At 37.3% G+C, this 43,511-nt stretch carries 30 protein-coding genes; 12 read left to right on the forward strand and 18 right to left on the reverse strand.

All coding sequences use genetic code 11. The annotated features are described in order from the left end of the window. The first annotated feature begins 591 nt into the window (after window positions 1-591). The 5 genes from MR062_RS17280 (at window position 592) to MR062_RS17300 (ending at window position 7,348) form a co-directional block, all read left to right on the forward strand. Complete coding sequence (locus tag MR062_RS17280) at window positions 592-2,313, forward strand: hypothetical protein (protein ID WP_242206629.1); 1,722 nt, start codon at window positions 592-594, stop codon at window positions 2,311-2,313. A 55-nt stretch (window positions 2,314-2,368) separates the two neighbouring features. Further along, entirely contained in the window at window positions 2,369-4,126 is a 1,758-nt protein-coding gene (locus MR062_RS17285; RefSeq protein ID WP_242206631.1) for an amidohydrolase family protein, read from the forward strand. 18 nt (window positions 4,127-4,144) lie between these two features. After that, window positions 4,145-5,389 (forward strand): AAA family ATPase, encoded by a 1,245-nt coding sequence (locus tag MR062_RS17290; RefSeq protein WP_242206632.1) that lies wholly within the window; start codon window positions 4,145-4,147, stop codon window positions 5,387-5,389. Continuing rightward, complete coding sequence (locus MR062_RS17295) at window positions 5,386-6,294, forward strand: HNH endonuclease family protein (RefSeq protein WP_242206634.1); 909 nt, start codon at window positions 5,386-5,388, stop codon at window positions 6,292-6,294. Before MR062_RS17290 ends, MR062_RS17295 begins: the two co-directional genes overlap by 4 nt. Window positions 6,295-6,595: 301 nt before the next feature. After that, window positions 6,596-7,348, forward strand: coding sequence for a hypothetical protein (locus MR062_RS17300; RefSeq protein WP_242206637.1), 753 nt, complete (start codon window positions 6,596-6,598; stop codon window positions 7,346-7,348). Window positions 7,349-7,846: 498 nt separating this feature from the next. Here MR062_RS17300 and MR062_RS17305 read toward each other — a convergent pair whose 3' ends face one another. The 16 genes from MR062_RS17305 to MR062_RS17380 form a co-directional block, all read right to left on the reverse strand. Further along, on the reverse strand, window positions 7,847-8,797 hold the full coding sequence (locus tag MR062_RS17305; protein ID WP_242206639.1) for an NmrA/HSCARG family protein: 951 nt from the start codon (window positions 8,795-8,797) through the stop codon (window positions 7,847-7,849). Between the two features lie 372 nt (window positions 8,798-9,169). Continuing rightward, on the reverse strand, window positions 9,170-10,909 hold the full coding sequence (locus MR062_RS17310; protein ID WP_242206641.1) for a LamG domain-containing protein: 1,740 nt from the start codon (window positions 10,907-10,909) through the stop codon (window positions 9,170-9,172). Window positions 10,910-10,928: 19 nt separating this feature from the next. Then, window positions 10,929-12,476, reverse strand: a complete 1,548-nt coding sequence (locus tag MR062_RS17315) for a SusD/RagB family nutrient-binding outer membrane lipoprotein (RefSeq protein ID WP_242206642.1) — start codon at window positions 12,474-12,476, stop codon at window positions 10,929-10,931. Between the two features lie 12 nt (window positions 12,477-12,488). Continuing rightward, a complete protein-coding gene (locus MR062_RS17320; RefSeq protein ID WP_242206644.1) occupies window positions 12,489-15,818 on the reverse strand; it encodes a SusC/RagA family TonB-linked outer membrane protein in 3,330 nt (1,109 codons plus the stop codon). Between the two features lie 172 nt (window positions 15,819-15,990). Beyond that, a complete protein-coding gene (locus tag MR062_RS17325) occupies window positions 15,991-17,058 on the reverse strand; it encodes a FecR family protein (RefSeq protein WP_242206646.1) in 1,068 nt (355 codons plus the stop codon). A 56-nt stretch (window positions 17,059-17,114) separates the two neighbouring features. Next, entirely contained in the window at window positions 17,115-17,744 is a 630-nt protein-coding gene (locus tag MR062_RS17330) for an RNA polymerase sigma factor (RefSeq protein ID WP_242206649.1), read from the reverse strand. A 3-nt stretch (window positions 17,745-17,747) separates the two neighbouring features. Beyond that, on the reverse strand, window positions 17,748-19,121 hold the full coding sequence (locus MR062_RS17335; RefSeq protein WP_242206650.1) for an aldehyde dehydrogenase family protein: 1,374 nt from the start codon (window positions 19,119-19,121) through the stop codon (window positions 17,748-17,750). A gap of 87 nt (window positions 19,122-19,208) precedes the next feature. Beyond that, window positions 19,209-19,949 (reverse strand): gamma-glutamyl-gamma-aminobutyrate hydrolase family protein, encoded by a 741-nt coding sequence (locus MR062_RS17340; RefSeq protein ID WP_242206653.1) that lies wholly within the window; start codon window positions 19,947-19,949, stop codon window positions 19,209-19,211. Window positions 19,950-19,952: 3 nt separating this feature from the next. After that, complete coding sequence (locus MR062_RS17345) at window positions 19,953-21,104, reverse strand: iron-containing alcohol dehydrogenase (RefSeq protein WP_242206655.1); 1,152 nt, start codon at window positions 21,102-21,104, stop codon at window positions 19,953-19,955. 8 nt (window positions 21,105-21,112) lie between these two features. Continuing rightward, a complete protein-coding gene (locus MR062_RS17350; RefSeq protein ID WP_242206657.1) occupies window positions 21,113-22,471 on the reverse strand; it encodes a glutamine synthetase family protein in 1,359 nt (452 codons plus the stop codon). A gap of 6 nt (window positions 22,472-22,477) precedes the next feature. Then, window positions 22,478-23,797 (reverse strand): ethanolamine permease, encoded by a 1,320-nt coding sequence (gene eat, locus MR062_RS17355; RefSeq protein ID WP_242206658.1) that lies wholly within the window; start codon window positions 23,795-23,797, stop codon window positions 22,478-22,480. A 422-nt stretch (window positions 23,798-24,219) separates the two neighbouring features. After that, the gene (locus MR062_RS17360; RefSeq protein WP_242206660.1) at window positions 24,220-26,763 is read right to left on the reverse strand and encodes a phosphocholine-specific phospholipase C; all 2,544 of its coding nucleotides are present in this window, start codon (window positions 26,761-26,763) and stop codon (window positions 24,220-24,222) included. 235 nt (window positions 26,764-26,998) lie between these two features. Beyond that, window positions 26,999-28,480, reverse strand: coding sequence for a SusD/RagB family nutrient-binding outer membrane lipoprotein (locus tag MR062_RS17365; protein ID WP_242206662.1), 1,482 nt, complete (start codon window positions 28,478-28,480; stop codon window positions 26,999-27,001). A gap of 20 nt (window positions 28,481-28,500) precedes the next feature. Continuing rightward, the gene (locus MR062_RS17370; protein ID WP_242206664.1) at window positions 28,501-31,938 is read right to left on the reverse strand and encodes a SusC/RagA family TonB-linked outer membrane protein; all 3,438 of its coding nucleotides are present in this window, start codon (window positions 31,936-31,938) and stop codon (window positions 28,501-28,503) included. A gap of 72 nt (window positions 31,939-32,010) precedes the next feature. Further along, entirely contained in the window at window positions 32,011-32,955 is a 945-nt protein-coding gene (locus MR062_RS17375; protein WP_242206666.1) for a FecR family protein, read from the reverse strand. Between the two features lie 531 nt (window positions 32,956-33,486). Beyond that, complete coding sequence (locus MR062_RS17380) at window positions 33,487-34,023, reverse strand: RNA polymerase sigma factor (protein WP_242206668.1); 537 nt, start codon at window positions 34,021-34,023, stop codon at window positions 33,487-33,489. Between the two features lie 392 nt (window positions 34,024-34,415). Here MR062_RS17380 and MR062_RS17385 point away from each other — a divergent pair, with 392 nt between their 5' ends. Further along, entirely contained in the window at window positions 34,416-34,880 is a 465-nt protein-coding gene (locus MR062_RS17385) for an Lrp/AsnC family transcriptional regulator (protein WP_242206670.1), read from the forward strand. Here MR062_RS17385 and MR062_RS17390 read toward each other — a convergent pair. Then, window positions 34,869-36,101: a class I SAM-dependent rRNA methyltransferase gene (locus tag MR062_RS17390; protein WP_242206672.1), complete on the reverse strand. Its 1,233-nt coding sequence runs from the start codon at window positions 36,099-36,101 to the stop codon at window positions 34,869-34,871. The genes MR062_RS17385 and MR062_RS17390 overlap by 12 nt on opposite strands. 135 nt (window positions 36,102-36,236) lie before the next feature. Between MR062_RS17390 and MR062_RS17395 the strand changes: the two genes are divergently transcribed. From MR062_RS17395 to MR062_RS17410, 4 genes are all read left to right on the forward strand, one after another. Next, window positions 36,237-36,509 (forward strand): DUF4377 domain-containing protein, encoded by a 273-nt coding sequence (locus MR062_RS17395; RefSeq protein ID WP_242206674.1) that lies wholly within the window; start codon window positions 36,237-36,239, stop codon window positions 36,507-36,509. A 63-nt stretch (window positions 36,510-36,572) separates the two neighbouring features. After that, on the forward strand, window positions 36,573-36,818 hold the full coding sequence (locus MR062_RS17400; RefSeq protein WP_242206675.1) for an AbrB/MazE/SpoVT family DNA-binding domain-containing protein: 246 nt from the start codon (window positions 36,573-36,575) through the stop codon (window positions 36,816-36,818). Then, the gene (locus tag MR062_RS17405) at window positions 36,809-37,132 is read left to right on the forward strand and encodes a type II toxin-antitoxin system PemK/MazF family toxin (RefSeq protein ID WP_242206677.1); all 324 of its coding nucleotides are present in this window, start codon (window positions 36,809-36,811) and stop codon (window positions 37,130-37,132) included. Before MR062_RS17400 ends, MR062_RS17405 begins: the two co-directional genes overlap by 10 nt. 223 nt (window positions 37,133-37,355) lie before the next feature. Then, window positions 37,356-37,781, forward strand: coding sequence for a hypothetical protein (locus tag MR062_RS17410; RefSeq protein ID WP_242206678.1), 426 nt, complete (start codon window positions 37,356-37,358; stop codon window positions 37,779-37,781). 368 nt (window positions 37,782-38,149) lie between these two features. Here the strand turns inward: MR062_RS17410 and dnaK are convergent, their stop codons facing one another. Then, window positions 38,150-40,060: a molecular chaperone DnaK gene (gene dnaK / locus MR062_RS17415; protein ID WP_242206681.1), complete on the reverse strand. Its 1,911-nt coding sequence runs from the start codon at window positions 40,058-40,060 to the stop codon at window positions 38,150-38,152. A gap of 464 nt (window positions 40,061-40,524) precedes the next feature. Between dnaK and MR062_RS17420 the strand changes: the two genes are divergently transcribed. Together MR062_RS17420 and MR062_RS17425 are read left to right on the forward strand one after the other, a co-directional pair. Then, complete coding sequence (locus MR062_RS17420; protein WP_242206683.1) at window positions 40,525-41,949, forward strand: L-serine ammonia-lyase; 1,425 nt, start codon at window positions 40,525-40,527, stop codon at window positions 41,947-41,949. An 82-nt stretch (window positions 41,950-42,031) separates the two neighbouring features. Further along, entirely contained in the window at window positions 42,032-43,258 is a 1,227-nt protein-coding gene (locus tag MR062_RS17425; protein ID WP_242206685.1) for an FAD binding domain-containing protein, read from the forward strand. Window positions 43,259-43,511: the final 253 nt, after the last annotated feature.

Here is a 43,511-nt window from a genome sequence, read left to right on the forward strand (position 1 = left end):
GAATCCATGAGAAAAAAATTAAAAAAGAATCACTAATTTTAACACTCAAATGAAACGATTTTTGGCACTTTATTTACACTGCTCACTTTCATCCGGCACGGGTGGTTCACTTTAACCGAATTTTCCAGTCTTTTGATACTTTACAAATAATAAAATTTTCAAATTGTCGTAAATCTGTTTCATAGGCTTTGCTTATTTTACTACTTAATTTCTTTTCTATCTTACAATGGAAGGTAAAGGTCAAGATGTCATTTTTCATTTCTAGGGAAACTAATTATTAGCTAAATTTTATATTCCCAAAATATCTTTATTTTTAATTATGTGAAATCAACATAATTAAAGTTAAATAGAGATTTATCAATTATAAAAACAGGGAGTTGAACAACAAATATTTTGGTCGTCCACCTAATTATACGTCCAAATCAAAAAGAACAAAAAATAAGATTTACTCCTCTTTGATACCATAAAGTCACAAATTTCACCGTTTTTATTTTCATTACATGTTTTTTTTTCTTACTTTTAAGCTTCTCCCTAAAACTAATATTGATAGCAAACGATTATTATCAGTATTAACCTATTATTTAACTAACCATGAAATCTTTAAAAATTCCATTTGCAATAATTTTATTTTTTGCACAATTGTGTTATGGACAAGACACCAAAAACAACGAATTCAAGTTATTAGATAACATTTCCATAAATAATGTGGTTTATGGTATTAATTCAAAATCAACTAACTCCCAATTCACTTTACAAGTTTGTGACAATTCAAATTGCTACACCACTAGAGATTATGTTATGAGTATTTCGTCACAACTATTAGTTAATGATGTATTAGAAGTCATCAAAACCAATTTAGATAGTACCATAGTTCTTACTTCAATACCACAAGAAGACAAAGACCAAATTGCAGCTCTTAAAATAAAAATACAAACTGTAGAAACTAGAAAAGCTGAAGCAAGGCGTACAGAAGTAGAAAAGTTATTAAATTCAGTAGATGAAGAAAAAGACCAATATTCTGCAAAAATAATTCTCAATAAATACATTCCTTATGATATTACTTATAGAATTCCCAAACAAAATAGAGACACAACTAATCCCTCATCATTATCATTGAAGCTTTTTGAACAAGGTATAGCAAGACAAAATATAAATAAAGCTAAGTATAAAGATACAACTGTTTTAGGACAAGATACTCTAAAAATTGTAGATGCTAAAATTCAATTCTTTAATAACAAAGCATCTTCAATTTATATAAAAGCAGAATTAATTAAAAACGGAAGAGCACCAGAAAAAATCATCTTTGAAAACAACAGTTTTAGTGTGGCCTTACGTTATTTTAATAAATATGGCAGCACAGTTTCTACTCAAACCCAAAATCAAAATTGGATCATTATAGACTATAATGATGTGTTCGATTATGAATCAGACCAATTTTTTAATTATTCTATAGCTAATAGCCAAATCTCTTTATCACATACTGAAAAAGACAAAACAGAAATCAAAGTAATACAGCGTCGTTTTTTCGATTTCTTTACAGGCATCGTATATACCGACGTCATGGGTTTTAATACTGAGAATAGCAACTCTATTTTAAATGCTCAAGCAAAACTACTATTACCTTTAAATCTCAGAAATTGGAAAAAACTGACTCTCACTCGTCAGTTTACCACTTTAGCAAACATTGCTTTAAACAATAGCTTCGAAGACGAATCGCGCTTTATTGCCATAAAAGATGATGAAACCTTTAGTAATTTCGATTTACTTCGGAAAAATAACCTCTACGGAAAAATTAACATAGATGTGTTTTCCTATGAATCCAAAGGATGGTTTCTCAACACATCTTTAGGTTATAGTGCTGCATTTTACCGTACAGGGTTCAGATACACACAAACACAACCAGACGATACCGATATCATTACTAGCACACAATTATTATCCATTGGTCATGGCCCTTATTTAAACTTCGAGATACGCCCTCAAACTAACTTTGGTGCTGATATCATAATCGGTTTAGAAGATTTAAATTATAATGATACAAAAAGCATCAACGGTCGTTTTTTCAGAAATGACATAATTATAGATGATGGCGAAAATCATTTTGTTGCTAAGCATAACTTAGTAAATGCAGAAGCAAACTTTTATTGGCTAACAAACCCCAATAAATCAAAAGGAGGTATTTATGCGAAATTAGGTTGCTATTATCATACTGAGAACTATAACATTTTTCCGCAAATTATGGTTGGCTACGCGACAAACCTGACATCTTTTGTTAACCGTTTCAAACCAAAAAAGGAAGTTGAAGATAAATAGTAAAATCATATCAAAAATATGAGTTCGTGTTAACTAATAACCATAAACCACATATATGGAAAAACATTTTACCAAACCTATTGTAAATTCTCATACACATATATTTATTTCAGATGATGTACCTAGATACTTGGCAAAGAAAATACTTGTATGGCCTTTTTACTACTTAATTCATACGCATATTGCAGTTAGTATATCAAGATGGTATAGAGAGCGTAAAAAAAAGCACTTTACCTTTACACACAAGAACAAGACTTGGCAAAAGTATCTATCCAACAAATCTCCAATCAAACGTTTTTTCAACCGTGTATTCCTGTTGGTGATTAATGTGATTTTCTTCTTTTATGTAATTTACATTTTCCAAAACCAATTAGCTTTTGGCCCTTTAAAAGAACCCATAAAAAGGTTTTATGATCACGATCGAGTACAGCAATTTCTTTTCTTACCAGAACGATTCCATTATTTAGGCATTGTTTTAGTATTGTTTGTTTGTTTTAAAAATATTAGAAACAAGTGCTTAAAATTTATCTGGGGACAAATAGAGAAACGATTTGGAAAGGAATGGCTTGCACTAAAACTAAGGTATTTAAATTTATTGAGATATGCACGTTATACGCGAATGTCTGGCATATTTCATCGAATGAAGGATCAATATCCAAGAGGCTCTAAGTTCGTTGTGCTTCCTATGGACATGGAGTATATGGGTGCTGGTCAGGTTAAAAGGTCTTATCCTTACCAAATGTCTCGTTTACTTAAAATAAAAAAGAGTAATGAGGACACCATTTTTCCTTTTGTTTTTGCTCATCCAAAAAGGATGGATCAGAAAGTTACTGTAGAGGTTGATGGCACCTCTATAGCTGTACCCTATTTTAGTGGCTATTTAGATGAAGAAGGGTATTATCAACTCAATGAGTGTGCAATAAAGTTGTACTTAGAAAATGGTTGCGCAGGTATTAAAATATATCCAGCAACTGGTTATTATGTGTTCGATGAGAAATTATTGCCATTATGGTTGTACTGTGCCCAAAAAAACATTCCAATAACTACGCATTGTTCAGTTGGTCCTATTTTTTACCGAGGCAACTTAAGTAAATTAGACGGTAAGATCGACGAACATCCAATTTTCAAACAAAATACTGGTCAACTGGTAAATGGACAATATCCACAATTGCGCTTACCACTGCACAAAAACAGTATTTTTCAGAAGAATTTTACCCATCCCTTAAATTATTGCTGTTTATTAGAAGATAAACTCTTAAAAGAAGTATTAGATTATCACAACAATTCAAAATTGAATACTTTATTTGGCTATACAGATAAGAAAAAACCACTAAAAAGAAACCTGTCGAATTTAAAAATCAATTTAGCGCATTATGGGGGTTCTGAAAATTGGGATCAGTTCTTAGAACAAGATCGTTTTGTATATGCTAATTGGGTTGTTAAAAAACCAAATTCTATTTTGAACCTACGTCAACAAATTTTCAATGTTGATGTGTTTTACAAATATTGGCATTATGTAGACTGGTTTACTATTATTTCTTCTATGATGGTTAACTATGATAATGTCTATACAGATGTTAGTTACACAACTCATGATCTAAAACACTTGAATTTACTATCTGAAATTTTAGATCATAGCAAAATAAGAAAACGGGTCATGTTTGGAACAGATTTTTATGTTGTTAGTAATCATAAGAGTGAAAAGCATTATTGGATGGATATGGAAAGTAATTTAAGTGCCAGAAAATGGAATTTGTTATCTGATGGTAATCCTAAGGAATTTTTGAATTCTAAATATGTCAACATAACGTAATTTTAAACTAAAAATATTATGTACATAAGAAACCTTAGCATCAAAAACTTTAAATCATTTAAGAATTTTAGTAATGTTAAATTCTTATATCCTGAAATCTCTAGTGGTCGTCTAAAGAATAGTTTCGATAAGGAAAAAGTAAAATATGACAATATTAATGTGATACTCGGTAACAATTCAACAGGTAAAACAGCCTTTTTAAAGGCTATCGCTCTTTCTACACTAGGGCCTGCCGTAACTGATTTAAAAGATACCATAAGACCTTTCATGTGGGTAAGAAGACCGCTCAACAAAAATGAACATTTTAGCCATATTGATGCATACTTTGAATCTAACCCTCAAGATGAAGCTCCTTTTGAACATATTGAAAGTTCTATTAGGCTTGAGGTCGTTGAAAAGTTTAAAGACAAAATATCTTGGGATCACCCTCAACGCAAACAATGGCATCCTTCGTTAGGTAGTAATCCCGCTGCTGCATTTATTGTGGGATATGGCGCAAGTAGAACTGTTGAATTACCTGAAAAGTTTGATCCCATAGCTAGAAAAGGAGGTAGATATATTAGAATAAATCGAGTGCGAAGTCTTTTTGAAGAGACCTATCAGTTAATTCCTCTCGATGCATGGTTGCCTAAAATGAAAACAGATAATCCTGGGAGATATATACAAATACTGGGACTATTGGCTAAAATAACAGGTGATGATCACTTTAAATTAACCGAGCAATTAGAAGACGATCAATATATCTTTGAGAAAGACGGAAGTAAAATACCTTTCAATGCCCTATCCGACGGCTACAGAGCTTTTTTAGGGTGGGTTGGTGATTTGCTTTTTCACATTGAGCAAACATGCCCTAGTGGCAAAAAATTAGTGGATAATCAAGGGATTGTGCTTATTGATGAAATAGACCTTCATCTTCATCCAGAGTGGCAAATGAAAATATTGCCTCTACTAGCTGAGGCTCTCCCCAATATTCAATTTTTTGTTACCACGCATAGTCCTTTAGTGGTGGGTAGTATTGAATGGCAAAACATAATATACTTAAAAACCGATAATAATTTAATTTCTAAACCTGTACGTGAAAAAAGAAACACTTATGGCTTGGATTCGGATCAGATTTTGGTCTCAGAGTTGTTTGGTTTAAAGACAACCCGTAATAATTCTGTAGCTGATGAGATTAGGATATTATCATTTAAAGCATCAAATGGTGATTCTGGTGCAAGGGAAAAACTTATGGAGTTAATGACAAAAGGTAAAGCAATATGATTTCATATAAGAAGGATAAAAAGGGTAAGATTATCAATCAAAACTATATTGAGAAACTTGTAAAAGCACATAAATCTAATTGGTTGGATAGAGCTAAGAAAAAGACTGATAAGTATCGCACCGCTGGAAAAGTTACGGACAAGAACGGTCACATTTGGAGCGAAATAAAAGAGGTGTTTATGACAATTCAAGGCAACAAATGTGCCTTTTGTGAAACAGAATTAGAAGGGCAAAATTATGGTAAAGGAGTTCATGATGTGGAACATTTTAGGCCAAAAAACAGGATTACTAAATGGAAACCCTCAAAAGAGTTTAATTCATTGGGCATATCAATTACATCAACAACTAATATTAAAGGATATCATTTATTAACATACAATCTTTTAAACTATTCAATGTCATGTGGGCCATGTAATCAAACCTTAAAAAGTGACAGATTTCCAATTAAGGGAAGCTATAAAAATCACATGGAAGATCCAAAAGCTGAATTTAATGATGAAGAGCCTTTGTTGATTTACCCGATTGCTGATATTGATACTGATTGTGAAGAACTCATATGCTTTGAAGGCCCTGTCCCTAAAGCAGTTAAAACTACAGGTTTGGAATACGAGAGAGCTCAAACAACAATCGATTTTTTTCGATTAGCTAGAGCTGATGAAAGAAGCAAATTATTCAAAGAACGTAGTGAAGTTATTTTACTTATAAATATATTCATAGGGTCAGAATCCGATACATCAAAATACGACGATTTGGTAGGGACTTTAATTTCAGACACCTCTAAACATGCAAACTGTACAAGATCATATCTCGAATTACTTAAAAATGATCCTGTTAAAGCAAAAGAAATTTTTAATGAAGCGAGGCAATTCATAGCAACTTATATACCTGATAGCGAACTTGGTTAACATATGTCAAGAGAAAAAACATACATTAAAGTACCTCAATTAACTAAAGAGGAGAAAATTTCTAAAGCATGTATATTCCATAATTCAAATAAATATTTTATGGTTTAATTGAAAAAAATTGGAAGGATAGAATTTATAGAGTCAATATTAATTGAAAAATAGATTTAGTAAAAAATGCACAAGCTTTTAAATGTTTGATAACGAGTTTGTTATATTTTATAGTGATAATAATTTCATATATTTAAGTATTTAGAATCATACTCTACCTGAATAGTTCAAATAGTTATATAAAATCAATTTTATGAGTAAATATAGATTTAAATCGTCAGAGAAATGGGCAGTATGGAAGACTCACGGTGAAAACTGTAATTGGTGTAATATTCCTATATATTACCCTCATTGTCAAATTGATCATGTATTACCTGAAAGTCTACCACATAAAGATATAAAGACCTATAATCGTCTTAAAAAGCTATATAAACTTCATTCTGATTTCGAAATTAACTCTTTCTACAATTGGATACCAATTCATTCTAGTTGCAATCAAAGTAAAAGTGATAATGTTTTTGATGGAGCTCCCTTTGTAGGGCAATTATTGAAGCGTATAGAAAAGAAATTTGATGAAACTATTAAATGGCATAATTCCATGAAGCAAAATCTCAAACTTTCTAAAGCTATTGCTACAATCGTTCAAGCAGTTGAAGATAGAATTTTAAAAGAAAGTGATTTAAATGAAATTTTTAAAAGTGTTAAAGATCCTGCTCAGGCTTATAGTCAAATAATTATTAGTGCCTTTCAATATGGCTTGCGTAGGTTTGACAATGACCAAATCAGAAAAATCAAAATTAAAAATATTGATGATTGCGCTAGTATATTAAAAGGCTATGATTTAACCCAACAAATGGTTAAGTTAAATCCTTATGAGAAGGGAAAATTGAATATATCTCTTCCTGGAGATTTTCCTGATTTTGAGATAAAAAAGGATGCTCAAAAAATCGAATGGCTCAATAAAATTGTTAATATAACTGATTCTGATGCAGATCAAATAAGGTGATTTTAGAAGTCCAATTATTATCTGTTAATTAGAACTTTCAGATCATGTATTATATAATGATCAATAATTTAACAGGAATACTACATGTAAAGAATAATGTAAATCTAAGGGAATATGTCAAAAATTGAATTATCCCTGAAAAAAAGAATGCTTGTTCATTAAACAATAATTTATATATAAAATGAGAAAATTATAATCTCAATTTTTATACATATAGAAGGTTAGTTAGGAGTTGTGATAAATATTAATTAATTATATTTGATATTGCATTCAAATGCATCCATTTAAGTTCATTATTTATTAAAAACATTTTTAGTGAGTTATTCGGTGAGTCTACTCGTTAAAAATATTTTAACTTTTTTGAATATCAATTGATTAAAATACAGGTTCGAGCCCCAGCCCGGTCACTTAAAAACACATCAAGACTATAAAAAAAGCCTGAAAAAATAATTTTCAGGCTTTTTGTTTTCTTGCCAATAACTTTAGATTAAGTCGGATTTAATCCAACGGAATGCGCGAAGCATTTTTTGAAAGCCATGCTTCAAAGTTTTGCAGTTGAGGGTTCAGTTCCAATGATAAGGCTTCGTCCCGTACACCGTTAAAGTCGTTGTTAAAATCTCTCTTAAACTGGAACATATTACCCAAATCATCTGCACCAGGGAATCCAAAACCACGATAAGTCTCTGGACTTACATTGTTATAAATCACATTAATGCCCAAGGCTTTGGAAAGTTTGGCCGCCATATCCTTGCCAGATAGCTTTTCACCAACAATTCCAATAGTTTTACCAATAAATTCGTCGCCTCTTTTGAATATGCCATATGTACATTTTCCAATATCTTCAGCAGCCATGCCTGCCAATGTTTTATCATCCATTGGAAATGCGATATAATAATTTCCGTCCTCGCCCTTTTGGGGTCCCATTCCAAAATAAATAAAATTATCCCAGTAAAACGACGTTCTTAAATATGTTACGGGTAAATCTGATGCTTCAAATAATTTATCTGCAGCACCTTTGCCATCAAAATGTGGCACTTTGTATTTACCCTGTAGTGTTGGCATTCTGTCGTCTTCCAAGGGCACCCAATTTCTGGTGTCTTCCAATGTAGACCAAACGATGTGCTCCAAATTAGCGCCTTTAGCAGCCTCAATAAAGTTCTTTACTTGTTGGTATTCCTTTTCTGCAGAAAAATGTTCCCAAAAGAACGTAACAAAGTATGCTGCATTGGCTCCCACTAACACTTTTTTAATGCTCTCTGTATCGTTAAGGTCAGCCTCTACTACTTCGGCTCCCATGTGCGCCAATGCTTTTGCTTTTTCAGAATTAGCATTTCTACTAACCGCCCTTACGTTATATATTGAATCAGGATCAGTTAAAATAGCTTTAACCAGTCCACCACCTTGTGCCCCTGTTGCACCAAATACTGTTATAACTTTGTTTGCTTCCATTTTTTTATGATTTATTATTTACTATAAATATTGCTTACGCACCATTTTTTATGGTGTTATTAACACATAAATAACACAGCTGGATGGCTACATTGGTTTTGGGGAGCTGACTTTCCCTATAAATTTAATACTTTTTTACAACATAATGGTTAGCCTGCTATTTGATCCTTTCTATATTCCTTACTTAATTCAAAATAACACTTCATGTTGGCTTAGCATTACTTAACTCTTAGAAGCACTCTGGTACTGCGAGCCATTGAAAGACAATAATTTCATTAAAATTTTGATAGTTGTAGTACAAAAAAGCAAAGGTGGAAAGTTAAACTCCCACCCTTGCCTATCAAAATTGAAAAAAAACTAACTCAACTTAAACTATTCATTAAAAAGTGCTGCAATCTCACCAGCTTCTAATGCGTAATCAAATATCATACTGTTGGCTACTTTACCTTCAAACCAATAACCGTAGCTGTAATTTCCTGTACCATCTTGAGCCAAACGAATTGGATGGCCACTGCTCATATCACCTATGGCAGACATATCCTTACTCCCCACTTCTATACCATCTTGATAAGCAACAGCATTGCCGTCCCTATCGAAAGAAACTGCTAATAAATGCCATTCGCCGTCATTAATAGGTCCCAGACCATTGATGTCTATACGGTTGGAGCCATCACCTGCATTTAACTTCCAGGTGCCTCCTGTATAGGCAAAAATAAACCCAGGATTACCTCCACTATTCCAATCTTTATCGGAAATAATTGAGGGATCATCATTGGTTGATGTCGTATTAACCCATACAGCTATAGTAAAATCTTCAGTATGTCTAAAATCCAAATCTGAAGGATCTTCCCAAGTCACCAAATCATCGGTGCCATCAAAATCGTAAACCACTTTATTACCTTCCTTAACTGAAGAAACACCGCCAGCTGTTGTGGTAGCTATACTGGTTATTGTTCCTCCTTGTTGACGTAATTGGGCTCCTGTTGGTTTTTTGGAACCATAAAAATCTGAAGCTTCCTGTGCCGTTAATGCATAATCAAAAACATAAGTACGGCCTAACATACCCTCGTACCATAATCCGTAACTATAATTTCCAGTACCGTCTTGCCCCAAATGAATAGGCAATCCACTGTCCATATTTCCAAGGGCCGACATATCCTTACTCCCTACTTCATTACCATCTTGATAAGCTACCGCATTACCATCTCTATCGAAAGACACCAATAAGAAATGCCATTCGCCATCATTGATAGGCCCAATGCCGTTAATATCTATTCTATTAGAGCCATCTCCTGCATTTAGTTTCCAGGTGCCGCCCGTATAGGCAAAAACAAAGCCTGGATTACTTCCACTTCCCCAATCTTTATCACCTATAATAGATGGATCGTCATTGGTAGATGTTGTATTGACCCATATACCTACTGAAAAATCTCCTGTATCCCTAAAAGCTAGATCTGGCGTATCAATAATCTTCACTTTATCATCGACGCCATCAAACATAATTACGGTGCCATAAAGCGGATCTCCAACATTAGAGGTTACACTTTCATCGGTTGACAATCCAATAGTTTCTCCTGTACTCTTTTTTAAGAACACATAAGGGTTGGCTATTTCATCTGTGATTCGCTTTACTTCAAATGCAATGCTTGCTGGAGGACCATCTGGATAAGTAATTTTAAAAATTAGTTTATTGTTATCTCCAGGTTGCATTAATCCCAAGTTCTCCAAACTTTTTTCTAAGGTTTTTGCGTGGTACTTATTGTCTACCATAGAAAATTCGGTAATGGTTTCAATTAGCGACTGGTCTTGCCCCACGATATTAACTTCTGATGGTTTATTAACTGACTCAAGAGTTAATATAACTGTTTGCCCTTCTAAATAAGACTCCTTTTCCGATGGATTATAGGTTAACTCTGCCAATTCTTCTGGCGTATAATCTAACCCTGTATTGGGATTTGGATGAATAATAGCAACTTGTGAATTATCTATATATTCATCGCTGTAATAGTCATTGTCTCTTATGTCTGTTGTACAACTGCTAATAGCAAATAGGAGTACATAAAAAAGGTATCCCGTAGCAGGTATATATTGTTTTATATTATTTTTTTTCATTTTACACTTAGTTGTTTAATTATTGTAAAATCCACATCACACCATTGGTATCATCCACACCACCATATTGTCGGTCTATGGCTTCCATAACATTCTCGCTATTGTATTCTATTTCAGAAGATGGATACATCCAACGCACTGGAAATTTATCGGACGGGATATTTTCGTTGGTGTCTGGGTTAACCTCAAATGCCGGATAGCCAGTACGTCTGTTTTCAAAGAACACGCTTAATGGTGACTGCAGGTAAGTACTTAAAAATTTCTGGGTAATGATTTGCTCTATCTGTTCTTCTGCTGTTCCTCCCAACTGCACCTCTGGTGTTGACGTATAATAGTTATCTATGTATGTAACATCCATGAGTCTTCCATTATTGAAATCTACATCATCTGGCGTATTATCTGCTACAAACCACATTGCAGCTTTAATGCCATTAGCATAATAGGTTTCAGCATCACCAGATATCCATCCACGAACAGCTGCTTCTGCCAAGATGAACTGTACTTGTGCATGACTTAATAAATAAACTGGTTCTCCTTCGGGTATTTCTTTATAGCGATTATTAATATCTGAAAAATCGCCTGAGGAGTATATACCAGTAACCTGTGAGTACTCCATCGCTGGATCTACACCTGCATAAGCATCAAAGTCGGAAGCCGTTAACCCACTACTTATCTTTACAGGAGAGGGTGCGGCATAGTAAAACAAACGGTAATCTTCAAGGTCCTTTAGTCTGTCTATCAATTCATCGGACACCATAGGATAAATGGTAAACTGGTTTCCTTCTTTAAAAAACGGGTACTTTTGGCCTTCTCCATTTTCGTAGACCAAACTAAAATTATCATCATTTGCTGAAAAGATTGGACGGTTATTCACTATTTGATTGAATCGTTCCACTACTTTTAAATCGGTGTCCCCTGTCTTCTTGAACAAATTAATTAATACTTTCAATTCAAAAGAATTAACCATTTTACGCCATTTATCCGGGTTACCGTCATAAATCATATCACCTTCAAAAGATGCACCATTAGCAAACATTTGATCGGCCAAATCCAACTCTTCCAAAATACCCATAAATACGTCCTTCTGTGTATCGTATTTAGGCTTTAAAATACCTTCATCTTCTCCCTTTAAGGCTTCACTATATGGTATATCTCCAACTCTCATCGTAAGATTAAAAACATTATAGGCTCTCATAAAATGTCCCAAGGCTTTGTAAGAATTAACGATACCTTGATCGAAGATATCATCGGCTCCTTCCATCATCTTCTTGGCTTCAATAAGCCTGGTTAGATCTCCATATCCCGTTCTACCTATATCATTATACTGCTGCCCTTGTGGAAACTCACTCCACAAAATATATTTATCTCGCATAAAAGCAGACATAAATCCTTTTTGGGAACTTATATCGTCTCTGGTAATATCTAATATTAGCTTTGTGGCTAATACATTAGGCGTCGCAGATGTGATGCCATCTGGGTTGGTATTAAGTTCTTCCATATCAACACACCCTAATACCATAAAAAGGGATGCATATATGATGAATTTCTTTTTAAGAATATATTTCATAACAAATTTATTTTATAGTTTGGATTTTTTAGTATTTGTAGAGGTACTCAATTTAATATTCAACCCTATAAATCTTTGAGAAGGTGAGGTTAAATCGCTATCACTATTCCAATCGGGATCTGCAAATCTAAATTCCTTGGTCCATAAAAAGACATTCTGTGCTGTTAGTGCTACAGAAGCGCTATTAAGACCTACTTTTTTAGCAAAGCTTTTAGGCATTGAAAAGCCTATAGATATTTCTCTTAACTTTAAGAAGGTTGGATCTGCTGCGCCGTCATGCCCGTCTCTGTATCGTCTTGCATAATCCTGATAAGATACTGGTTTATCGTTAGCTTCATAAATACGTGTATCTTCAATAATTCTTCCATACTCATCAAAGGTTGCTGCTCCTGAAACCACTCTAACACCTTGACCTACGTACGATGTGTTACCGTTAACTACCTCATCATAACGCCATAAGTTATCAGAATCGGGGTGTGACCCTGTATCCCACATTTTGTTATTGGTGAAATTATAAAGTATACCTCCTACTCGCCCATCAAAACTTAAATGCAGACTAAAGTTTTTCCAAGTAATGGAATTGGTAAGTCCCCAGATAAAATCGGGATCGCTATACCCCAATACTGAACTATAATCACTACGGATTGGAAATCCTCCACTAGAGTGAACAAGGTTACCTTGTGGGCCCCTAAGCCATGCTCTTTGCGTATAAACATCTCTTCGAGCCCCCTTTTTGGTCCATAAATTATCCGGTGAATATATCGGATCCAAATCCTTCAAATAAGAATGTGTTTTTGACCAGTTGGCCGATACCGACCAACTAAAATCATCTTTTTTTATAATATCGGCATTTACACTAATTTCAAGCCCTTTTCTTTCGATAGTTTCATCGATATTTATAAGCGTAGATGAAAAGCCAGAGGCTGACGAAATTGTAGCATACCTTTGACGGTCATAATTATACTTATTATAATAGGCTACATCTATATTTAAACGGTTTTTAAAAAAATAGGCTGCTGTCCCAACTTCCCAAGTTCTAGTTATTTCGGGCTTGACAATAGCATTTTTTAGTGTGGATGTATATGACGCTTCGCTATAACCATCACCCCAAGTACCGGTAGTAACACCATAATTTACATTGGTTTCATAGACTCCTAAATCATCTTTACTCAATGTCCATGACCCTCTTACCTTCCATAGATCCAACCATTCTGGTTGAATCAATTTACTAATAAGTATACTTCCTGCAGCCGATGGATAAAAATAAGATCGCTCTGTGGATGCTAGTGTAGACGACCAATCGTTACGTCCTGTAACATCCAAAAATATGGCATCTGCAAAAGAAAGTGATGCAATTCCCAATACGCTATTTACCTGTTTCCTATAGGTTGAAGCCGAAACATCTGGACGTTCTACCGAATTATTCAATGAATAAATTCCAGGAACAACTATACCCCCTCTTGTTGAAGCATACATATTTTGATCTTCCCACTTGTACATAGAAAATCCTCCTGTAAGATCAATATCAAAACCTTTTATCAATGCATCTTTCTTATTGTAATTAAACAAAAGGTCTGTATTTATACTATAGCCTCTAGATTGATTTTGAGCATACATTCCATTGGCATCCCAACCTCTGGTAGAATTGATTCCTGGAGGGTTTCTCCTTGTTGTTTCATTGGAATAAAAATCGTAACCAACCCTTCCGGTAATTTTGGCATCTTTAAATACCTTGTAATTGGTTGTTATATTAACATTGGTCATATTCTTTTCATTTCCTATTAGCTTTTCATAAGCCATCAAATAGGGGTTATCGTACCAAGCACTATAGTGCCAATTTTGCTCTACATCTGGAGTTACCCAGTAATCCCTATATTTACTTAATTCGTACTCAGGCCCTGTCCACATTAAAATTTGATAGATATAGCCTTGTCCTCCATAACCAGCTCCAAGCGTTTGGGGCGTCGCACTTCTATTATATCCAAGTGTTGTTGTAATATCTACCTTTTCTCCCAACTTGAGCTCTCCTGTTACATTGGCATTAAGTTTATTGAGTTTAAGATTGGGGTATTGTCCTTCATTGTATACATGTGTTAATGATGTACGAATGGATCCTGCTTCTCCTGTACTGGAAAAGGTTATGTTGTTATTAGTGATAATCCCTGGCTGTAGAAAATCCTTAAAATTATTTTTACCTCTGGATGTAAGGGGCATTACTTCCAATTGTTTAGTCTCTGGATTCCATTGCTCAGCCATGATCCCTATATCCAGTTTATCCCCCCATATATAGTCGGTAGCACTATAGGTGCCATTAAGTCCTGCACTATACGAGTGGTGTGTCTCTGGCAAGGCCAAATACCCCGCAAAGAACATATTGTTACTGTTAATGCTTATTTCATTCCCACCTTTTTTAGTGGTGATCATAATGGCGCCATTGCCTCCTCTAGCGCCATAGAGTGCAGAGGCCGTTGCCCCCTTTAAAACGTTAATGCTCTCTATATCGTCCTGGGAAACTTCTCCTAACTTCATATTACCGTAAGGCACACCATCGATAACGATTAAGGGTGCTACGCCTCTTAATAAAATATCTGGAGCTTCATTAAACTCTGTACTGTTCTGTATCCAAAGACCCGATACTTTACCAGTTAAAGAGGTAGCAACATCCACTACTTTTACCGCTTGCACTTGTTCTCCTGAAATCTCTTGGACAGAATAACCCAAAGCCTTTTTCTCCCGTTCTAAGCCCAAAGCCGTTACTACAACTTCCTGTAACTGTTGGGCATCTTCTCTAAGCCCTACATCAATCTTACTTCTGTTTCCAACGAGTTCTTCTTGCATTTGAAAACCTACATAACTAAAAACCAATACAGCTTGTTGGTTGGACACTTCAATCTCATAATTTCCATCAAAATCGGTTGACGTTCCTTGAGCTGTGCCTTTTACAAGTATCGTTACCCCTGGCAAAGGCACATTATCTACAGCAGAAAATACTTTACCTTTTATGATAATGGACTGCTGCTTTGAACTCGGTTCTTTAACATTAACACTAATAATATTGTTTAAAGGCTTAAACCTTAAATTTGCTTGAAGCGCCAAAGCTTCCAATATACTCCTTAAGCTTTCATTCCTTTTGTTAATTGAAACCGTTTTCTTCTCATCTACAATATTCTTGTCGTAGAAAAAACTAAATGTTGTTTTTGACTCTATAATCTTGAATACTTTTTTTAATGAACTATTTTGCTCATTGATACTCAAAACCACTTTATCTATATCTGCTTGCTCAATGTTATTATTATAGTTATTCGCATAAACCGTTAATACCTGGCTCGTTAGAATGAGCACTAAAAGACACCGCTTAAAAAATAGATGTCGAAAATTCCAATAATTTTTCTTCATAATTAATTTGATTTGTTAGATTTAGTTAAAACTATTATAGCACCTGTGTGGTAATTAGCCACGACAGATTTGGGGTTAAAAACTTTCTGTTAACTATATATTGTAAAAGGTAGGATCCCTATTTGTTGCTTTGTTTTCCTAAATAAAGCATTACTTTAGTATTATCTATTTTATATGAAATGCCCCGAGAGAACTCTAAACTCTTTAATACATTTTCAAGACTTTCATTTTTAAAACTTCCATTGATTTCCCAATTGTCATTACTTTCTCCAATGGGTTCTATAGTAACACCATACCATAGTTCTGTTAAAGCAATAAAGGTTTCTAAGTCGGCATCATTAAAAACTAGGATACCATCTTTCCACCCAAACTCTTGTGTATAATCAAAGGGTAATTTCTTGGCTAGGGCAAAATCTTCTTTCACCTCCAACTTTTCTCCTGGAAGCATGTCATAAGAAATACTGTTCAAATCTTCTCTCTGTGAATGTACCGACACCCGGCCGCGTTCTAAAGAGACATTTATACGTCCTTCATCGGTATAGGCTCTTACATTAAAAGCGGTACCATGAACCACCGTAACCAAATCGCCCGATTTTACCATAAACTTTTTATGGGCATCGTGCGTGACATCAAAATAGGCCTCCCCCTCAAGAACAACCTCTCTTGTTTTTGAATTAAATGTTGTAGGGTATTTTAAAGTACTCCCGGCATTTAAGAATACCTTAGTACTATCTGGCAAGTAAAATGCTGCACGCTCACCTTTTTTGTTTTGTTTTATCTGGATTGATGCAATAGACAACAGGTTGTCTTCTGAATCTGCTTTTAGGCTTTTACCTAGATTAAAAACTAGAAACAGCAATAATACAGCAGCTGCTCCTTTTAACAACCAAGGCGATAAATTAAAAACTTTCTCTTTTAAACGCCCTTCCGATCGAAAGCTATCACTTGTTTTATCCTTTAGGATATTATCCAATATCTCCTCTTGTCGAGTCTCTAAAGTTTGGGCCTTCTTGAAATCGATACGTTGCAGAATAGCTTTTGCGCGATAGAAAGCTTCTTTAGCTTCTGGATGGTTTTTTAACCACTTTTTCCAAAACAAATCGCTATCTGATGTAGGATGCTTTACCCACGAAATAAAGTGTGGGTTTCTTAAAAAGTAATCTATATTGTGTTCTGTATTCTTCAATTGGTCTCCTTTACATTAGATAGACAATTGAAAGCTTAAAACAACATCACTTTTTTTTAAAAAAATGATAAAAAAGATTTTCGAAGCTTTTTAATGATCTTATAGATAAGATTTCTAGCCGACTTAACATCTTGAAAACCTAAAAGTTCCTGCACCTCTTCATAAGACATGCCTTTATAAAAATAATAGTAGATTATTTCTCTGTGCCTTTCATTTAGATTGGACAATTCTTCGCTTAGCCTCTCAAAATTTTCTTTTTCTTCTTGATTCAGAATTATAGTAGACTCTTGTGAAGGTGCTATGCCAAACATTTGTTCTGGAAGATTAGCTGATGGGCTGTGTTTTTCCTTTTTCAGCATATTAAAAATTCGACGCTTAAGGCATTGGAATAAAAACAATCGAATACTTCGCTTTAATTTAGGTAAGGAACTACGTCTGCGTCGGAGATCAATAAATAGATCCTGAATGGCATCTTCTACCATACTTATAGAGGCAAACTGCACTCCAAAATCGCAGAGTTCCTTAAAGTAGTCGTTATATATCCTAATAAACGCGCCTTCATCTCCTTTAGAAAATGCATCCCACAGTTCTGTATCATTCGACAAGTTGTACTTATCAATGCTTAAAGAAGGGGCTATCTGGGGAGATGTTTCATCTCCCCATACTACTTTTTCTAAAACAGCCATGAATTATATGGTTCTTAAGTGATAAGCCTTAGGTTGTACAAACGCTCTAATGCCTTGGGAAGACAATGTACTGCCCAAACCAGAATTTTTTCTTCCCGACCACGGTACATTAGGGCTTACCCTATCACAGCAATTCCAATACACGGTTCCTGTATTCATCTCCTGCAGAATACTCATAGCTCGCTGTTCATTAGATGAAAACACCGCTGCAGTTAGACCATAAGGTGTATCTTTCATAAGCGCTATAGCTTCCTTATCGGATGTTACTTTTTGAATGCCAATAATAGGCCCGAAAGACTCCTGCATCATAACCTCCATATCGTGGTTACAATCCACCAAAACGGTAGGCTGAAAATAGTTTCCATCATGCTCTATAGGCTGCCCTCCTAATTTTAAAGCAGCACCTTTTGCTATAGCATCCTTTACTTGTTTGCTTAAAACATCTATTTGTTGAAGTCGTGTTAAGGGGCCTATAAAAGTAGATTCATCTTTGGGGTCTCCTATAACATAAGCACCTACTTCTGCTACAAAAGCATCTACAAAGGCATCATAAATCGATTCGGACACATATATACGTTCTACCGCGCAACAACTCTGTCCGTTGTTATAAAATGCCCCTTCCGCTGCATTGATAGCGGCCTGTTTTACATCTAAAACATCTTCTGCAATGAATAAAGGATCTTTACCGCCAAGCTCTAACTGTACTGGCACTAATTTATGAGCCACTGTTTGTGCAATATGTTTTCCTGTAGCATAAGATCCGGTGAAAAAATAGCCGTCAAAGTCTTCCTCAAGTAACACTTGCCCCAAACTACCATCACCAATCACACACTGAAAAACATGCTCTGGAACACCTGCCAGATGTAAATACTTTTCAAACTGCTTTCCTGTTAAGGCTGCATATTCCGAAGGTTTATACATGACTGCATTACCAGCAACCAAAGCATATAAAAATACATTATAGCCTACGTTATACGGAAAATTCCAGGCCGATATGTTGGCAATAACCCCAAGGGGTTCATACACTATCTTTTCATGGGTCGCTCCAACATTTACAAGAATTTCGTTGGAAAGCCATTGTTCGGCATATTGACTTAAATGATCGATCCTGCTATGTGCGCCGTTAATTTCATTACGCGATTGCTGAAGCGGTTTACCAGTCTCTTCGGTTAAAATAAGAGCCAGGGCTTCACTATTTTCTTTTATTAATTCCCCAAACTTCACGATACAATCCAAACGTTCTTGTACAGGCCGTTTGCTCCATGCCTTCTGTCCGGTTCTCAAAGCATTTAATTTTGCCTGTATATCTTCTTTTGTATTGCATAACAATTCTGTTATGATATTTCCGGTAGCTGGATTTGTTATTTTTAAATTCATATGTGGTCTATAAATTATTTTCTAAATATTAATGTTGAAACAACCATACATTAAAACACAATATATTTGTTACAACTAGTTTTCACATTACGCTTTCAAATGTCCAATAAACGCTTCATATAAAATATCGGCATCTATGAGATGATCTTTTATGGTGTGAAAAAACTCCGGATGCCATTGTACGGCCATAACTTTACCATAAGGCGCTTTGCTATAGCCAAAAGCTTCAATAAGGCCATCATCAGATATGGCATAAACCTCCAGGTCTTTACCTAAATCCTTTATGGATTGATGGTGGACCGAGTTAACATACGGGGTCTCTTCATGACCATATAGTTTGTCAAAATAACTGTCCTTTACAAAATGAATAGGATGTTTAATGGTATCGTATAACTCTGCCGACCTATGGTCTTCAGCATCCGTTTTTTGCGTAAGGGTATCCTGAAAAAGGGTTCCTCCAAAATAAACGTTCATAAGTTGAAACCCCCGGCAAATTCCTAAAACTGGTTTACCGTTCTTTATGGCGTAATCGAGTATCTTAAGCTCATACTGGTCTCGGTATGCATCGCCATTCCAAGTTCCTATGGGTTGTTCGCCATAAGTTTCAGGTGCCAAATCTGTTCCTCCCTGAAGCACAAATCCATCCATTTCAGCCAAAATATCAGTTAAATATTCAGCATTAACATCTGGAATCAACACTGGTAAAATACCTTTACGGGTAACATAGTTAGCCATGTCGTTTTCGAGATAACTCAAGGTCTTGGGCCCGAATACGGTTCTATTCTTATCGGGGTACATAAAACAGGATGATATGCCTATCTTAATCATAATCTACAATGCTTCTTCGTATAGTTTTTTAAAATCTTCTTGACTTACCGGCTTTGGATTAGAGGGGTGACAAAAATCTGCTTCTGCCAAAACAGAAAGCGCATCAATATGTTCGGCCTTTACGCCGATATCTGATAACTTAGTAGGTAATCCCAGCTCATTATTCAATTCAAATAAATAGTCCACTACCCGATCTCCTGCGGCACTTCCAAGCCCTAAGGCCAAGCCCATACGATCAAATCTGTCCTCAAATCCTTTATAATTGAATTTCATTCCATAAGGCAGGTTTACTGCATTGGCCAAACCATGATGGGTATCTAACATACTGGACAGCGGGTGCGCCAAACTATGTACAACCCCCAAACCTTTTTGAAACGCTACTGCGCCCATTAACGACGCCAATAACATTTTGGCACGTGATTCCACATCTGGATTGTGTGTTGCTTTTTCTATGGATTCTGCTATCAAGGCCATGCCTTCAAGTGCAATGCCATCGCACATGGGATGAAATCCTTTAGCCAAATAGGCTTCCAAATTATGTGTCAAGGCATCCATTCCTGTAGCCGCCGTAACAAAAGGGGGCAATTCCATAGTCAATAACGGATCTGCAAAGACGATTCTGGCCATTAACTTGGGGCTGAAGAGAATTCTTTTCTTCTTCGATTCATCTTCAGAGATAATAGCGCTTCTCCCTACTTCACTTCCTGTTCCTGCCGTGGTTGGAACGGTTATAAAGTGAGGCACTTCTTCGGTTACGTATTTATCGCCTCCAATAAGATCATCGTAATCAAAAAGATCCCTGGTATGGTTTACTCTCAAAACAATGGCCCTGGCCACATCTAAAGCCACGCCGCCACCAATACCCACAACACAATCTCTTTGGGTTTGACGAAACAGATCACCACCATTAATAACATCGGTCTTAATGGGATTTTTGTGCATGTCCTTAAACACTTCCACACTTAAACCACTTTGTTCAATAGCGTTCTTTATTTTTTTAAAAAACGCTAATTCTGCCACGTTGGGATCGGTTACCAACAGTGGGCTTTTAAGGTCGTTTGCTTTTAAATAACCGACCAACTCATTAATTACCCCAGCACCAAACCGAATGGGCGTAGGGAAGTTAAAACCATAGGTTTTTGTTATATCTATCATTGTTTTTATTAAATAATTTCAAAGTATCGTTTCGTTTCCCAATCGGTTACCTCTTTGGAGAACTGTCGCCATTCCCATGCTCTGGTCGTGGTAAAATGATTAACAAAGGTGTCCCCAAAAAGTGTGTTGGCTATATCTGAGTCTTTCATTTTATTGGAAGCTTCAAATAGATTAGCTGGTAATACGCCATGGCTTAAATTTTTGTATCCATTACCCGATGTTGGTGGGATATCTAGCTTTAAACCGTGCTTTATACCATATAATCCACTTGCCAAAGCAGCGGCCATGGCCAAATACGGATTAACATCGGAGCCAACGACCCGATGTTCTATACGGGTAGCCTTGCTTGAAGCTGCCAAAACTCGTAATGCAGTTGTTCGGTTATCATGCCCCCAGGTTAGGGTTGTAGGTGCCCAGGCGCCTTCTACCAGTCGCTTATAGCTATTAATTGTTGGGGCGAACATGGGCAGTATATAAGGTAAGCAATACAGCTGACCAGCGATGTAACTTCTCATAATGTCGCTCATATGGTCTGAAGCGGCTTCATCGTAAAATAAATTATTCTTATTGTCTTTATCCCAAAGGCTTTGGTGTATGTGCCCGCTACAGCCAGGAAGTTTGCTCGTTTGCTTAGCCATAAAGCTCGCCATAATACCATGTTTATAGGCAATCTCTTTAGTAGCCGACTTAAACAAAGTCGCTCTGTCTGCTGCTTCCAATATTCCGCTATACTGAATGGCTGCTTCGGTTACTCCTGGCCCGGTCTCAGTGTGCAGTCCCTCTAGGGGTACTCCAAACGATTTTAAATGTTCAAAAAGCGCGTTGAAAAAATCACTGTTCTCAGACATTCTTAAAATGGAATAGCCAAACATTCCTGGTGTTAAAGCTTGAAGGCTCTGAAAATTCTTTTCACTTACCGAATGTGAGGTTTCCCGAAAGTTAAACCATTCGAACTCTTGTGAAAACATAGGGTTATATCCCATTTTTTCAGCCTCGGCTATAACTCTTTTTAGTAAACTTCGTGGACATACCGGAATATCCCCATCTGTTTTATTACTAAAATCTCCCAATAAAAATGGCGTATCATCTTCCCAAGGAATTGTTCTAAACGTATTGATATCCAGTTGTGCATCAAAATCGCCATATCCCGTGTGCCATCCCACTAATTCAGTGCTATCGTAAGCAAAATCACCCATATCCCAGCCAAATACAACCGAGCAAAACCCAAATCCGCTCTCCAATGCCGAAATAAGTTTATCGGTGTGCATGAGTTTGCCTCTAAGCACGCCATCAATATCGGTAATGGCAACCTTTACTTTTGAGTGCTTACTTTCTTTTAATTGTTTAATGATATCTTGTTTGTCCATAGGTGGTTATTTAATCTCATATTCTTTATTCAGAAATACTAAAAAGTATAAATAAGACAATCCTACTATTGATATGAATACCAATGCAGTGATAGGATTGTAATAGCTCATCGAAACCAATGCTATTGTAGCTATAATTAGTGCTATTAACGGAAATGAAGGATACATTGGTACTTTAAAGGGACGTTCCATTTCTGGTTGTTTCTTTCGCAATGCAAAAAAGGAAAGCATAGAAACGATATAGAGTGCTAATGCCCCAAAACAAGCGATTGTAATGATCTCACTTGTTTTCCCTGTTGCCAAAGCGACAATGCCAACCAACATATTTACTATAAGTGAATTTGCTGGTGTTTTAAAACGGTGATGTACTTTTCCCAATATCTTTGGTGCATAACCCACGCGTCCAAATTCGAAGGTGGCCCTTCCTCCTGCCAAAATGATACCGTGAAAGGAGGCTACCAGGCCTAAAAGTCCTATCCCTATCAACAATTTATACAGCACATGTCCGCTGTTAATAATTTTTGACAACGCCAATGGTAATGGGGAGTCTGAGGCTACGGTACTTCCAACAGGATACACAACGGCTTCCCATCCTGCCACACCAACGGCTGAGACAAAAGTGAGCAAACACAAGATAACCAGGGTTAAAATAGCTGAACCAAACCCAATAAGCACACTGCGTTGTGGATTTATGGCTTCTTCTGCCACATTGGCCACCCCTTCTATAGCCAGAAAAAACCATATAGCGAAGGGTATGGCTGCAAATATTCCCGACACACCATTTGGCATGGGGTTTAATTGCAAATTATTAAGCTCAAATTCGGGAAGCGCCACCCCTGCAAAAATTAAAAGCTCTATCACCGCTAAAACAGTGATAACCAACTCAAATGAAGCCGCCAGTTTCACTCCCAAAATATTGATCCCCGTAAAAATTATATAGGCGCCTATGGCAAATACCATAAGATCTATTGAAGGATATAACAGGTTTAAATAGGCTCCTATAGCAGCAGCGATAGCCGGTGGTGCAAATACAAACTCTATGTTCTGTGCTATTCCCGCTATAAACCCCAGATGTTTACCTAGGCCCTTATTGGCATATTCAAAAGCTCCACCTGCCTTAGGTATGGCGCATGCCATTTCAGTATAACTAAATGTAAATGTGACATACATGATGATAACAAAAAAGGTGGCTATGGCCAAGCCGTAGGTACCGCCTTCGGCCAACCCCAAATTCCATCCAAAATACATTCCAGATATAACGTAACCTACCCCTAAGCCCCATAACATTAGTGGGCTAAGTACCTTTTTTAATTTATCTTCACTCATACTATATATATTTATGTTTACTCATTTATATAAATTAAGATACTGAATTAAAGCTATACATACCTAAGTAACCACCTACATGATTTGGTTTAAAATTGTTGTAATTTATAATAATTCAATTTTATAAAACTACAAACTTTATGATTTTAGAAAAAAAATATACTAAAAACACAATTAACAGTATTATTAATCTAATTGACTTTATGATATCTTTTTTCATAGTCTAAATCTACTGCGCTATAATATCCTTCCTAAAGTACTGCATCGTTTTATTCGTGTAAGTCTTCTTACTTTACTTAATAATAAAGCACTACCGGAATAGATAGTGCTTTATTATCACAACAGTATTATGGTATTACCAAGGTTAGGATTATGCATAAACTTTTGCCAACCTCGTACCGTACTCCTGTTTAAATTAGGGGCTACACTCTTCCCATAAACGGATCTGTTTTAGAGGCCTTACCTGTTTCGACCCGACCTGCAAAACGCCTTTCGTAATGATCCACACCATCTACTTTTACTGAAAAATCATACCAGCCATAACTCTCGTTCGATGGTAATACGATACGGATCGTTTCGCCTTTAACTATCACATGACCAGACTTTGGATTGTTATAAGCATGGTCGGTTAGCTCGATTCTGTAATCTGATTGGGAATTATTGGAGATTTCCAGCTCTACATTACCTGAAAGCTTCTTTAAAAAACGTCCTGTCTTTTCATAATGGCATAACACTTTTAGTTCTGGGTCGGTTGCGTTTCCTTTATATTCCCTGTAGAAGCCATTGGATCCATAAACACGCAAATGGTAGTGTTCGCCTTCAAAATGATTTAAATACCAGGCATCGGTGACCTGCTCTCCGGCCTCCACGGCATAAGACCAGTTTTTTACTGGTTGAAAACGCTTTAACCCCAATGCGTCCTCCTGTAGATAATTTCCTGGAGCATAAACATTAAATGGGGCACCAGACGATCGATCTCCAAAAACAGTGGTTGCGGCCTGAAAGGACAGCTTGAAAATGCCCTTGCTCCTATCTATCCCATCCTCTATATACAATTCGTATGGTAAGGCACAGGCATCCTTAATACCGGGTTCTTGCTCTGGCATAAATGGCAGTTCTAATTTTCCAGATCGCGCGGCGTTTATCTCTTCCGCGGTTAAGGGTTTAAAGTTTGACGGCGGCGCCTTAAAGCTTGCTTTATAAATGTCCTGTACAAACGGACTCCTGTCGATAAATTCAGCAAAGTTAAAGGCCGATGAATCGAATGGACGAAAAGCCGAGGTAAGGTCGCTGGTTATGGCACGGCGCCAACTGCTTATGTTAGTCTCCTTAATGGACTTTCCTGTTTTCTTGGCTATAAAGGTTTCCATAAACTGTAATGGTGATGTAAGATCACATACTTCGGAGTTTACCCATCCCCCGCGGGTCCAGGGGGAAGCTACTACCATAGGGACTCTATAGCCCAATCCTACCGCACTCTCTCTTGCATTTTCTGGCTTCATACCTTGCTTTTTAAGTTCTTCTTCCATGGTTACATACTCTGATATGGTTTCTATCCCTTTTGAAACCTTTTGAGTCTGTTTAGGGTTTGGAGCTACAAAAGGCGGTACATGGTCGAAATACCCGTCATTCTCGTCGTAGGTAAGAATGAATATTGTCTTTTTCCATACTTCGGGATTACTGGTTAAAATATCCAAAACCTCTGATACATACCAGGCACCAAACCATGGAGCACTAGGGTGATCGGAGAACTTTTGTGGGGCTACCAGCCACGATACGGTTGGTAGTTTCCCTTTACTAACATCTTCCCTAAACTGATGCAGTATGTCGCCTTTAGGGATTTTTAAGGTACGCTCTTCGCCATTATCATCGAAGGTAAGTGTTTCCGTTTCATGATAATGGGGATCATTTCTATTGGTTGTAAATGCATTTTCATGAAGGTTCTTTTGGAAGGCACTGAGCTTTTCATAGTTCTCTGAACTCCATATATCCAGTTCCCTTTTTATCTTTATGAGTTGCTTCTTTTTTTGTTCTAGCTGGTTTTGTAACTTCTGTACAGATTGCTTGGGCAATTCTTTAATCTTACGTTCCAATGCACTGATCTCGTCGGGTAGTTCGGTAAAACGCTTTTTCAAAAAGCTTTGATGGCTTTTACTGAAGCGTACATTAAACTGGGCGAACCATTCCAAGTTGTTGTCCGTGAAATTGGCTAATAAGGAGGCATCTTCATCCTTCAACTCGGTTTGAAGGCTAATCTCATTTTGATAGACCCGCCAGGAAATACCATTTTCTTCCAGGCGCTCTGGAAAGGACTTCCATTTAGCTTCGCTATTGTAATAACTCTCTGAATTACGCACGCAAGGTGTAGACGTAGGGGTTTCCCTAATTGTCCCTGACCAGAAAAAATGTCTGTTGGATGTCGTTCCCGTTAAACTGGAGCAAAAATGCTGGTCGAAGACCGTAAAGGCATCGGCAAAAGCATAATAAAAGGGAATATCCTCTCTATTGTAATATCCTAAGGTTAGGGGCATGTCCTTATAGTCGCCACCAGCTCTTTTAGCCTCCAGCCATTGATCATATTTGCCATTGTTACGTGCATCAACTTGGTCCTCCCAGGAATGTGGCAGGCCGCCCATCCAGGTTGCCCGGGTCTCCTTCATATTTAAGCGGAAAGGCACATAGGTCTCACCTTGTTTATTCTCCTGTAACCAAACTGGATTCTTATTAGGTAGGGTTATGGCACGGGGATCGTTAAAGCCCCTTACCCCTTTAAGGGTTCCAAAGCAATGGTCGAATGACCTATTTTCCTGCATCAGTAAAACTACATGTTCTGCATCCTCGAAGGTGCTGCCCTCTTCTGGATCGATGGATAATGCCCTTTGAACGGAGGCTGGTAAACTACCAACGACCCCCAAACCTCCGGTTAACAGTCCGGCCTGTTTTAAAAAATCTCTTCTTGTACTCATTTTATCTATTAATATTTGTCTAAAATTAATGTCTGATATAATTCTAAATCATCAAAAGATTCCCTTCTTGCACAACCTCCCATCCATGAAATCAAAAAAGCAAAGGTGGTAAAGTCAAACTCCCCACCCCTGCTCATCAAAATTGAAAAAAAACTAACTTAACTCAACCATTTAAAAATAATCTTGTCATTATATCAATCTAAATAAGTCCTTTAATGGTCCTCTTTAGTATTGCTTATTGCAACCACCATGGTATTTCACGAATTTTATCGTTACCACTGCCAAACTGACTGGTAATGGCCGCCGAAACATTTTCCGCATTTTGCACATACTCGCTTTGAGGATAGATCCAACGTGTTGGTGGTGTTTCTCCTGCATTATGTTCAAAATAGGGATACCCTGTTCTTAATTGATCGAAATACATACGCCATCCAGATTGCAAGAACGAGGTAAAATATTTTTGCGTCATAATAAGTTCCAGTTGGGTTTCGGCAGTCAACGCATTATCAAAATTAACCATACCTTCCATCAAATAGGTATCAGCAGCAGCTTGTGTAACATAACTTTCATAGCCTTTTGCATAGGCATTATAAAATTCAAAAGAGGCTTTAACACCGTTTTCATAATGCATTTTAGCATCAGAACTTATCCATCCTCTTAATGCAGCCTCTGCCAAAATAAACTCAACCTCTGTATAACTAAGCAAGTTATGGGGTTCGGTAGTAGGATCGGTGGTATAACGTAAGTTTACTTTTGAAGCATCTCCTTGCGCTGCTTTATCGTTAACTTCGGCATAAGGCGCTAAGGGATCACCACCTTCATAAGCATCAAAATCATCTTCGGCCAGACCACCTTCTTTGGCATTTCTTGTTTGCGAACAAAAAAGGAACAATCTGGGATCCTTTCTGTCTTGCAATCGCTTAATGAAGGTGGAATCCATGTAGAGTCCAGATCCATAACTACTGGAATTAAACTCGCTGTAGCGGCTACCATCCTGATCGACAAATACCAATTGTCCGTTATCTGAATTGGATCCAAAGATGGGTTGGTTATTAAAAATTGAAGCAAAAGTAGATTTTACATTTAGTTCTGAATCACTTTCCTTCTTCGACAATGAAATCAACACTTTTAATCTGAACGAGTTAATCAACTTTCTCCATTTTGCTGGATTACCGCCGTAAATAATGTCTCCTGCAATAAGCTCGTTATTACTTTCCAATAATGTATTAGCTGCTTCTAATTCATCCAAAATCCCTATAAACACATCTTTTTGGCTATCGTACTTAGGCGTGTACAATTCGGCTTCCTCTCCTTGAAGTGCTTCAGTATAAGGAATATCACCAAAGGTTAAGGTTAGCTCGTAAAAATAATAGGCTCTAAAAAATTTGGCTATAGCTCTATAAACATCGCTATCGATACGTTCGGCCTCTTCCATCATTTTGGTAACATCACGCAGACTGTTGTAATCTCCAAAACTGCCTCGGTTCCATCTATAATACTGTTCTGCATTTTCCCCATCGGTTTGAACGATCATCCTGGAAGCATACATAGCACCTCGACCTTGAACACTAAATGCACTATGCGCTATTTCTGTCAATAACAACTGTGGATGTGTTTCACTTACATTATTCGGGTTCTCATTAATACTGGTTAAATCGCTACATGCACTTAATGAGACCAATAGCACCAGTACAAAGAACTTTATTAATATTTTCATTTTCTTAATTTTTTATTTGATTAAAATTTCACGTTTAACCCCATTCCAAGATATCTTGTAGACGGATCCTGAAGGTTATTATCATCTCCAAAGTCTGGATCGATAATTTCTGCTTTTTTCCACACTAAAAGATTGTATCCATTTAAAACTGCATCTATATGCTTAACCCCTTTGATGTTTAGTACCTCGGTAAGATCATATTTAAATGTCACAGAACGTAATTTGAAAAAGCTACGGTCGAATACATTGGCAAACTTTTTATTTTCTTGGGTTGTTACCTGTGCTCTATAGGGGTAGTTCTGGCTCCATGTTTGCCAGCTTACAGCTGTGGTATGAGGAGCAAATACACGTGTATCTGAAACCACATTACCGTTTACATCCTGTACCAATTCTCCGCTAACTATATTAACACCTTCTGGCACATATACTGGCTGACCGGCCGCATATTCTGCATCACGATATTCTGTTGAATTGGGGTGTTTACCTCCCCACCACATTTTTTCTACAGAAAGCGATCGCATTACGCCTCCCCAAGAACCATCTATTCCAATATCCAGACTTAGTTTTTTATACCTAAAGCTATTTTGAAGTCCCAATCGCCAATCTGGCAGTTTATGACCCAATAGCTGTTTGAAATTATCTTTTATAGGCAATCCGTTACTATTCAGTATGAGTTGTCCGTCCGGAGCCTTTTGCCAAACCGTAGCATAATAACTATCGGCCCTGTCGTTCAGGAACAGGTCTTTAAATCGCTCTTGCCCGCCATATATTTCGGTGATCTTTTTCTCAAACTTACTCCAGTTGGCCGTTACGCTCCACTTAAAATCTGCTGTTTGCACCGGAATGGCCCCCACGACAACCTCATAACCATTTGTTGTATATTCATTACCATTCACTTTTCTATCTTCAAACCCTGAGGCTATAGAGGTTGGTAAATCTATAATTTGGTTGGTGTCTACTACATTATAGTAGGTGAAGTTAAATTTAAGCCTACCTTTCAAAAGTGAAGCATCTAACCCTAATTCGTACGATGTTGAATTCTCCGGTTGAATATTAGGGTTTATTATACCTTCTGGGTAAGTAAGTTTTGTTAACCCTCCAAAATTGCCATCATTATCATAATAGGACGATATTTGATAGGGATCCAAATCACTGGAAACCTCTGCCCAAGAACCATAAACTTTTAGGAAATCTATAGCCTTTGGCATTTCTATTAAATTAGATACTAAAGTACTTGCAGAGAATGAAGGGTAAAAATAGGATCTGTTTTCCACCGGTAAGGTTGATGACCAGTCATTTCTGGCTGCAAAGTTTAAGAAGACCGCATCGAACAAATCTATACCCAGGGTAGCATACACACTATTTGTTGCCTTTTTCCTTAACAAAGTAGTGGCTTTTACATTACGCTGGGTATTATTAAGGCTATAGACAAATGGTACGATCAACCCGTCTGTGGCATTATACTCTTCCTGAAACTTATGATAGTACGTAGACGCACCGGCATTTATATTGATGCCTAAATTATCGTTAATGGATTTATCATAGCTTGCTAAAACATCCAAATCGATCGTGGTCCAGTTTCTGTTCCATGTTTTGTAATCACCTTCCCTTGGATCGCCATAGTTAAGATAGGTTTTAGGGCTTTCTCTATCTTCAAAGTTATCCTTTATAACTGCCGAACCCCGTGCCTGAAGTTTTAAGTCATCGGTTAAGGCATAGTTTAACTTTAATTGTGAGTTTATAACATCGGAATCGTATTTCTGATTTAACTCATAGGCCGCAAAATACGGGTTATTATACCAGGCATAGTTCCAGTTGGCTTGTCGGTAGCCCTCCTGCCCTGGTATGTATAAGTGCCTTCTTTGATCCTCTCCGTTAACATCATCACCCATCCATACTAAAATGGTATACATGTGGTTTTTAGGCCCATAACCATGTCTGGGGTAATTTGGCGAGTACACTTTATTGTATGCCAACTTACTGTTTAAGGTTAGTTTATCCGTTAAAAAGGTTGTGGCCTTAAAACTTAAGCTTCCTGTTTTAAGACTAGCATTAGGCACTCTATCCTTTTGGTCGGTAAACATACCCGATATGCGGAAAGATCCTTTTTCCCCTTTATGGGATATCGCAAAATCGGTACTTGAAATATAACCCAACTCCATAAATTCCCTAAGGTTATCATGACGCTCCCATGGAATGGGCACCCTTGAATAGCGCGATTTATCGTCGTATTGTGTTCCCGAAACATCACCCCACCAAGGAATAGTTTCTCCCGTTTGGTTGTCGTATATCGGACTGTTCCATTGGGGAATCATAACCCCAGGTTCGAATTTTGGTCCCCAAATCATATCCCCATCGGAAATCCCGCCGTCCTGGCCATCCCAGAATTCGTATTTTCCATTAGAACCGTTACCATACTCGGTCTGGTATTCTGGATATACTGTAAAACCGGCCGAAAATAAGGTGCTATGCGACAATGTTACTTCTAAACCTTCTGCTTTGGCATTCTTGGTACTAATAAGAATAGCCCCATTCCTACCTCGCGATCCATATAAAGCGGAGGCTGTTGTTCCTTTTAATACATTAATGTCGGCTATATCGTTGGACGACACATCATAAAAATCCGTGTCCACCGGAATTCCATCGATAACTATTAATGGTTCTTTACCCCTTAAGGAAAAAGATGGCGACTGAAACAATCCCGTAGGGTTGGTTACGGTTAAACCGGCCACCTGACCAGAAAACAAGCTTCCAACATTAGGAGCTTTTACCTCCTCTATAGTTGTCGTTTCAATGCCTTGGGTAGCATACCCTACCTTCTTTTCTTCACGGGTAATGCCAAGTGCCGTTACGATAACTTCATCCAAACCTTGCATGTTCTCAGACATGGCAACCTTTAAATTTCCATTAGCAGGCACTTTAACTTCCTGGGCCACAAAACCTACATAGGTAATTAACAGTACGGCATCCAATCCAGAGACCGTAATACTAAAATTACCATCAAAATCGGTAGAAACGCCATTACTTGTGCCTTTTTCAATGATTGAAGCGCCAGGCAAGGGTTCTCCATCTACTGCAGATACGACTTGTCCGGTAACTTTTAGTGCTTGTTGTTTGGTTTTAGTATTTGCTTCTTTTTTGATAAGAACGGTTTCTCCCGAAATGCTGTATGCAATTTTTGCTTTTAACGCTATATCCTCTAAAATCGTTTTAACGTCTTTATTTACATACTGAAAATCAAATGTTCTGGTATCGTTTAAAATATCGCTACCATAATTAAAATGGAGTGCCGATTTATCCTCTAGGATAGAAAATACGTCGTTTAATGTAGCTCTATTAACATTAATGCTTATTTTTGAGGAAATTTTTAATCCGGTATTGGGACTGGCATAAAGTAATGCACTTATAAGAAATACCAGTAAAGTTAGTATTCTATTTTTTTGTTTATAAAATTTCATAGTATTGAATGTGATTTTTAATTGTTGTCATTTAATGCTTTGATTATTCAGGCCTGTGCCAGCAGGCCTGATTTACATTGATTGGTTAGGAGTAATTTCTATTTCATAGTTGTTGCTTATTTTAAATTTTACATCGGTTATATAATTCAATTTCTTTACTAAACTTTCAACGGTATCTGTTTTAAGAATGGATATTCTAACATGACGATCTTTCAATTCGGGTTGTGTGAAATGAAAGGTATATCCAAAGCGCAATTCAAATAGTGTAGATAACTCATCTAACGACACATCATCAAATTCTATGGTCTTCAGAATCCAGTTATCATACAAATGGGCATTGCCTTTACTTTTTACAATACTGCCATTGGACGTCCAATGGGCTTGCTCGTTTGGTAACAAGTTAATGAACTGGTCTCCAACACATACGCCAACTTTTCCCGTAGACACACTTACATTTACCAAAGTGTCCTTATTAATTATATTAAATGAGGTTCCCAATACCTTAGTTTTTAAAACTCCAGTTTTAACAATAAATGGTTTGGATTCATCTCGAGCTACCTTAAAAAAGGCACTTCCTTCTTCAAGTTCTACCTCACGTAGTTTACCGTTAAATGCCTTGGGATATTTAAAGGTGGTGTATCTGTTAAGATATACCGTACTGCCGTCTGCCAGCAAAAGTGAATCCTGATGGGCTTGGGTAGTAACCACAACCTGCATACTATTTACAATACCACCCTGCCATTTAAAAGCCCAAAAGAAACCAACTAGTAGAATAATGGATGCTACCAACAAATAATATGTTCTGTATCCTGACTTTGAATTTGTTAATCTATTTTTAATGGATAGTTCTATGGCATCCTTTACTTCATGTTTGTTTCCTAACTTTAAATCCCAAAGACCTTTATTTTTATAGCTATCTAAAAAGCCCAATAAAAGTTGTTCTTCTTCGGGCGTTATGGTGCCATCTAAATATTTGTCAACCAGCAACTCAAATATATGTGTGTCCTTTCGCTTCATTTACAAGTTTCTTTCATGTGTTTTTATTATTGTCTTTTTGGTCACATGTAACCTCCGTTTGTTTATTAAACAATCATTAATCTGTATGCTTAAAGATTGTATTAATCATATCGGTTTCACCTATAAGTGTGAGAAATGAAAAAAAGTACCATTGTAAAATGTTATTTTTTTTTAGGCATTAAATAAATACGTGCTAACAAGAAATATTTTAGAAGAAAATAAAAACCTTTAAAACTTTTTATTATGATATACTGATTGTCCGCAATTTGTTATAAAGCACTGTCAACCTCGAGCATTGGTTGAAAAGAAAATATATTTTCTTTGAAAGCACCTTGCTAAGCAAGTCGAGAGGTTATTAAACTTAACTTATTAAAAATAAGGTCTCGACTTTAGTTTATCTTGAGTCCTTCGACCACGCTCAGGATAAACTTAAGCCGAAAGGCTCGACCTGACATAGAATTTACTTTTATGACGGATTACCGATATTCAATAGGATAGAAAAATTAGGTATTGAGAATGGCAGTCTTCTAATTAAAAAAAGGTTAATGCGACCTTTTTTAATGACTCCTTTAACTGTTTTAGGGCCAGTCCCATTTGATTTTTAACGGTTTGATTTGAAATATTCAATTCTAATGCTATTTCCTTAATCGAGAAATCTTGAAATTTTCTCAAGTACAGGATTTCCTTTCTACGTTGAGGCAAGGCTTCTATACAGTGCATTAACGAATGCACCACGTCCTGATCGGCTTGGGATACATGGTCAATTAAATGGTTTTCAAACGCTGCATGCAATGTTTCTGTGTTGAACTTTTTCTTTTTGTAAGCCTGAAAGAAGGCAAATTTCACACTTTGAAACAAATAGGCTTCAACATTAACAACCTTGAGCGTTCCGCGTCGCTCCCAAAAAGAAATAAATACATCTTGAACAATATCCTTTGATAGTACTTCCGATTTTGACAAACCATAAACAAAAGAAAACAAACGTTCCCAGTATTTGCTATACAACGTATTAAAAGCTGTAGTATCTCCCTGTTTGATTGCTTTTACTAATTTACTATCCGATTCCAAAATCATTTCTTTTTGTTCATTACAAAAATATTTTCTTTCCTATTTTTTGCATCACACCTTGTATTATCTTATTGTAAAGTATATTTTAAAAAACGATTACCTATTCCAACTCTCCCACAAAATGTAATGACATTTATGCCATACCAATCATCACAGCGCTTTAGCAATAGCGCCAACTATTCAAAATAGTGTGCTGGGTGAATCGTACCACAGCACACAAATATTTCGCTTATTTTTTTAGTAAAAAACTACCGTAAAATACATTTTTTCAACTACAAACATCTAACATACACTTGATTTCGATAAAAAAATATAGCAAACAAAACAAAAACAGTATTATTTTTTTGTTTATTATTGCGAATACATTTTTTATAGATAAAAATTACTAGAACATGAAATTGGATAAAAAAGATTTAACAATCCTAAATCTATTGCAAGAGGATGCCAACATAAGCAACAAGGCAATTGCTGCCATCACAAACCTCTCTGTAACACCTGTTTACGAACGTATAAAAAAGCTAAATGCACTATCTCTGCTTAGAAAAAAGGTGTACTTATTAAACAGGAAAAAGTTAGGGCTTAATGTTATGGTTTTGGTATCGGTCCGTATAGATAAACATTCTGGGGAAGATGCTCTTATGTTTATGAATGAAGTAAAAAAGATACCAGAGATTGTGGAATGTCTTCATATTACCGGAACATTCGACTTTCAGCTAAAAGTATACGCTCGCGATATCGATCATTACCATGAATTCAACTTTAAAAAACTGGGAGCCTTAAAAAATGTCAAGCACATGGAAAGTCATTTTGTTATGAAGGAAGTAGTCAATACCACTAGCTTACCGTTATTTATCTAAAAATCGGTAATACCCACACTTTAAATAAGCGCCTTCGGGAAAAGTAACTGGGTGATCGATATCATGCCCTGTTTTAAGAATGACTTTATATGGCCGTTGGGTTTCTAATAAAGTTTGACCGTTAATATCGAAAAAAGCCTGAGAAGTGACCCTAGACGAACAAGAAGCCAACACCAACAAGCCATTGGGCGCTGTAAGTTGTTCGCCCAATACAGCCAATTGGGCGTACTTTTTTTTGGCCAGTTCAATTTCACTGGCTTGTTTTGCGAAACTCGGTGGATCTATAACCACAACATCAAAAGTCTCGTTATTGGCTATTAAGCTTTTTAATGCCTCGAAAGCATCCCCTGCTATGGTTTGGTGTTGCCCTGTATAATGGTTTAGTTTTCCATTTTCTAGCGCTATCTCCAATGCTTGCAGGCTTATATCTAAACTGGTTACTGCCTTGGCACCATTATATAAGGCATGGACCGAAAATCCGCCTGCATAGGAAAACACATCCAATACGGTCTTACCCTTGCTCCACTCGCCTACTTGCTTTCTGTTGGCACGATGGTCTAAAAAATAGCCCGTTTTATGGCCCTTTATAACATTGGCCGAAAACTTAACACCGTGTTCAACAAATTCAACCACCTCATTGTCCAAAGTTCCATAGACCACTTCCCCATTGTTAAGTTGGTGGGCTTTAGATTGCTCCAGCCCCCTACTTAATCGAATTACAACCGTTTCGGCCTTTGTAATCTGCTGTAAATTGGGGAGTATAGCTTCCAAATACGGCAACCATATCTCTGAATATAATTTCACGACCAAAACCGAAGCATAGACATCGGCTATAAGGCCTGGGAAACCATCATTTTCCCCAAACAACAACCTGTAACTATTGGTGTGCGTCTGCAATAGTGCTTCCCTTTTTTGAAATGCCTCGTTTATTTTGTTTTGAAAAAATGCGTTATTGATTTCCACTTTTTCAATACCGCTATGCAGCATTTTTATTCTAATGGGCGATTTGGCATCGTACAACCCCAAGCCAATAACCTTATTTTTATTTTTACTGAAGATAATGGCCAAGTCCCCCGTATGGGCATCATCATTAATTTTAGTGATGTTATTGGAAAACACCCAAGGGTGCCCTTGCCATACAAACTGCTCGCCTTTGGCATTTAATTTAACGGCCAAACGTTTGGGCTGGTAAGTTGACTTTAATTTAGATGAAAATATCATAGCTTTTTAAACGAGCTTCGAAATTACAAAACTTCTCGGTACCATGCCTTATTCTTCGGAATCATTCGAAATGATACTAAACAATAAAAAAACGCAACCATTTATAGATTCGTTCATCCTTAGAAAAAAGAACAGATGAAAGTTATTAAATTCTTCTCGCTATTCATTATTTCCTTAATCGCTTCTTGCTATAGTGATGATTCTGTAGTTATTGGTTTGCTCTGGGTTGATTCCCATCGAGTAGATTGCACTGGAGAAGCAATTCAAACTTGTTATAGAATTCAAGAAAACAACATTATAGAAGAAAATGATTGGTCATTGTTTTATGACGCCATAGAGGGCTTTGATGAACAATATGAAGAAGGTTATATCTATAAAATAAGTGTGATTATAACAAAGTTGGCATGAATACGGAACGAATTTTGACATTTCAACAAAATGTATTTACTTTGTAATAACATTTAAGAAATTATGGAAACATCAATAATCAAAATCGGAAATTCAAAAGGGCTTCGTTTGAGCAAAACTATTTTGGAAAAATACAACATTAAGGACAAGGTTGAACTTATTCTTGAAAAAGGACATATAATTCTTAAACCTATCGCTTCACCGAGAAAAAATTGGGAAAAGGAATTTAAGAAAATGAGTGAGAACGGAGATGACAAGTTGCTGATGAACGATGTGTTCGATGATGAAAACCTTGAGGAATGGATTTAAAGCAATATTCAATCGTTCTTGTGAATCTTGACCCAACAATTGGGAGTGAAATAAAAAAGACAAGACCCTGTGTTATCGTTTCGCCAAATGAAATGAATAAATATTTGAACACCATCGTACTTGCTCCAATGACAACGAACCTGAAAAAATATCCAACTAGAGTTTCGATAAGACATAACGGAAAAAAGGGAATGATTGCAATTGACCAAATTCGAACAGTTGACAAAATAAGAATCGTCCGAGTTTTTGAAAGTCTGACAAAATCGGAAATTGAAAAATGCAAAGACGTGATAAAAGAAACTTTTGTGGACTGAAGAAAGTACAAATGTCAACAATAAGTAATTGCTTGTTCTGGCCTACTTCTGAAAATCCTCACGGGTTTTGAGTTTGGTGCACACTTACAAAGTTAAGCACTAAACCTAGCAACTACTCATAGCTAAGGCCGATCCAAAATCCCACGCAAGACGCCAGTGCTTTGAAATACACATTGAACAAAATTATAAGTAAAGAAATGGTACAATAAAAAAATGCAATCAAATGAAAAACATACTGATTTTGAGTTTAATTGGAATAGCGATTTTGAGTTGCTCAAACAATAATGACAATAAAAATTCAACCAATTGTGATTTTGCAACCATTATAAGTGCTCAACAATACGAAAACGCCCCCTCAGACCAATTAAACATAAATAGTCTAGAAATTAATGGTAACTGTTTAAAAATTAATTTTAGTTCAGGCGGTTGTAGTGGAGATACTTGGGTGTTAAAACTTATCGATTCAGAAAATATTCTAGAATCAAGTCCACCTCAAAGAAATCTGAGATTATCATTAAAGAATGAGGAATTATGTGAAGCATATATCACAAAAGAATTAACTTTTGATATTTCAAATTTGGAAGTAGATGGAAACAAAGTTCTACTGAACCTAATAAATTCAGACAAGAATATTTTGTATGAATATTAAAACAACACTACAACGCCGTGTCCTTTTGATTTGAAAATAATTGTTTGGTTCTTACCTACTCGAAAATCCTTCACAAGATATCGGCGCTTTGAAACACCTTGTATAAAATCATAAGCAAAGAAACGGCACAATAAAAAAGCGCAATCCAAATGGATTGCGCTTTTTACTTCTATCTTCAGTCTTCCGACTTCTAACTTTCACATAAGATCCTTCGTTTACACTCAGGATAAGCGATTCACACAATCCCGATAATATTCGGGATTTGGTTCTCTGCTTACTTGACTTCTTCGAAGTCTACCCTTCGGCTTCGCTCAGGACAGGCTACTTGACTTCTTCGAAGTCTACCCTTCGGCTTTGCTCAGGACAGGCTACTTGACTTCTTCGAAGTCTACGTCTTCAACATCGCTGCCTTCAGCTTGTCCGTTAGAACCCGCGTCTGGCCCAGGTTGTGCATCACCACCTGCTTGTTGTGCTTCAGCTTGTGCTTTGTACATTTCTTCCGAAGCTTGTTTCCAGGCTTCGTTTATTTTTTCCAAAGCAGGCTCTATCACAGCAACATCCTTAGATTCGTAAGCTTTCTTCAATTCTTCTAGAGCATCCTGGATTGGTTTTTTCTTATCATCCGATAATTTATCACCAAACTCCTCTAATTGTTTTTCCGTTTGGAAAATCATAGAATCGGCTTCATTCAATTTCTGCGCTTTTTCAGCAGCAGCTTTATCAGCTTCAGCATTAGCTTCAGCATCAGCCTTCATCTTTTGGATTTCTTCTTCGGTCAATCCAGAAGAAGCTTCAATACGGATATCTTGTTTTTTACCTGTAGCTTTATCTTCAGCAGATACCTTAATAATACCATTGGCATCAATATCGAAGGTTACTTCAATTTGAGGTGTACCACGTCTTGCTGGTGGAATACCATCCAAGTGGAAACGCCCAATAGTTTTGTTATCGGCTGCCATAGCACGCTCTCCCTGTAACACATGGATTTCTACAGAAGGCTGGTTATCGGCCGCTGTTGAGAACACCTGTGATTTTTTAGTTGGGATGGTAGTATTGGCTTCGATAAGCTTGGTAAATACATTACCCATTGTTTCGATACCTAACGATAATGGCGTAACATCCAATAATAAAACGTCCTTAACATCACCTGTTAATACACCACCTTGTATACCAGCTCCTAAAGATACTACCTCGTCTGGGTTAACCCCTTTACTTGGTGCCTTCCCAAAGAATTTCTCTACAGCAGTTTGTACCGCTGGGATACGTGTAGAACCACCTACTAAAATCACTTCGTCAATATCGCTTTTGCTCAATCCAGCCGCTTTTAAAGCAGCCTCACATGGAGCAATGGTACGTTTTACCAAATCGTCTATTAACTGTTCAAATTTAGAACGTGTTAATGTACGTACCAAGTGCTTTGGCCCACTAGCGGTAGCCGTGATATATGGTAAGTTGATTTCTGTTTGTGTCGATGACGACAATTCTATTTTAGCTTTTTCAGCGGCTTCCTTTAAACGTTGAAGAGACATAGGGTCTTCTCTCAAATCCATACTTTCTTCTGCCTTAAACTCGTCTGCCAACCAGTTGATGATTTTTTCATCCACATCGTCACCACCTAAATGGGTATCCCCATCGGTAGACAATACTTCAAATACACCATCACCTAATTCCAATATAGAAACGTCATGGGTACCACCACCAAAATCGAATACAACTATTTTTTGGTCCGTTCCTTTTTTATCCAATCCATAAGCCAATGCAGCTGCAGTAGGCTCGTTAATGATACGCTCTACTTTTAAACCAGCAATCTCACCAGCTTCTTTAGTAGCTTGACGTTGCGAATCGTTAAAATAGGCCGGTACGGTAATTACCGCTCTGGTCACATCCTGACCTAGATAATCCTCGGCTGTTTTTTTCATTTTTTGAAGAATCATAGCCGATAATTCCTGTGGCGTGTATAAACGGCCCTCGATATCAACGCGCGGCGTATCGTTATCACCCTTAACCACTTTATAAGGTACGCGTTCTGCTTCTTTTTTAGACTCAGAATATTTATTCCCCATAAAACGCTTAATAGAATAAACCGTTTTTGTTGGGTTAGTTACTGCCTGTCTTTTAGCAGGATCACCAACTTTTATTTCTCCTCCCTCAACAAATGCAATAACAGAAGGTGTAGTACGCTTACCTTCGGCATTTGGGATTACAACTGGATCGTTTCCTTCCATCACAGAAACGCAAGAGTTGGTTGTTCCTAAATCTATTCCAATAATCTTACTCATAATATATAATACTTTATTGTGTTGAATGTTCGTTTTTAAATTCGAATTGTATAAGTCAATCTTTATGCCAATAGAAGTAAACTGACACAGTGTCATATTTAGTAGGCAGTATTCAGTAGGCAGTAGGCAGTCCCAGTAAGCACAAGTTATCCCTTCTTATTATTTTGGCGCAACCCCCTCCCTTAGGGCAGGCGGGCGGGCTTTCACTAGTCGCTCCGCCTTAGGTCGGGAGCTCCAACAATTAGCCTGCGGTGAGCGCAGTCTAACCGTTCAATCCCTTGCGCGGGGTGCAGTCTATTAATTACAGTGCAGTCCTGCCCATACGTACAGTACTGGATAGGTGGCTGAGGTACTCGAAATATCTAAACTATTTACCCATCAAAAAACAAAAAAACTTTCCCCCAGTAGTACCACAGAGATACAAAAAACAATATATATTTGCGCAACTAAAACGATATAGTAACATGGAATGTATTTCTGTTTTCGATATGTTAAAGATTGGTGTAGGCCCTTCAAGCTCGCATACACTTGGCCCTTGGCGTGCTGCCGAACTTTGGATAAAAGAGCTAAAACAAAATAACACCTTCGAAAACGTTGAAAGCATTAGTGTCGATCTGTACGGCTCACTATCGCTTACAGGAAAAGGTCATGCCACAGACTATGCCGTTATGTTGGGGTTAAGTGGCGCCGATCCAGAGACCATTCCCACCGAAACCATACCCAAAATCATTTCTGAAATAAAAAACAGCAACACCCTAAACTTTAATAACGAACGGCCAATAGCCTTCAACCCGCAAACCCATATTGTTTTCAATAAAAAGTTTTTACCCTTTCACGCTAATGGCATGCGGTTTTCAGCAACCATTAACGGGCGTAAGTCCCATGCGGTGTATTACTCCATTGGTGGCGGATTTGTGGTACAGGAAGAACGAAAAACAGCAAAGGCCAACAAGATTATTTTCTATTGCACCTTTCCCTACCCCATAGCTACGGGCAACGATTTGCTTAGAAATTGCAGCCAGTTGAATAAATCAATCTCCCAGGTGGTTTTGGAAAACGAAAAATCCATTCGTTCCGAAGCGGCTATAGACATCGAACTGAAACGTATTTGGAATACCATGCTGGAAAGCATGTACCTAGGTTGCCATACCGAAGGCACCCTTCCCGGTGGCCTTAACGTAAAACGTCGCGCCAGTAGCATTCATAACAATTTAATAGGCGACACAGCCTATAACAATCCGGTGGAATGGATCTTTGCCATTAGAAATACAGAAGTGAAGTTTAGGCAAATCATTAAATGGGTTAGCTGCTTTGCCTTAGCGGTTAATGAAGTCAACGCCGCTTTGGGCCGTGTGGTAACGGCACCCACCAATGGCAGTGCCGGCGTTATTCCAGCCGTACTCATGTATTATTTGGTTATTGAAAACCACGATGGTAATTTCGATGACATCAAGCAGTTTTTACTGGTGGCAGGCGAAATTGGCAGTATCTTTAAAAAAGGCGCTACCATTAGTGCCGCTATGGGGGGCTGCCAGGCAGAGATTGGCGTATCATCGGCGATGGCCGCTGGTGCCCTATGCGAGCTCTTAGGCGGTAGTCCAGAACAGGTCTTGGTCGCCGCCGAAATTGCCATGGAACACCATTTGGGCCTCACCTGCGATCCTATTGGAGGCCTGGTACAAGTGCCCTGCATAGAACGTAATGCCATGGGTGCCATAAAGGCCATTAATGCCGCCGAACTGGCTCTGGACACCGATCCCAACAACGTTAAAGTCCCCTTAGACAAAGTCGTGGCTACCATGTGGGAAACCGCCAAGGACATGAATACCAAATACAAGGAAACCAGTGAAGGTGGTCTGGCTGTTGGGGTGCATTTAACGGATTGCTAAATACCCCGTTTAAATCAATTCAATTAATGGGTTTGGGTTTCCCAAAGGATTAACTACCTTAGAGAACACCAAACAAATAAGTATGACAATTGGAATTGTAGGCGGTTCTATTGCTGGATGCTCGGCAGCTATCCTACTTCTTAAGGAAGGCCATGAGGTTACCGTTTTTGAGCGATCCAACAAAAGCCTTGTGGGGCGAGGTGGCGGTATTGGTACTACTCCCGCACTCATGAAGCAAATAAGGGCAGACGGATTAATTAATGGGGATTTTGCCCTTTTCCAAATCAACAAAATGCCATTTATAGGCAAAGTCAAATCCCATGAGCCCTATGGTAAGGTAGCTTGGGACATGCCTATTCATTTTAATGTTTTTCAATGGAATGAACTTTGGCAAAAGTTAAGGCACAATGTCCCTAATGCACATTACCGTGCCGGAATAAAAATTGTTGACGCTAAATCCATGCCTAACGGAAAAGTAGAACTAACTACCCATTCGGGCAACAAAGCACATTTCGATTTGGTTCTGTTTGCAGACGGTTACCAATCTTTAGGGCGCCAACTGTTGTTTCCTGAAAAAAAATTAAAGTACCGTGGCTATATCCTTTGGAGAGGGCTTTTAAAGGAATCGGAAATGGATATAGCTTGTCCCTTGAGTGATGACATCCTACGATTGTCCTATAAAGGCGAACCAGGGCACAATGTGGTATACTTTATACCAGACCAAAACGGGTCGGTTAAGGAAGGTGAGCGCGTGTTCAATTGGGCGGCCTATATTGCAATTCCCGAAGCAAAACTGGATAACATCATGACCGATAAAACCGGTAAGATAAGGTCTGGAACGCTACCACCTGGAAGCATTAGTCAGGCCAATGAGTCTTGGTTAAAACGTTTTCTTTCGCAACATATTCCCTCCTACTACGCCAACATAGTTAATAAAACTAAAGACAGCTATATTCAAGTTATCTACACCTTGGATCTTGATAGCTATTATAAAGATCGCATGTGTCTTATTGGCGATGCCGGTATGGTCGTTCAACCGTTTACGGGCTCGGGTGTATTTAAGGGCTATAACAATGCCAAAGACCTAATTACCTGCATGAAGGAAAACCAAAACTTAAACGACGCTTTAGAACAATGGAGCAAGGCACAACTTAAAACCGGCAAAAGGTTGCTGGCCTTAGGGGAACAAATGGAAAAAGCGTTTATCTGGGAACAATTGGACTTTGCCAAAGCCAATGAACAAGCGACCAAAACATGGTGGAAAGCCTCGGTTTCCTTTCCCGAGAACTTTAATTATGAGAGACCCTAAAAGTTTGGGCTCCCTATTGCCTATGCTAAGGTGGCCATAGAACAAATTAATGTTACTAAGTAGTAGAGGTAAAATGGAACTTAGGAAGTACTTTTTATTATTCTCCAGAACTTTTCTTTACTTTTTATTGGACTTCCTATATTAGACTGGACATAAAGATGAGAGAATATGCTTGCTAGTTATTAACTTAGCAATTATGAGAAGTAAACCCAAACATTACACTTTAGAATTTAAACAAAAGGCAGTGGAGTTG

Origin of the sequence: Aestuariivivens insulae, from assembly GCF_022662195.1 — a bacterium.
Taxonomy (GTDB): Bacteria; Bacteroidota; Bacteroidia; order Flavobacteriales; family Flavobacteriaceae; genus Aestuariivivens; species Aestuariivivens insulae.

What these genes read in the sequence shown, in the direction of transcription:
- MR062_RS17350 (WP_242206657.1), bottom strand. Translation starts at nt 22,471, where the DNA reads ATGGACAAACAAGATATCATTAAACAATTAAAAGAAAGTAAGCACTCA.
- dnaK (WP_242206681.1), bottom strand. Translation starts at nt 40,060, where the DNA reads ATGAGTAAGATTATTGGAATAGATTTAGGAACAACCAACTCTTGCGTT.
- MR062_RS17400 (WP_242206675.1), top strand. Translation starts at nt 36,573, where the DNA reads ATGGAAACATCAATAATCAAAATCGGAAATTCAAAAGGGCTTCGTTTG.
- MR062_RS17395 (WP_242206674.1), top strand. Translation starts at nt 36,237, where the DNA reads ATGAAAGTTATTAAATTCTTCTCGCTATTCATTATTTCCTTAATCGCT.
- MR062_RS17310 (WP_242206641.1), bottom strand. Translation starts at nt 10,909, where the DNA reads ATGAAAAAAAATAATATAAAACAATATATACCTGCTACGGGATACCTT.
- MR062_RS17280 (WP_242206629.1), top strand. Translation starts at nt 592, where the DNA reads ATGAAATCTTTAAAAATTCCATTTGCAATAATTTTATTTTTTGCACAA.
- MR062_RS17285 (WP_242206631.1), top strand. Translation starts at nt 2,369, where the DNA reads ATGGAAAAACATTTTACCAAACCTATTGTAAATTCTCATACACATATA.
- MR062_RS17305 (WP_242206639.1), bottom strand. Translation starts at nt 8,797, where the DNA reads ATGGAAGCAAACAAAGTTATAACAGTATTTGGTGCAACAGGGGCACAA.
- MR062_RS17420 (WP_242206683.1), top strand. Translation starts at nt 40,525, where the DNA reads ATGGAATGTATTTCTGTTTTCGATATGTTAAAGATTGGTGTAGGCCCT.
- eat (WP_242206658.1), bottom strand. Translation starts at nt 23,797, where the DNA reads ATGAGTGAAGATAAATTAAAAAAGGTACTTAGCCCACTAATGTTATGG.
- MR062_RS17300 (WP_242206637.1), top strand. Translation starts at nt 6,596, where the DNA reads ATGAGTAAATATAGATTTAAATCGTCAGAGAAATGGGCAGTATGGAAG.
- MR062_RS17295 (WP_242206634.1), top strand. Translation starts at nt 5,386, where the DNA reads ATGATTTCATATAAGAAGGATAAAAAGGGTAAGATTATCAATCAAAAC.
- MR062_RS17290 (WP_242206632.1), top strand. Translation starts at nt 4,145, where the DNA reads ATGTACATAAGAAACCTTAGCATCAAAAACTTTAAATCATTTAAGAAT.
- MR062_RS17315 (WP_242206642.1), bottom strand. Translation starts at nt 12,476, where the DNA reads ATGAAATATATTCTTAAAAAGAAATTCATCATATATGCATCCCTTTTT.
- MR062_RS17345 (WP_242206655.1), bottom strand. Translation starts at nt 21,104, where the DNA reads ATGATAGATATAACAAAAACCTATGGTTTTAACTTCCCTACGCCCATT.
- MR062_RS17410 (WP_242206678.1), top strand. Translation starts at nt 37,356, where the DNA reads ATGAAAAACATACTGATTTTGAGTTTAATTGGAATAGCGATTTTGAGT.
- MR062_RS17375 (WP_242206666.1), bottom strand. Translation starts at nt 32,955, where the DNA reads ATGAAGCGAAAGGACACACATATATTTGAGTTGCTGGTTGACAAATAT.
- MR062_RS17335 (WP_242206650.1), bottom strand. Translation starts at nt 19,121, where the DNA reads ATGAATTTAAAAATAACAAATCCAGCTACCGGAAATATCATAACAGAA.
- MR062_RS17330 (WP_242206649.1), bottom strand. Translation starts at nt 17,744, where the DNA reads ATGGCTGTTTTAGAAAAAGTAGTATGGGGAGATGAAACATCTCCCCAG.
- MR062_RS17370 (WP_242206664.1), bottom strand. Translation starts at nt 31,938, where the DNA reads ATGAAATTTTATAAACAAAAAAATAGAATACTAACTTTACTGGTATTT.
- MR062_RS17405 (WP_242206677.1), top strand. Translation starts at nt 36,809, where the DNA reads ATGGATTTAAAGCAATATTCAATCGTTCTTGTGAATCTTGACCCAACA.
- MR062_RS17390 (WP_242206672.1), bottom strand. Translation starts at nt 36,101, where the DNA reads ATGATATTTTCATCTAAATTAAAGTCAACTTACCAGCCCAAACGTTTG.
- MR062_RS17425 (WP_242206685.1), top strand. Translation starts at nt 42,032, where the DNA reads ATGACAATTGGAATTGTAGGCGGTTCTATTGCTGGATGCTCGGCAGCT.
- MR062_RS17365 (WP_242206662.1), bottom strand. Translation starts at nt 28,480, where the DNA reads ATGAAAATATTAATAAAGTTCTTTGTACTGGTGCTATTGGTCTCATTA.
- MR062_RS17385 (WP_242206670.1), top strand. Translation starts at nt 34,416, where the DNA reads ATGAAATTGGATAAAAAAGATTTAACAATCCTAAATCTATTGCAAGAG.
- MR062_RS17360 (WP_242206660.1), bottom strand. Translation starts at nt 26,763, where the DNA reads ATGAGTACAAGAAGAGATTTTTTAAAACAGGCCGGACTGTTAACCGGA.
- MR062_RS17340 (WP_242206653.1), bottom strand. Translation starts at nt 19,949, where the DNA reads ATGATTAAGATAGGCATATCATCCTGTTTTATGTACCCCGATAAGAAT.